The following is a 57,671-nucleotide window of genomic DNA, read 5'->3' as shown; positions in this document are numbered from 1 at the left end:
CCACACCCAACCACTTTTGCTATTTTATGGATTAACCCATTTGCTGAAGGCTATCATTTTACTCTATGATCCGACATATCCTGCTTCGACGAATGTCCTTGCCCATGGGGTCTCAACACGAAAACGAAAGCGAAAAGATTATCGTTTCATCGATGACGAAGTGAAAATCCAAAAACATGGTCTCTTCCCTCACATGCTTCAGGAAATGTTTCACGTGAAATCACTGAACGAAGAGCGATTTCAAATGGGAAGTCTTTTTCTGCAGCTGCCATTCATTGTTAACATGACTAGAGTTGATCCACGTTTCCAATCAAAAAAAACAGGAACAAAAATTCCCCCATTATTAATCCATTATATGTTGTTGTATAACCTTAGCATGATTAATCGCTATGAAACGGAATGGTGGGGAGAGCTGATCGCCCAGAGGACCTCAGCGGATTTGCCCCTTATTGAACATTATATAGAAAAGTTCCCTACCGCCTGCGAAGATCTGACCGTTGGGGAAGTACTTACGTTACTTGAATAATGTGCTTCCCGTCTTTCAAACCTTAGAAATTCGTGTGTATATAGATAAACTAAAAAACGACCTGGCTCTTTCCAGGTCGCTTCTCTTTATTCATCTTCATCTGTTGCATCTGGCTTTTTTTCATCGGCTTCGGCGACGTCTTCTTCAGTCACAGTCTCTTCATCAGAACTTTCCTTTTCACTTTCTTCCATGTCCTCTTCTTCAGTAGATACTGGAGCCACCGTCGATACCTCTTCATCATCATCAACACGAATCAACGTAACACCTTGAGCATACCGGCTTAAAGTAGAAATTTCAGTGACTTGAATGCGAATTAAGATTCCTTTTTCTGTGATAACCATAAGATCATAATCATCTGATATTACCCTCAAGGCAATGAGATGACCTGTTCGATCGGTAAGTGAGCTGGCTTTCAGTCCTTTGCCTCCCCGATTTTGAACCTTGTACTCTTCGACATCCGTTCGTTTGCCAAAACCTTTATTGGTTACCGTTAAGACATCTTGCCCATCTTGCACCATATCCATCCCAATAACTTCATCATCTGTGTCCAAGGAGATTCCTTTTACGCCTGTGGCTGTCCTTCCCATTAGACGTACATCTTGCTCCTTAAAACGAATGGCCATGGCTTTTTTCGTTCCGAGAATCACATCACTTTGACCATCAGTGAGTCGAACGCCGTACAGTTCGTCTCCTTCACGTATATTGATGGCAAAGAGACCGGCCTTACGGATATTCGCATATGCAGATAACGGGGTCCGTTTTGTAATCCCATTCTTCGTTGCAAATAATAGATAGGCGTCATCACTGTATTCATCGATAGGAATCACGGTACTGATTTCTTCGCTCTTCTCAATTTGGAGCAGATTAATAATCGGAATTCCTTTGGCTGTCCGTTTTAATTCTGGTACTTCATAGCCTTTTAAGCGATAAACCTTTCCTTTGTTCGTAAAGAAAAGAATGGTTTGATGAGAGTTCGTTGTGAATAAATGTTCGACAAAATCTCCATCATTTGTTCCCATACCTTGGATGCCGCGACCACCACGACGCTGACTTCGATAGGTAGTGAGAGGCAGCCGTTTAATATATCCTTCATGTGTAATGCTGATGACGACGTTTTCCTGTGGGATTAAGTCTTCATCTTCAATCGTGTTTTCGCTCGCATGAATGGCGGTTTTACGATCATCATTGTAACGATCTTTAATCTCTGTTAATTCCTCACGAATAATTTCAAGCACTTTTTCATCATCAGCCAGTATCGCTTTTAACTCGGCAATGCGCTCAATGAGTTCATTATATTCATTTTCAATCTTATCTCTTTCCAGACCAGTTAAGCGCTGCAAACGCATATCAAGAATCGCTTGCGCCTGTTCGTGGCTAAGACTATAGTTATCCATCAATCCCTGACGTGCGATGTCCGTAGTCTCTGACCCTCGAATCAAAGCAATAATTTCATCGATATAATCAAGAGCGATTCGTAAACCTTCCAAAATATGAGCGCGGGCTTGTGCCTTGTTTAAATCAAATTGGGTACGCCTGCGGATGATTTCGACTTGATGTTGTAAATAATAGCTCAGGCATTGCTTGAGATTAAGAACTTGCGGTTGTCCATTAACGAGCGCAAGTAAATTGAAACCAAACGTCGTTTGCAGGGTAGTCAGTTTATATAAGTTGTTCAAAAGAACATTGGCATTTGCATCTTTACGAACTTCAATGACTACACGCATGCCATCACGATCTGATTCATCACGGAGATCGGTAACCCCATCAATTTTCTTCTCGCGCACAAGTTCAGCGATTTTTTCTACGAGACGAGCCTTGTTGACTTGATAAGGAAGTTCAGAAACAATGATTTCTTCCTTGCCATTTTTTTGTTCAGCAATGTGGACTTTTGCTCGTAAAGTAATCGATCCGCGACCCGTTTGATAGGCTTTTCGGATTCCACTTCGTCCCATAATCAACCCTGCGGTAGGAAAATCAGGCCCTGGGATATAGTGCATCAGTTCTTCAACGTTAAGGTCGGGGTTCTTACTCAGGGCCAACACCGCATCAATCACTTCTCCTAATTGATGCGGTGGAATATTCGTTGCCATCCCTACAGCAATGCCGGACGCCCCGTTCACGAGTAAACTTGGAAAGCGAGCCGGTAAAACAACTGGTTCTTTTTCGGCACCATCGTAGTTGTCTTGATAATCGATCGTATCTTTTTTAATATCACGAACGAGTTCAGTAGATATTTTTGACATACGTGCTTCTGTATACCGCATAGCTGCTGCTGAATCGCCGTCCACTGATCCAAAGTTCCCGTGTCCATCAACTAGCATGTAGCGATAGCTAAAATCCTGAGCCATACGCACCATAGTTTCGTAAACAGCGCTATCACCATGAGGATGATATTTACCAATAACATCGCCGACGATTCTGGCAGATTTTTTATGGGGTTTATCCGGTGTCATTCCTAGCTCACTCATGGCATATAGAATGCGCCGATGTACTGGTTTCATCCCGTCGCGAACATCAGGAAGTGCACGACTTACGATGACGCTCATCGCGTAATCCAAAAACGAGGTCTGCATTTCCTGATTAATATTAACCTCATGGATGTTTGATTCGTAATCTGCCATTCCTTACCCTCCAATTTCTACACACGAGCCCATCCCAATCTTGAAATCGTTACTACACATCGAGATTTTGTACATACTCCGCGTTATCTTCGATAAATTCTCTGCGTGGTTCAACCCTGTCGCCCATTAACGTTTCAAAGACGTTATCGGCTTTCATCGCGTCTTCGAGGGTCACTTGCAGCAAGGTTCGTGCTTCTGGATTCATTGTTGTTTCCCATAACTGATCGGCGTTCATTTCCCCAAGTCCTTTATATCGTTGAATATCTGGTTTCGGGCTCTCCGGCCAATCATCGAGAAGCGGTTGTAAATCTTTTTCCTGTTGAATATAGCGAACCTTTTTATTTTGTTTCACTTGATAGAGTGGTGGCTGAGCAATATAGACATAGCCGTTTTCAATCAATGGTCGCATAAATCGATAGAAAAACGTCAGAATCAGCGTACGGATATGTGCGCCGTCTACGTCTGCGTCGGTCATGATAATGACACGGTGGTACCGAGCCTTAGCAAGGTCAAATTCGTCAGCAATTCCGGTTCCAAGTGCAGTAATAATGGCTCGGATCTCATTATTTGCTAGAATCTTATCAAGCCTTGCTTTTTCCACGTTTAATATTTTTCCCCGTAATGGCAGGATCGCTTGAAAATGGCGATCACGCCCTTGTTTTACGGTGCCGCCGGCAGAGTCACCCTCAACGATATACATCTCGCTCAGCGAGGCGTCCCGTGATGAACAATCCGCTAACTTTCCTGGTAATGAACTGACTTCAAGGGCACTTTTTCTGCGGGTCATTTCGCGGGCTTTCTTCGCTGCATCACGCGCTCTAGAAGCAGTAATCCCTTTTTCAACCACCTTTCTGGCAGTATCAGGGTTTTCAGAAAGAAAACGGGCAAAATGATCACTGAACTGCTGATCTGTGATGGTTCGTGCTTCACTATTGCCCAGCTTTGTCTTCGTCTGACCTTCAAATTGAGGATCGGGAAGCTTGATAGAGATAATGGCGGTCAAACCTTCACGGACGTCTTCACCAATTAAATTGGGATCATTATCCTTGAACAATTGATTTCGACGTGCATAATTATTAATCGCACGAGTCAGTCCTGTTTTAAAACCTGATTCGTGGGTGCCGCCTTCATGGGTGTTGATATTATTGGCAAACGAATAAATATTGCTCGTAAAACTATCGTTATATTGAACCGCAATTTCAACTTCGATGCCTGATTTTTCACTTTCAATATAAATTGGAGGTTCATGAAGGGTGTCTCTCGATTCATTTAGATACTCAACGAAGGACTTAATTCCACCCTCATAATAGTATTCAACCGTATTCACCTCTGCCTTACGCTTGTCTGTAAATAACATCCTAAGTCCTTTATTCAAAAATGCCAATTCACGTATACGTGTCAGCAATACGTCTGCATCATATTCGGTTGTTTCTGTAAAGATGGTTGAATCCGGCTTAAAGTGAACCCGCGTCCCTGTTCGTTCACTTTCTCCTTTAACGACGATATCCTGTTGTGGAAGTCCTTCTCGATAATCTTGGTAGTAAATTTTACCATCACGATGGATTTCAACTTCCAAGTGTTCGGAGAGAGCATTCACAACAGACGCCCCTACACCATGGAGGCCACCGGAGACTTTATAACCTCCGCCTCCGAATTTTCCACCTGCATGCAGAACAGTCATAATAACTTCTACAGCTGGTCTTCCTGCTTTCTCCTGAATGTCAACAGGAATTCCACGACCGTTGTCTGTGACTATTATGCTATTGTCTTCTTCCACTACGATATTGATTTCATCACAATATCCCCCCATCGCTTCATCGATGCTATTATCCACTATTTCCCAAACGAGATGATGGAGACCGCGCTCGTTTGTAGATCCAATATACATGCCCGGGCGTTTACGAACAGCTTCTAGGCCCTCAAGTACTTGAATTTGGCTGGCATCATACGAATGTTGTTCCATAGGCAATCTATTCACCTTCTTCAATTCTATTAAAATCAATCGAGATTAGTTCGATCATAGGATTAGTCTTGAGGGATATTCTCCTTATCTTCATCGTTTAGATTTTCAAGTACTGTTTGCGAGCGTCGTTTTAATGTTGTCGATGAAATTGGTGAATAATATAATTTATCTGTTGTAATGACAAGTGATTTTGTCGAATCATCCGTGATTCTTACAATATCTTCTTCCTGTTGCGCCTCAAGATATTGCTGGTTGATCGATGAACACTCGTGCATATCGTAATTAAGGATTGCAACAATATCTTTAGAGCGAATGACTGTATATCTACCGATATGAACAAACAATAAACACACCTCATTCCGTAAATGCTTGATCTATGATTAAAAGTACGGTTCCAAAGAAGGGCAAAAGAGAGCCGAGTCGTCGAAAAGGCATCGGCTTCGAATACTAGTACGCAAGCGAGTGTGTAGGTAAGCACTCCCTTGAAAAGATACTTTTCCTTTATCAAAGAAGTTTTCCTGGTCTTTTAGAACATATTCTATAACTATGTTAATTCGTAAATATTTCCCCATCGTTCACATGAAATGTTTTGGCATGCTTTAAGGTTTCGTGATCAATTCCGGTCGTATTTGTCGTGGTAACGAACGTTTGTACTTTTCCTTGGATCGTATTTAACAAATGGGATTGCCTAAAATCATCAAGTTCAGAAAGTACATCATCTAATAATAGAATTGGAGGGTCTTCGGTTACATCTGTAATGAGCTCAATCTCTGCCAGTTTTAACGAAAGGGCAGCTGTTCTTTGTTGTCCCTGAGATCCGTAGGTTTGAATGTCACGATCGTTCACGTAGATTGCAAGATCCTCTCGGTGAGGACCGATTAATGTTAATCCTCTCCGGATTTCTTGTTCTTGTTTCTCTTGAAAGGCATTTACATAACTACTTTCCAGTGTCGACAAGTCTGAACCTAATGATACGTGGGCACTCGGCACATATTCGATCCTAAGCTGCTCAAGCTGTCTACTAATATCTTCGTGCAAGGGGGAAGCCCAGTGTTGAAGTTGATCAATGAATGATAACCGCCGTTGAACAACTTCCGCCGCTGCAGCCGCTAGCTGTTCTGTTAGCACGTCATACAAGACAGGTACCTTTTTCTCTTGCTTACGTGCCGTCTCTTTTAACAGTTGATTTCTCTGTTTTAAAATGCGATTGTATTGAGATAATTGATAAAGATATACGTTGCTGATTTGTCCGATTTCCATATCAATAAAGCGCCTCCGTATTTTCGGGCCGCCTTTTACGAGATTCAAATCTTCGGGAGCAAACATGACCACATTCATCGCGCCGATGTATTCACTTAGTCGCGATTGTTCTAAACCATTGAGCTTAGCTTTTTTTCCTCGTGTTGAAAGTTGAATATCAAGGGAAATAGAACTTAGTCTCTTGGTGATATTGCCATGGACACGTGCAAAATTTTCACCCCAGGTGATGAGTTCCCGGTCACGGGTGGTTCGGTGGGACTTTGCAAACGCAAGTAGATAGAGAGCTTCCATTAGGTTCGTTTTCCCTTGTGCATTTTCACCTAGAAAAAGATTTACTTTGTTTTCAAAAGAGAGTGTAGTTGCATTTAAATTTCGATAACCGCTGACTGAAAGCTCACGAATGTACAACCCCATCGCTCCTTTGAAAAAAACTGCTAAACGGTATTTCTGTTCTAATCACTTTTGGCCACGATAAATGCCCCCGCTTCTTCAACGTCTACGCGATCACCCGGGTATAGCTTGCGCCCTCTTCTTTCCTCTCGTTCATCGTTTACGAAGACTGTATATTCAGCAAGGATAATCTTAACCATTCCACCTGTAGGAGCAATTGTTGATTCTTTTAGAAGCTGCCCTAAGGTGATGTAGGGTGTAGTGATCCGAATCTCTTCTCTCATTTCTTTCAACCTTCCCAGATTAACATTTCATAACGTACATTTGGCTCCACTATCTATTTTACTAAAAAATGAGCAACAAAGCCAATAAACTTCACAATACAAATGGAAAAGACCCCAACCAACATATGATCAGAGTCTTTGTAGTGTATTAATACGTACGAACTGGAGAGAATAGATGAATCATTTGTTCATGATCAATCGGACGAACAACAAAAGGACTCATTGCCCCTGTGAATAAAATCGAGATGTTTTCACTATCAATGACCTTAAGAGCGTCTGAAATGTTTTTGCCGTTAAAAGCAATTTGTAATTCTTCCCCGTCAAAATCACTTGTGGATAATGACTCCTTCACTTTTCCTACTTCAGCAGAAACGGAGCTGATTTCAATCTCTTTAGGACCGTTACTTCTTAAGTGAATCACATTATTCTTTGCTTCTCTTGATAAAAGCATTGCCCGTTCTAATGATCGGATGAGTGCTTTTGTAGACACCGTCATTGATGTTTTCCCTTCAGATGGAATCATGTTCGAAGTAAGAGGAAATTTTCCGTCTAACAAACGGGAGAAAAAGAGCAGGTTCTCCATTTTAAAGAGGACTTGTGTGCTTGTTACGACAATGGTAATCATGTTTTCAGCATCATCCAGGATTCGGCTAAGTTCAACAAGGCTTTTTCCTGGAATAATGACGTTATTGATTTCCAATGTTTCTTCGGCCTCAACTCCAATGGTCCTCATTGCAAGACGGTGGCTGTCAGTAGCAGTTGCTGTTAGTTTGCCATCTTTGATCTCGAAATGGACACCTGTTAAGACGGGCCGGGTTTCTTGTGTTGACACTGCGAATACGGTTTGTCGAATAATATCTTTTAATAAATGTTGGGGTAATTGAATGACATGATCTTCTTCTAATTGCGGAAGTCTTGGATAATTTTCAGGATCATATCCATTCAAGTTAAAAATGACACTATCCGATTCAATGGTGGCAGCCATTTGACCATCTTTTTTTAATGTCAGTGTCTCACCTGGCATTTTTCTTACAATTTCCGAGAAATATTTGGCTTGTAGAACCATTTCTCCTTCTTCATGAACAGTCATATATTCTCTTTCTTCATCACTGTATGGAATATACGTTTCAATGGATATATCCGAATCACTGCCGATTAATGTGATTCCCTCTGTTGTCGCTGATATTTTAATACCCGTCAAAATGGGGATGGTCGTTCTCGAAGTTACGGCTCGGTTTGCATGTTGAACAGAAGTAACGAATTTATTGGTATCAATCGTAAAATGCATAGTCCCTCTCCTATCATCAAAACAGAGGTATTAGAGGTATTCAAAAAGTCTGGGGAAATACCTACTTTGACTTTTGAATACAATTTCAAGTTTCAGTGTTTCCTCTCTTAATCGTCAAAATTATAACATCTTGTGGCAATACATGCTTCATTTCTAAATCTATTCCTCATAATGAACACTCTTTTAATTATATATAAAAATTCGTCGTAGTCGTAGTGTGTGTGCATATTGTGGATAAGAGGATAAATCCCGTCTTTACCCACATAGATCTCTTGTTTATAAACATGTGGGTAAGTAAATAAAAAAAAGCAGACTTATCCACGGTTATTGTTTGACTTTATTTGTAATCTCCTCTAATTGCTGTTGAACTTGTTGATCACTTGATATTAATTTAGAGATTTTTTCGTGTGCGTGAATGACCGTTGTGTGATCTCTTCCCCCAAATTTTTCTCCAATCTTCGGTAATGAGGATTCTGTCATTTCACGGGATAAATACATGGCAACTTGTCTGGCAAAGGCTATCGTTTTCGTACGTTTTTTGGCTGTGATCTCTTCTAACTTGATTTGGTAAAAGTTAGCTACCTGAGTCTGAATGTCTTCGATGCTAATCGTCCTTGGTTTTGCACTCGGAATAATATCTTTTAGCGCTTCTGCAGCAAGATCGGCATTCATATCTTCGTTAATGAGAGAAGAATAAGCGACAACACGAATTAATGCCCCTTCTAGTTCGCGGATATTTGTGTCGATTTGATTAGCGATATAGAGCATAACTTCATTTGGAATATCGAGCATTTCTGCTTTCGCTTTCTTACGAAGAATGGCAATCCGCGTTTCCAGGTCAGGAGGCGTAATATCCGTAATTAATCCCCATTCAAAGCGAGAACGTAAGCGATCTTCAAGTGTGGGGATTTCTTTTGGTGGCCGGTCGCTGGAGATGACGATTTGCTTGGCATCTTCATGCAGAGAGTTAAAGGTATGAAAAAACTCTTCCTGGGTTTGTTCTTTTCCGGCTAGAAATTGAATATCATCAATCAAAAGGACATCGACGTTACGGTATTTGTTGCGGAAGTTATCGCCGCGGTTGTCCCGAATTGCATTAATGAATTCGTTCGTAAATTTTTCCGATGATAAATAAACGACCCGTGCGGAAGGATTATGTTCAATCACATAATGGCCGATAGCATGCATTAAATGGGTTTTTCCAAGACCAACCCCCCCGTAAATAAAAAGAGGATTGTACGCTTTGGCAGGTGCCTCAGCAACAGCCAATGAAGCGGCATGAGCGAATCGATTTCCAGAACCGATCACAAATGTGTTAAAGGAATATTTATCATTTAGCATGCTTCGTGGAACATCCTGTCGTTTATTGACTTCAGGAGATGGTTGTTCTTTCTGGGCTGCTTCTTTCGTTTCTTCAGGCAATGATTGCTCAGATTCGTCTTCTAAAGGAAGGACAAATTTAACGGTATAAATATTTCCAGTAATTTCGTGCAGGGTGGTGGAAATGATCTCGGCATAACGATCTTCTAGCCAATCCTTTGCAAATTCATTTGGGGCAGCGACCATAAGGGTTTCATTTTCAAGTTTGAGTGGTTCTGTTGCTTTTAACCATGTTTCAAAACTCGGTTTGCTAACTCTTTCCTTTATGTTATTTAACGTCTGTTCCCAGAGTTCAGCTAATTGCTCCAAGGTAGGCAGATCCCTCCTTTATCAATCTCAAGGCCTGAGAATTCAATGGTTCACCGTATCTAACATACGAAAAACAGAGTAAGAAAGGCTTCCAACCTTTAGATTCAAAAAGAAGGAAGCCACTCATGCTGTCATAAAAAATAAAAACCGTTTGATCATTCATCCACAAGCTTAAAGCAGTTATTATCACGTTTTATGCTAAGTTATACGCATCACTCACAACGATGTGAAGAAACAAGTACAGAGCTTGTGAACATTTATCCACACACTGTGCACATATTGTGGATGAATGAAAATGGAGAGATGCTTATCCAGCAAACATGTTAATCATATCAAAAATAAAGAGGAGCATCAACGGGAAATCTGAGACTTATCCACACCATTCGACGCTATCAACAGCTCACAACATACACATACAAGGATATGTGGAAAACCTGTATATAATTTTGTCGAAAATTCTTCGCGCTTGTCGAAGTTTATCCACAGTATTATCCATATACGTGTTTTGCTGAAAAAACGTTCAACGTTTACCAGCTGATCTTGACAATGTTATAGATCAGTCTGTATACTTCCTTAGAATGCCTGATTACGGTTAAAATAAGGGAGGTGGCTTACGATGGCTAAAATGACATTCCAACCAAATAATCGTAAGCGTAAAAAAGTTCACGGTTTTCGTTCGCGTATGAGTACGAAAAACGGTCGTTTAGTACTGAAACGCAGACGTAGAAAAGGGCGAAAAAAGCTCTCCGCATAAGACCACTGTAACTTCAGTGGTCTTTTTTTCCACTTTAAGCTTTAGAGTAAGTTTTTATATCTATATAAAATGAGTACATAATAGGGCTCTATAGTGAAGACCTCACTCGTTGGTTCGCGAGCGCCGCCTCCTGTAACTACGCCAGCGAAACGATCAAGTGGGGAGAACCAAATTGACATAGAGTATCGGGCACGGATGTTAATCTAGGATGGGGAATAGATGAAGAAATTTTATCGAATCAAAGATAATAAAGAATTTGCTAGTATCATTCAGGAAGGGACAACGACTGCAAACCGACAATTTGTTATCTATGTTGTTGATAAGCCCGGCCAAACTCATTTTAGGTTTGGGGTAACAGTTGGCCGCAAAGTTGGAAACGCGGTGACCCGGAATCGGCTGAAGCGTTGGATCCGGGAAATGATGAAAGAACATAAAGATACTATCCAAACGAGTAAGGATTATATTATTATAGCTAGGAAACCTTTATTAACCATGGACTATCATGCGGCAAGTAAAAGTTTCGCCCATGTATGTAAACGAGCAGGGGTGTGGCAGTCAAGTTAGGAAGGAAAATCATAGAAGCGTTAGATCTTCAAGGAGGATGGAGAAGTTGCGAAAGAAATTAGGACTGGCCTTAATGCTGGTTGCGCTAACAGCCATTATGGCTGGTTGTTTTAACATTAATGAACCAATTACGGAAGAATCCGAGGGTATTTGGGATACGATTTTCGTTTACCCCCTTTCTTGGTTGATTACAACGATCGCTGAAGCCACAGGCGAAAACTACGGATTAGCCATTATTATCGTTACGATCATACTACGGCTATTAATTTTGCCTTTGATGATCAAACAAACAAAAAGTACAAAAGCGATGCAGGAAATGCAGCCTGAATTGTTGAAGTTACGAGAGAAATATAGTGCAAAGGACCAAAAGACCCAACAAAAGCTGCAGGAAGAAACGATGAAGTTATTCAGCGAGAAGAATATTAATCCTCTTGCCGGTTGTCTGCCTTTGTTTATTCAAATGCCGATTTTAATCGCCTTTTATCATGCTATTATGCGGACAGAAGAAATTTTTAACCATGATTTCCTGTGGTTTCAACTTGGGCAGCCCGACTTTATTCTACCGCTGATTGCAGCGTTAACAACCTTCGTTCAACAGAAAATGATGATGGTGAGTGCCAACCCTCAAATGCAGATTCTACTCTATATGATGCCGATCATGATTGGGGTATTTTCTTTCTTTTTCCCATCAGCACTCGCATTATATTGGGTCGTTGGTAACCTCTTTATGATTATACAAACGTATTTTATTACGGGGCCAGGAGCTCAACAACGAAAAGAAAATAAATCAAATCCGGGGGGAGCGAAGTAATCTTGAAAACCATTTCGGTGACCGGAAAAACGGTTGAAGAAGCGTTGGACAATGGGCTTAACGAACTACAAGCAAGTCGTGAGCAAGTTGATTACGTGGAGATCCAAACACCGAAAAAAGGTTTCTTGAACCTTTTCAGTAAGCCGGCGATTCTTGAGATAACATTAAGGCCTAATCCAGTCGGAGAGGCAGAAGATTTTCTGGCAGAAGTACTGCGATGCATAGATGTTGGCCTGGAGATTGAGTCGTCTGATGCAGGAGAACAGAAGGCACGTTTTGATATAAGTGGAGATCAAATTGGTATGGTGATCGGGAAACGCGGGCAAACCCTCGAGGCGCTGCAATACCTTACAAATCTTGTCGCAAATCGTCATTCTGACCAGTATCTGCACATCGAGATTGATGCTGAAAATTACCGTGAACGACGGGAAAAAGCGCTGGAACAACTCGCCAATCGCTTAGCTGAAAAAGCGAAACGTACCAATCGTAAAGTCGCTTTAGAACCGATGCAGGCGAAGGAACGAAAAAAAATTCATCAAACGTTACAAAATCATTCAGCTGTCGACACTTATTCCGACGGAAAAGAGCCACGGCGGCATATTGTGATTACCCCTAAAGGACAGGAAAATCAATAAAAGTGCGTGTTCAAATCGGGGTGTAAGCTAGTCCATTCGTAACCATCCTCGTCATGAAAACGTCATTTTTAAGGAAGTTTACGGCCTTTTTGAACGCCCTCGAAAAGCACTACCTCACTGATCGAAAGTGGGGTAGTGTTTTTTTTTTTAAGAAATGAGTGAATCGGTTTGATATCTAAGGACCGTGACCGCGGATGGATCCTATCCACATGTGGATATCTTTTTCTTGGTGATTATGTCTACGTATGTTATCCTATGGTGATGTGAATAACTGGCGGAAAAGAGGTGAGAAGATGGAGTTGGATACGATAGCAGCGATTTCTACACCCCCAGGTGAAGGAGCAATCGCCATTATTCGGATGAGCGGAGATGAAGCGGTTCAAATTGGGGACCGGATTTACCAGGGGAAGAAGAAACTTCAAGACGTAGACTCACATACCATTCATTACGGTCATTTGGTGCATCCGCGCACAAATGAAACCGTGGAAGAAGTAATGGTAACGGTGTTACGGACACCCAAGACGTTTACGAGGGAAGATATCGTGGAGATTAACGTACATGGCGGTGTTGTTTCAGCCGATCGTGTCTTACAACTTGTCCTTTCTGAAGGGGCGCGGCTTGCAGAACCGGGGGAATTTACGAAACGGGCTTTTCTGAATGGGCGCATTGATTTGTCCCAAGCTGAAGGTGTTATGGATATGATCCGTTCGAAGACGGATCGAGCGATGAACGTTGCCATGCAGCAGGTGGAAGGTCGCTTGGCCAGACAAATTAGAAAGCTCAGGACCCAGTTGTTAGAAGCGATTGCCCACATAGAGGTAAACATTGATTATCCTGAATATGATGCGGAATCGGTCACCTTAGAACGACTGCAAAAGCAAATTACCGCGGTTCAACAAGAAATTGATCAGCTGCTTGCTACCGCCCATCAAGGCAAAATCTTACGTGAAGGGTTAGCTACGGCAATTATTGGACGGCCAAATGTCGGGAAATCTTCGCTCATGAATGCTCTCGTACAGGATAATCGTGCAATCGTCACGGAAGTACCTGGGACAACACGCGACGTTCTCGAGGAGTACGTTAATGTGAAAGGTGTCCCTCTCCGTCTCATCGATACCGCTGGGATTAGAGAAACGGAAGATATCGTAGAAAAGCTGGGCGTTGAACGTTCTCGGCAGGCGCTTACTGATGCGGAACTGATCCTCTTCGTACTGAATGCAAATGAACCGTTGTCCAAAGAGGATGAAGCGCTATTTTCGGCCATTAAAGATTTCAACGCTGTTGTCGTTTTGAATAAAACTGATTTACCAAAAGAAATTGACGAGAACCAAGTGCGGGCGCTCGTCGGCGATCGGCCCCTTGTGACGACGTCGCTGTTATACGATGAAGGTATTGAGGGGCTAGAGAAGGCAATTGCCCACTTGTTCTTCGATCAAGGTGTGGAAGAGGCAGAAATGAGTTATGTCTCCAATACGCGGCACATCGCTCTCCTGAACCAGGCAAAAGAAACGATTAACGAGGCCCAGGAAGCGGCCCAGAATGAAATGCCTGTAGATATGGTGCAAATTGATGTGACGAGGGCCTGGGAACACCTTGGGGAGATCGTCGGAGAGAATGCACCGGATCAGCTTATTGACCAATTGTTCTCTCAGTTCTGTTTAGGAAAATAAACACATGTAACAGGGAGAAAGGCATGACCATCATATGTCTCTCTCTATGCTAAGGAGGTCTACTATGTCTTTCCAAAGTGGAAATTACGATGTCATCGTCATTGGTGCTGGACACTCAGGCGTAGAAGCTGGTTTGGCTTCCGCGCGCATGGGGGCATCCACCTTAATGCTTACGCTCAATCTCGATGCGGTCGCCTTCATGCCATGTAATCCTTCGGTTGGTGGTCCAGCGAAAGGAATTGTCGTACGGGAAATTGATGCACTTGGTGGCGAGATGGCAAAGAATATAGATAAAACCCATATCCAAATGCGGATGTTAAACACGAGAAAAGGTCCTGCTGTACGAGCGTTGCGGGCTCAAGCTGATAAATTCCAATATCAACAGGAAATGAAGAACACCTTGGAAAATGAAGAAAATTTAACGCTTCGTCAAGGGTTAGTTGAGTCGCTCATCGTTGAAGAGGGTGTCTGCAAAGGTGTTGTAACGAATACAGGGGCCCATTACCGGGCACAATCGGTGATTGTTACAACAGGAACGTATTTACGAGGAAAAATTATCCTCGGTGACCTGTCTTATGAAAGCGGCCCGAACAATATGCAGCCATCTGTGCAATTATCTCATCATCTTCGTGAACTAGGGTTTGAAATGGTCCGTTTTAAAACCGGTACACCTCCGCGTGTCAATGGTCAATCCATTGATTACTCGCAAACAGAAATTCAAGAGGGCGATGAAACACCTCGGGCTTTTTCGTATGAAACGATGGAGTATATTACTGATCAATTGCCCTGTTGGCTTACGTATACAAACAATGGCACACATGGGTTAATTAATGGAAACCTGGAGCGTTCACCGATGTATTCGGGCATGATGGAAGGGACAGGGCCACGCTATTGCCCCTCTATTGAGGACAAAGTCGTTCGTTTCCATGATAAATCGCAACATCAGATTTTCCTGGAGCCAGAAGGACGGGATACGAAGGAAGTCTATGTCCAAGGATTGTCGACATCATTACCGGAAGATGTGCAACATGAGATGCTAAAAACCATCAAAGGTTTGGAAAATGCTCGCATGATGCGCCCAGGCTATGCGATTGAATATGATTCAATCGTTCCTAACCAGTTATGGCCAACCCTTGAAACGAAAAAAATCCCTGGTTTATTTACCGCAGGTCAAATCAATGGAACCTCCGGATATGAAGAAGCAGCCGGACAAGGGATTATGGCTGGCATCAACGCTGCAAGGCGAGTCCAGGGTAAAGAAGGCATCATCCTGAATCGTTCGGATGCATATATCGGCGTCTTGATCGATGATCTCGTTACGAAAGGAACGGATGAACCATACCGTTTGCTTACGTCAAGAGCAGAGTATCGTCTGTTGTTACGGAATGATAATGCCGATTTACGTTTAACAAAATTAGGCCATGAGATTGGACTCGTTTCCGATGAACGTTTTCGGGATTTCGAAAACAAAAATGCTGAAATAGAAGCAGAACGTGAGCGTTTGCAGAACGTCATTATTAAACCAGATACAAGCGTACAGACGATGCTTGAAAAGAAAGAGTCAGCTCCTTTAAAAGAAGCGGTTACTGCTGTTCAACTTTTGAAGAGACCGGAGGTACAATATCAAGATATTGAGGCTATTACTCCAGCTGAAGTAGAATTGGCCCCGGACGTAAAAGAACAAGTGGAAATTCAGACGAAATATGAAGGTTATATTACAAAGCAGATGGAACAAGTAGAGAGAATGAAAAAGATGGAAGAAAAATGGATCCCGGAATGGATCGATTACAGCTCGATCACCGGACTTGCTATGGAAGCCCGTCAAAAATTAGAAGAGGTTCGTCCTTTATCGGTTGGGCAAGCATCTCGGGTTTCGGGCGTTAATCCTTCAGACATTTCGATCCTTCTCGTTTATATCGAGCAGGGAAGGCAAATGTCAGAGAAAGAAGCTTCATCTTTGTAACTCGGTAAAAGCAGGCTGACCCTTGTAACGGCCTGCTTTTTTCCCTTCGTGGGGATATTTTTATGACTTCCGGGATTAATTTTCAAAGGAGGTACGGTCGTTGACAGATTGGAAAAGATGGTTAAGGGACATTAATATCACGCTTGATGACACCCAGGAGAGACAGTTTTCAACTTACTATGAAACCCTCGTTGCTTGGAATCAGAAGATGAATTTAACTGGAATCACCGAGGAATATGAAGTGTATGAAAAACATTTTTATGATTCACTGTTGGCATCTTGCTGCTACCCGTTTATGAATGTGTCCACGCTTGCTGATATTGGCGGAGGCGCGGGTTTTCCCGGAATCCCTTTAAAGATATGCTTTCCTCATTTACAACTCACTGTGATTGATGCAACCAAAAAACGTATTCAGTTTCTCCAACATCTCGTGAAGGAATTAGCACTTGAAAACGTGAATGTCATACATATGCGTGCTGAAGATGCGGCAAGAGAAGTCAATCATCGTGACCATTACGATGTAGTCATTGCACGAGCGGTAGCAAAAATGCCAGTATTGGCAGAACTTTGTCTACCTTTTACGCGAACCAATGGCGTTTGGATTGCAATGAAAGGCAAAAGCGGGGAAGAAGAGAAAATAGCGGCTGCTGGAGCCATTCAAACGCTGAATGGCGGGGAAATAGATCAACATTATTTTGAATTGCCGACAGAAGCGAGTGACCGCCGGGTCTATGTGATCGGGAAAACGAAAGGTACCCCGAAAGCTTATCCCAGAAAAGCTGGCACAATTGAAAAAAAGCCATTACAATAAATTCTTTAACAGCTATAAACAAGATTCGTTGAATTTCGAACGTACAGGACAGGGTTTAGGGTCACATCGACGCTTTTTGTCTCCCATTTAGAACATGTCCTCTAAACAATGACGTAGACAAATCTTCTTCACATGATAAAATATATTGTAAGTGTATTGATAGAAAAGGGGGAGAGACGGTGAAAAATTCGATTCAACGCTTGTTCGGTTTAGGTGATGAAGTGAAAAGTGGCGATTCAGCAAAAGGTAAAGAGGATGTGGGCGCTGGTCGTAACGAGGAAGTTCGCTTATTAACCATAACTGATATCGTGCCAAACCCGTTTCAACCCCGTACCATTTTTGCAGAAGAAACCATAGAAGAGCTCGCCCAAACGATTCAAACCCATGGCATGCTTCAGCCTATTGTTGTAAGGCAACGGGAAGAACACTTTGAGCTCATCGCCGGAGAGCGAAGGTGGCGCGCAGCTCAAAAACTGGGCTGGTCCGAGATACCTTCCATTGTCAAAGAGTTTAATGATGCCCAAACAGCATCTCTAGCACTCATTGAAAATTTACAACGAGAAGAATTAACTGTAGTTGAAGAGGCACGTGCTTACGAGCAGCTGATTCACTGGCATGATCTAACGCAAGAAAGCTTAGCACAAAGATTAGGAAAAAGTCAGTCCACGATTGCCAACAAGCTCAGGTTATTAGCCTTGCCTGAAGAAGTACAAAATGCTCTACTTAATCGTGATATTTCTGAACGACATGCACGGGCTCTTATCCGTCTAAAGGATGATGATTTACAATTAAGGTTGCTTTCTGCCATAATCGAGCATTCATTAAGTGTGAAAGAGACGGAAGCCTATGCGAAGAAATGGCTCGAAGGCGTGAACGAAAAACAGGAGAAGAAACGTTCAAAAAAGCAACATTTCCCTAAAGATATGCGCGTTGCCATGAATACGATCCGGCAATCACTCGATATGGTGGAGAAATCGGGAATGAATGTCGATCGTTATGAAGAAGAACATGAGGATTACTACCAATTTACGATTCGTATACCGAAAAATTAATCTATCATGATGGGATGGTAGATTAATTTACATATAGCATGATAAATTCCTGGAAAATCATGTGCCAGAGAACGTCAGCTAAGTCATGTTCTTCTCTAATTGATATCTCTAGCCTCTTATCTTTGAGCGGTATAGCAATATCACGTTCGATGGGGTTCGACACTTTTTATCTCCCTTTTTAACATTTGCTTATAGAGGATGTTCAAAAAGCCTGGGAAAAATGGCCGTCGTATCTCTTTATCGTACTGCTTATAACCTCGAAAAGAACCATTTTTTCTTCGTGCGAGGAATCGTTTGCGAGGATCCCAGCTTATGATCCGTTCCTTGGAAAAGTAACTCGCTTTTTCTTGGTGAGAAGTGAATGTTTTCATGGTGCAAGCAGGATGCCCGAAGTACGTCTTCTCGACCTCATCGGCTTTTTGCTTTTCATCCTCAGTGGGGCCCGCGAAGCGTCAGGTGTTTTAGGCCTCTTTTTTGAATACGCTCTTATACGAAACATGCTAGAATAGAAGTTACATAATGTCATGAATGAGTTCCGCGGAAATGGTACAGGTATATAGCAACCGCGAAGGAAAGGTTGTGGGCATTTTGGCGAAAGTCATGGCCATTGCAAATCAAAAAGGCGGCGTCGGAAAAACAACTAGCGCCGTAAATTTAAGTGCGTGTCTGGCATATATTGGTCACCGGGTATTGCTCGTTGATATTGATCCACAAGGGAATGCCACGAGTGGAACAGGCATTGAGAAAGGGGATGTCGATGCCTGTGTTTATAATTTACTCGTTGAAGACGTGGATACTCCGAATCTTATTTATCCTTCGACCGTTGAAAATCTGTTTGTCCTGCCAGCAACCATACAATTATCTGGTGCTGAAATTGAACTTGTTCCGACAATATCAAGGGAAATACGATTGAAAAAAGGGTTGAGTGAAGTCGAGGATGAGTATGATTACATTATTATTGATTGTCCGCCCTCCCTAGGTCTATTGACGATTAATGCCTTGACTGCAGCACAAGAAGTGCTCATTCCAGTACAATGTGAATATTATGCACTTGAAGGACTTAGCCAGTTATTAAATACGATTCGACTCGTGCAAAAGCATCTAAATACGAATCTAAAAATTGAAGGAGTACTACTAACAATGCTTGATGCACGTACAAATTTGGGTGTACAGGTCATTGATGAAGTGAAGAAATATTTTAGAGATAAAGTGTTTCAAACGGTCGTTCCAAGAAACGTTCGACTTGGGGAAGCACCAAGTCATGGGAAGCCGATCGTTCTATATGACCCAAAATCACGGGGAGCAAATGTATATCTAGAACTTGCAAAGGAAGTGGTTGCAGGTGCCTAAAGGATTAGGAAGAGGATTGAATGCTTTTTTCCCAAGGGAAGGGGAGAAAAACGAAGAAGCCATTCAAAATGTCCCAGTAAAGGATTTGCGTGCCAATCCTTATCAGCCAAGGAAGGTTTTTAATGAGCAGGCAATTGCTGATCTTCGTGAATCGATAGAGCGTAATGGCATTTTGCAGCCTTTAATCGTACGAAAAAGTATTAAAGGCTATGAGATCGTCGCGGGAGAAAGACGCTTTAGAGCAGCTCAGGATTGTGGTCTTGAGGTTGTCCCGGCAATTGTAAAGGAATTGACTGACGAACGTATGATGGAAATTGCGTTAATTGAAAACTTACAACGGGAAGATCTTAATCCTCTTGAGGAGTCACGAGCGTATGCGAAATTGCTGGAGCATTTTGATATTACGCAAGAACAGTTGGCAAAACAACTAGGCAAAAGCCGCCCCCATATTGCCAATCATTTGCGTTTGCTGCATCTGCCGGAGACGATTCAAAAGGAGATCGGTGATCAGGAATTATCAATGGGGCACGGCCGCGCTTTGCTCAGTCTGAAGCATGACGAACAAATGCCCACTGCGGTTACGGCGGTGAAGGAACAACAATTGAATGTTAGGCAAACCGAGGAGCTGGTGCAACGTCTGAATGACCGTGGACTCGTCGAAAAACGGAAAAAGAAAGAGAAACAACCTTCATCAGCGTACATTCGACAGCAAGAACATTCGTTACAGACCTACTTTGGAACATCCGTTAATATTAAAAAGGGGAAAAAGAAAGGTAAAATTGAAATTGAATTTTTATCGGATGAAGATCTGGAAAGAATCATGGAGCTGCTTGATCAGGAGTCAAATTAGGCCATCGCGAACATAGATGGTTCTTTTTTGATTAGAAGGTAAAATTGTCGGGGAAAAGTTGAGCACTATTAGACAGACAGGAGATAGTAAGAATGGTACTAGTGGGTACTTTGGTTAACGGCCTTGCCATTATCCTCGGGGCTTCATTAGGTATGTTTTTGAAAAGAATTCCTCAGCGGATGAAAACAATTGTAATGCAAGCGATCGGCCTTTCGATCATTCTTTTAGGCATTAATATGGGGCTAGAAAGCGATCAATTTTTGATCACCATATCTAGTCTGGTGATCGGTGGTGTTCTTGGGGAATGGTGGCGAATTGAGGATCGTTTGAATGCATTTGGGACATGGCTCGAAAATAGGGTTGGCAAGTCGGAAAGCGAAGGAATGTTTGCAAAGGGCTTCGTCACGTCTTCCCTTGTTTTTGTTGTTGGCGCCATGGCAATTTTAGGAGCCTTGGAGAGTGGACTCAGGCTCGATCACCATTTACTGTACACAAAAGCCATGCTTGATGGTTTTTCAGCGATCTTTTTTACATCAATGCTTGGGATCGGTGTCATGTTTTCAGTGGTACCAGTTGTTCTCTATCAAGGAACCATTGCACTGTTAGCTGGTCAAATAAACCGTGTGGTTCCCGATCCGTTGTTAGAAATGTTCATCACGGAGATGACTGCTGCTGGTGGAATTATGATTGTAGCAATCGGGCTACGCCTTCTGGGAATTGTCGATATTAAAGTTGCAAATTTATTGCCGGCGATACTAGTCGTATTTGTTATTACTGGTGGCATGTATCTATTATGATCCCAACTGAAATGCCCACCCCCTATTCTTTAGATGGAGCGGACATTTCCCGAGCAGCCGGCTGAGTCATGGGGCGTCGGCGCGAGGCCATGGCCTGTGGTGGTTTCCGAAGCCATCGATCTGCCTGTAATAAAGCTTCTGCTGTTCTCTCCGCCATTCTCATGACGAGGTGCAGCCGTGTATTTTGCAGCACGAAAAATTCCATCATTCCGCCTACATTTACGGTTCCTGTTATGTGCATATCACCCGTGTCGGGAAGTGATTTCTTCACCGCGCTTCCAGGGCGAACCGGTCCGGAAGCGAATGTAATCCGCCCTATATTTTGAGGTTTACCCATACTCGCATCCATCGCCACGATGAACGGTTGGTGATGACTTGCGTTAATCTGATGTAGTGTTTCGTTCAAATTTAAGGCATGGACAGGTTTTGAAAGCGTACCATAAACGATGAGTCTATTCGGACTATTTTCATCTACCATCGTACCTGTCAAGGGGCCAAATGAATCCCCGGTGGATCGATCGGTTCCGATACAAATCAAAACAATTTCTTTGTTTGAAGGTAAAAATCTTAGCCTTTGAAAAAATTGCTCGGCAAGGGGTTTGATCATCATTTCATCATCTACATGACATTGGTATTGAAAATTCTGATCCTTAAAAAAAGATTTTGGATTAAACATACCTTTCTCTCCTTTATCATACTAGTCCCAGTATAAGGGAAAGTTTGCTGTTCTATACGTATGGTTCAACAGCTAAAGAATGGTAAACCATTTTTCTTTATTAAATGGACAAGGGAGAGACGTCGATGGTCGGACGTGGTTTAAAATGGATGTTTTTACTTACAGGTACGATGATCGGTGCCGGTTATGCTTCTGGGCGGGAAATATGGCAATTCTTTGGTGCAGACAGTGTTGCCGCTATAATATTATTCAGCATTCTTTTCACGCTCAGTTCAACAATTATCTTGAAGATTAGTATTGATCTAAGAGCAGAAAATTATGTGAGCGTTTTGCAGAGGTTATTAGGGACACGTCTTTCAAAATTTTACGATACGCTCATCATTTTATACCTGCTGACGACAACTGGTATTATGATTTCCGGTGGAGGGGCGACATTAGAGACGTTTGAGCTTCCTTATTGGATGGGTGTATCGATGATGTGTCTTTTACTCATTGTCTTGTTTATATGGGATCTGGATGGACTAACATCCGCAAATAATATTCTTACTCCGACATTGATCATATCCCTCATTGCGATTTTGATTCTTTTTCAAATGTCGAGTGAGGGAGGATTCGTTTTTGAATGGGGAGCACAAACAAACTGGCCTTCAGCCTTAACGTTTACGGCATTAAACTTACTTCCTATTGTTGCTGTGCTTTCGGTCATTGGGAATAAAATTCAACATGAAGCTGAAATTTGGATTGCGACGGTTGGCAGCGGGCTTTTACTTGGGAGTGTTTCTTATTTGTACAATCAGTCCTTGCTCGTCGTTGCGGATGATATTTTACTTTATGAAATTCCTTTGTTTTCTATCCTTAGTTCTTATCCAACGATTCTCATTTTTGCCATGACGATCCTTTTATTTACTGCAATATTTACTACAGCAGCAGCAAATATTCTTGGGTTAATTAGCCGTTTCCGCCGACTGATCAATGGGCCTGGATGGCTCCTTACCATATTAGTTATCCTTCCATTGCTGCCGATGACGATATTCGGCTTTTCAACACTAGTTTCCTTCCTTTACCCGATTTATGGAGTCGTCAACCTTTATTTACTCGGAGCGGTTCTCCTTTATCCGTTTATATCCGACAATTTGCAGCAAAAATAAGAGAAAGAGAGAAGGGCTAAGTTCTCCCTTTTCTTTATTTAATATGATATAATACACCATGCCTTCTGCTATGAAGGCTTCTTCTCATTGATAAAAAGAATTATGTACGTATAGAAAGGAGCGGGAACGTTGTCGGACAAGTCATTCCAACTGAACGATATTGTGGAAATGAAAAAACCCCACCCTTGCGGGAACAACCGATGGAAGATTATTCGGATGGGGATGGATATTCGCATTAAATGTCAAGGTTGTGGGCATAGTGTCTTGATTCCGCGCAGGACGTTTACCCGTAAATTGAAAAAAGTGCTGGAAACTGATTCAGAGTAAGGAAGTGAATACGATGGCTTTAACGACAGGCATCGTGGGGTTGCCCAATGTTGGCAAGTCCACGTTATTTAATGCTATTACACAAGCAGGCGCTGAAGCTGCCAATTATCCCTTTGCTACGATTGACCCGAATGTAGGGATCGTTGAAGTGCCTGATGAACGTTTACAAGTCTTAACAGAACTTGTCAATCCCAAAAAAACAACCCCAACCGCTTTTGAATTCACTGATATCGCGGGGATTGTTGAAGGAGCCAGTCATGGCGAAGGGCTAGGGAATAAATTTCTTTCCCATATACGTGAAGTGGATGCGATTTCCCATGTCGTCCGCTGTTTTGAAGGAGGAGACATTACTCACGTGTCCGGAAGCGTTGATCCAGTTCGAGATATTGAAGTGATTAATCTGGAGCTCATTCTGGCTGATCTTGAAACGGTCACGAAACGGATGGAAAAGGTGGAAAAACAGGCGAAATCAAAGGATAAAGATGCGCTTGCCGAACATGCTGTTTTGGAAAAATTAGTGAAGGCATTGGAAGCTGAGAAGCCCGCGCGTAGCGTTACACTTGATGAAGATGAGCACAAAATCGCGAAAGGCTTCCAACTGTTAACTATGAAGCCTATTTTATACGTGGCTAACGTAAGCGAAGAAGATCTTCTCCATGAGGAAGACAATGAGTATGTGCAACGTGTACGAGAAGTAGCTGCTTCTGAAGGAGCAGAAGTGATTACGATCTGTGCTAATATCGAGTCAGAAATCGCTGAACTTGATGGAGAGGATCGTGAGTCTTTTCTGGAGGATCTAGGCTTAGCTGAGGCTGGGCTTGATCGTTTAATTCGAGCAGCATATGAGCTGCTAGGGCTAAACACGTATTTTACTGCCGGTGAGCAGGAGGTACGTGCTTGGACGATTCGCAAGGGTACAAAAGCTCCGCAAGCGGCTGGTGTGATTCACACTGATTTTGAACGTGGTTTTATCCGTGCCGAAGTTGTTGCTTATGATGACTTAGCGTCTTACGGTTCAATGCCAAAAGCTAAAGAAGCAGGTAAGGTTCGCCTGGAGGGCAAAGAATACGTCGTTCAGGATGGAGATGTTATCTATTTTAGATTTAATGTGTAAGAGCGGAGGATACCGCTCTTTTTTTAGGATATAGGGCTTCCATATCTAACTAGGATTTACAGATTTCTATCAATCTTTGACAAAGTTTTGCTTCAATCCTTTTTCCATAGTATAATTAATGATAAAGATAGTTTGTAAGGATGTCTAAAAGATTCATAAAGCAGGTATTAAGATTCCACTTAGAATTCTTGTTGCGTTAATGTGTGAGATTTCCCGGGAAATGAATGCTCGGCATGGCTCATTGGATCTTTGGATGATGTAATAAGAATTCTTAAAGAATCTTAAAGAGTGCAAAAAACAATATGAGATGGGAGAGATTTTGGCATGCTAATGGCAGCAGATATTGGAAATTCTGAAACGAAAATGTACATAGGGGATCGTTTCTTAAAGCAACCATCCCTTGTTAAAAGGGTGAATCGAATTCCTGAAACAGCGGAAACCGATCTTTTGGAAAGCATTGCCCGCATAGAAGATGAGCTATTGATTCATGTGACAAGTGATGCAATTAAAAGAAACGGTGCATATTTTGTTGGAAATCGTGCAAGTAAAATTAACGACATGGTAGAAAATATCAATATTAAACTTGGAAATAAGTACAAGCATGATATCCCAATTATCGTTTGTCTTGGTATGATCGCCGGGGATGAAGTAAAAACCTATTATGAGCAGCATGAGGAATTACCTCAGGTTTTGGAGGTAGAGGGCAACCTCTCAACGGCTATTCCTGCCTCTGAACATACGAATGAAAAAGCAGAACATTTGCAACGAAGGTTGGAAGGGCGTACCCATACCGTCATTATTTATGTAGGAGATCAACTCGTTACCGTTATGATTCGATTCCAGGAAGTCAATGTAACTACTGAAGGTGTTCCAGCTCTTTATTCGTTACTAACCGCTAAGGATGACATTTTAAAACATTACTACGAACAATACGAACCCAATACAAAGCCAAAGGATATGGCGAATCAAAATATCCTGCATGCGGACATCGGGGATGGAACGACGGAATACATCTACACTGAAGAAAAAAATGCCGTGATTGATCTTTGTGATGGAACCAGGCATGGCGTTGGACATGCTACACAAGAAGCAATCAAACTTCTAAAAGAAGCTGCAGGGGGACACCTCTCCTTGAACCGGCAGCAATTTATGACCATCTATAATGATGAGACAAATAATTTACATGAGACAGCGGTAGAGTGCATGGATGAAGCAAGGTACCTACAGGCTCAGCTCATCCTTGAAGACATACAGGAAAGGGCGATGAATACAGCCGGTAGAGTTGATAAAATCATGGTATATGGAGGAGGAAGCATACAATTTTATGGTGATTTGTATGAAGAGCTTCTAGACTATGCCAATGAAGCTAAGATTGAAGTGATTTGGATCCCGAGCGAATATGCGGTAAACATGAATGTGAAAGGTTTAAAAGTTTTAAATGAGAGACTTCTCTATAATAAATAGGTGGTATTATGAGTAAACAGCGAGTAACGTATACTTGGAAAATTGGCACCGAAAGGCATCCAGAAGCTATCAACGATTGGCTAGATGCACAATCCAACATTAGAGATTCTCTATCCTTTTTAGTGCAGATTATGCAGGAGAGATTTGGTAACGTCGATGTTCGTGATATTGAAGTCTCAAAGGAATTGATTCAATTCATGAACGCTATGGAGACAAGTGGCAAAGTTGAGCGACCACCTAGCCATGGAAAGCCATCGACCTCTTCAAATCAAGCATCTGACCAAGAGAAAGAAGTAGATGATGACCTTTTCTCTGGGATTGATGATAAAGCTATTTTTAACAGAAGATAAGGGAATCGCAAAAGGCATGAGCAGGTGTGAACACCAAGCTTATGCCTTTATTTTTTGGATTCGGGGATAAAATTGCAGGAGTTCTGCTCAAAATACACCGTATATCTTTGTCATTAGCATTTATAGAATAATGTTTATGTTCGATAGAGTTTAGAGAAGAGGTTTTATTTGCTTTTTGTTTTATTCATGCTATAATATAGGAACATTTGATCGTATTAAGATGAAATTTGTCCAAGCTATTGTGTATGAGTAACGTTCCTGTTACAATACTATATTGCGAGTAAATAGAGGGCGCTGCCCAGTTTTGCTCCTTGCTCCTGTTGTGACAGGGGCCGTTAAGACCAAAAGGAGGTGACCACGTGCGTAAATACGAGATTCTTTACATTTTGAATCCTACATTGGAAGAGGATGCCATCAAAGCAACGATCGAGCGCTTTAATAAAGTCCTCACTGATAACGGGGCAGAAGTTACGGATGTTGATGAGAAAGGGAGACGTCGTCTCGCTTATGAAATCAATGATTACCGTGAAGGATATTATGTCGTATTAACTGTTCAAGGAACAGCCGCAGCTGTGAATGAATTCGACCGTCGTGTTAAACTATCGGACGAAGTTATTCGCACACTCGTTGTTCGTGATGATGACTAATCGATTTTCAAATAAGGGGAGGGTTTGGAATGATTAATCGCGTCGTACTCGTTGGACGTCTCACTCGTGATCCTGAATTGCGGTATACGCCAAACGGTGTTGCGGTAGCAAACTTCGGCATTGCTGTTAATCGTCCGTTTACCAATCAGCACGGGGAGCGGGAAGCCGATTTCTTAAACTGTGTTGTTTGGAGAAAGCAAGCGGAAAACGTAGCTAACTATTTGAAAAAAGGGAGTTTGGCTGGCATAGATGGCCGGATGCAAAGTCGCAGCTTTGAGAATCAGGAAGGGCGGCGTGTGAACGTCGTTGAAGTCCAAGCTGAAAGCGTGCAATTTTTAGAACCTCGCAATGTTACCGCAAATCGGGGAGATTCTGATCAGAGCATGGGTGGCTCAGGGAACTATGGTTTTAGTCAAGAACCGCAAAGAAACACGTCCAACTTAAATGAAGATCCGATTTCCAATGATGGAAAGCCGGTCGATATATCCGACGACGATTTACCATTCTAAACACCTCTAATTAATTTATCAGTGGAAGGAGGGAGACCTCATGGCACGTCGTAGGGGCAAACGCAGAAAAGTATGTTACTTTACTGTGAACAAGATCCAAAAAATTGATTATAAAGATGTTGATCTTCTTCGTAAGTTCATCTCTGAACGTGGAAAGATTTTGCCAAGACGGGTAACAGGAACTTCTGCGAAATATCAACGTAAATTGACAATCGCAATTAAACGTTCTCGTCAAGCAGCACTTCTCCCGTATGCTAAAGAGGTATAAGCAACAAGATGCTAAGGCTTTCACCTAAATGGTGAATTCCCTGCATTTTCTTGTTTTGTTGCACTGCCAGCTAATTATTGCTGGCAGTGTTTTTCGTGTTTATTGTATAAGAGAAGGCGCAATCAAAGCTTTCTGTCCCTTCATTGTACTTTCGGAGTAATGCTCAATCTTTCATTTTATTGGCGTATGGGCTACAATGGACGAGTGAACCATAAAGAATAAATTATAGTGCGTGTTCAAAAAGAAGGACAAAAAGAGCCGAGAAGTGCAAGGAAGCCTGTCTCGAGCATCGAAGCGTACGATTCTGGTACGTGCTGACGCAGAAATTTGGCGGCTCTCGAATCCTCCTCGCACGATGAAGAAGTGATTTTCTTTTTCGAGGAAGTTTAACCGGACTTTTTGAACATCCTCTTATAGAAAAGTACGTGAGTTCCAAGGGGTGGCTAAATGAATCAATCAAGAAAGGTAACCGAAGGAGCGGTCATGATTGCACTTTTTGCAATTTTAATGGCAGCAACTATTTATATACCTGCTTTGTGGGTTATATCCGTCTGGCTTCTTCCGATGCCCCTCCTCATTTATACACTGCGTTTTGGGCCCAAACCTGGAGCGTTAGTACTTGCTGTTAGTATATTTGTTAGTTTATTAATCGGATTTCCATTTTCGATACCGCTTGTGCTCCTCTTTGCCGTAGGGGGTTATGTGGTAGGCTTTAGTTACTACCAGAAACGCTCGGCCTTTCAGACACTTTTTGCGGGAAGCTTGAGTTATATTTTTACTCTTTGGCTTCTGTTCGTGGGTTCGATTTTGATCCTGGATGTACATCCATTTGAAGTACTGGCATCAGGGATGGAAGAGTCTGTTGCCTCGGCTGAACAGATCCTAACCTCACTCGGCCAAGAAACCAATGAAGAACAACTGAACATGTATCGTGAGTTGATCGATTTCATACCGCAAATTGCTCCTTTGATCATGATCGTAACAGGGGCTGGCTATGCGTTTCTGACACAAGCGTTTGCTCATCCTATTTTGCGAAGGCTTGTTGATGGACAATATCGATTTCCTCCGATCAGATTATGGTCACTACCGAGAGTTTTTCTTTGGTATTATCTAATTGGAATTATACTGCGACTGGCTGTTTTGGATGATCAAGGCACAACCATGCATATGATCGTGTCTAATATTGTTCCTTTACTCGAAATCGCCATGATCATTCAAGGTGCATCAGTGATGTTCCAATTTGTTCATGTAAGGAAAATGACAAAGGCACTTCCGATCTTGATCCTCTTTCCAGGGATGATGCTTCCACTTGTCTCAACGTTTGTACGGATTCTCGGTATTTTGGATATCGGTTTTAATTTAAAAGATCGAATCAAGTCTGATAAGAATTAGGGGTTGAGTAAATGCCCATTTTTTTAAAAGAGCGTAGATATAACTATCCGATTATTGTCGTCTTTGCCTTTGCTATGCTTATCACGACTGCACTTGCGTTTTACCAATGGCAACTGGCAGTGATTGGCTTTGTTTTGCTCTTAGGACTGGGTTGGCTTACTTATTCTGTTCATGTCCGATTTCAGGAGGATTTAAAAAAATACATTTCAACCCTTAGTCATCGGGTGAATCGTGCTGGGGAAGATGCAGTCACGAAGCTACCTGTAGGGATTTTACTCTATGATCAAAACGAACAGATTCAATGGGCTAACCCGTATCTTCATGCTTTTTTGCCAGAGGAATATTTAGGGAAATCCGTAGGTGTACTTTCTAATGATATTCCTGAATTGTTACGGGACAAAAAATCTGAACATCGATTACGACTTTATGATCGGGAGTATTATATTTACGGACAAAAGGAAGAGCGACTTCTATACTTTTTCGATATGACTGAAACCGTTGAAACGCGCAATCTTTATAATGAAGAGCAGACGGTTGTCGCGCATATATTGCTGGATAATTACGACGATGTAATGCAAGGGTTAGACGAACAGGTTTCAAGTCGTCTAAGAGGTAAGCTTATGTCTCAATTGAATCAGTGGGCTCAGGAGTATGATATTTTGCTCCGGAGTGTAGCCGATGATCGTTTTATTGCGATTTTAAATTACCGTGCGCTTGAGGACATTGAGAATAACCGATTCCAGATTATCGATGATATTCGTGACATGACTTCAAAAGAAAAGGTTGCCCTTACCCTAAGTATCGGGCTAGGGATCGGGGAGAAAACATTGCGGGAGTTAGCAGCCCTAGCCCAATCTAGTCTCGATCTCGCACTCGGGCGTGGCGGTGACCAGGTTGTGATTAAAGAAAGGAACGGTCAAGTCCGGTTTTACGGTGGAAAAACGAATGCCGTTGAAAAACGTACCCGGGTTCGGGCACGGGTGATTTCCCATGCACTTCGCGATTTTGTCCTTGAGAGTGATCAAGTGATTGTTATGGGGCATAAGACCCCGGATATGGATGCGATTGGGGCAAGCATTGGTGTACTTAAAGTGGCTGAAGTAAACGACAAGGATGCCCATATCGTTGTAGATAACGCTGATGTAAGCCCGGATGTACAAAAACTGATGGATGAAGTAGAACAACATGAGTATCTCTGGTCCCATTTCCTAACACCTAGCCAAGCATTAGAACATTTAACCAGGCAGACGCTGCTTGTTGTTGTTGATACCCATAAACCTTCACTCGTGATTGAACCTAAACTACTTGAACGAGTACATCGCGTCGTTGTTCTTGATCACCACCGTCGCGGAGAGGAATTCATTGCTGATCCTGCCCTTGTCTATATGGAGCCATATGCTTCATCAGCATCTGAACTCGTGACGGAATTGCTGGAATATCAGCCTACTCGTGTCTCTATGGATACATTAGAGGCTACAGCTATGCTAGCGGGTATGATGGTGGATACGAAAAACTTTAGTATTCGAACGGGGGCGCGTACATTTGATGCAGCTTCCTTCTTAAAGTCGAATGGAGCTGATACAACAGCTGTACAGCTTTTACTAAAAGAAGATCTCGATCAATATGTTCAACGTTCTAAGCTGATTGAGAAGGCAAGTATTTATCGGGAGGGCATGGCCATTGCGCGCAGTAATGATGATGAGGCCTATCATCAAGTTCTCATCGCCCAAGCTGCGGACACATTGCTTACAATGAATGATGTAAAAGGTTCATTCGTGATCTCAAAACGGCAAGATCAACGCATTAGTATTAGCGCTCGCTCGCTAGGTGAGGTAAACGTTCAAGTCATTATGGAAAAGCTCGGTGGCGGCGGTCATTTAACCAATGCAGCTACGCAAATGCAAGATATTGCCTTGCCTGAAGCTGAAGACCGCTTGAAAACAGCCATTGATGAGTACATGGAAGAAGGAGGAGAAACACAATGAAAGTGATCTTTACAAAAGATATAAAGGGAAAGGGAAAACGAGGCGAAGTAAAAAATGTATCCGAAGGGTACGCCCGTAATTACTTATTCCCGAACAATCTTGCTCAGGAAGCTTCAAATTCTAACTTGAAAGAGTTGGAAAAGAAAAAGGCTAGTGACGAAAAGAAGGCTCAGCAAGAGCTAGAAGAAGCCCAAAAGCAAAAACAACAACTCGAAGAAACAACCGTTGAGATTGGAGCAAAAGCAGGAAAAGCAGGACGACTTTTTGGAGCTGTTTCTACCAAACAAATTACAGAAGCCTTAAAACAAAAAGGATTTACGGTTGATAAACGTAAAATCGATTTGAAAGACCCTATTCGTACACTCGGTGTTACAAAAGTAGGAATCAAAATTCATCCGCAAGTCGTAGCAACGGTTGATATTCATGTAAAGGCTCAGGATTAGGCAGAAAGGGAGGCCATGACGTTGAGCGATGTTTTAACCGGTGATCGTACACCGCCACAAAATATAGAAGCTGAGCAAGCGGTATTGGGAGCGATTTTTCTTGAAGAAGGATCGCTCGTTACCGCTATGGAACGTCTGCGACCAGAGGATTTCTATCGAGCGTCTCATCAGCGTATTTTTCGCGTAATGGCCCATCTTTCAGAACAGGCGGAGCCGGTCGATCTCGTGACCGTAACTTCCCAGCTTCAGGATCATGAATGGTTGGAGGAAGCGGGTGGAATCTCATATCTTACCGATCTTGCTAACGCTGTTCCTACCGCGGCAAATGTCGGCTATTACGCACGGATCATTGAGGAAAAGTCCTTATTACGTCGTCTGATTCGTACAGCAACCTCCATTGTATCGGAAGGGTATACTGAGGATCAGGAAGTTGATGACGTTCTCGGTGATGCAGAACGGGCAATCCTTGAAGTTTCGAACCGGCGGAACTCGGGAGCGTTTGTATCGATCAAGGAAGTCCTTATGGAAACCTATGACAATATTGAAATGTTGCAAGGACGTGGCGATGCCCTCACGGGTATTGCTAGCGGCTTTCAGGATCTGGATCGGATGACCGCCGGTTTTCAATCTAGTGATTTGATCATTGTCGCTGCCCGGCCTTCCATGGGAAAAACAGCTTTTGCTTTAAACATCGCCCAAAATATTGCGACGAAAACCGATGAAAACGTAGCGATTTTCAGCTTAGAGATGGGCGCTTCCCAACTCGTGCAAAGAATGCTTTGCGCTGAAGGTAACATTGATGGATCACGCCTTCGGACAGGCCAACTGCTCGAAGAAGACTGGGAAAAGCTGACGATGGCCATGGGGACCCTTTCACGTGCCGGCATATATATTGATGATTCACCTGGAATTAAGGTGAGCGATATTCGCGCTAAATGCAGGCGTCTGCAAAATGAAAAAGGGCTAGGCATGATTTTGATTGATTATTTACAGCTTATTCAGGGTCAGGGGTCCGAAAGCCGTCAACAGGAAGTCTCGGAAATCTCTCGAAATCTCAAAGCTATCGCACGTGAATTAAATGTCCCAGTTATTGCACTATCTCAGCTTTCCCGCGGGGTTGAGTCCCGCCAAGACAAACGCCCGATGATGTCCGATTTACGGGAGTCCGGCAGTATCGAGCAGGACGCAGATATCGTATCTTTTCTCTATCGTGAGGATTATTACGATCAGGAAACAGAAAATCAGAACATGATTGAAATTATTCTTGCCAAGCAACGGAATGGTCCCGTTGGCAGTGTCGAGCTCGCTTTTATTAAGGAATACAACAAATTTGTTAATCTTGACCGTCAACATGATGAAAGTATGGCGCCATAAGAGGGCGCCTTGCACCATATTTGAATTTGTCAAAATGCTCCTAAAATGAACGAAATGGCAACTTGAGTTGATTTCGTTCGTTATTTTTGACGTTTTACACGCTTTTTGGTAAAATTAATTTCGATGATTGATATAAAAAGTGAACATTATTTATACAGAAGAGGTGAGTCATTTGTCATCTATCGTTATCGTAGGAACACAGTGGGGGGACGAAGGTAAAGGAAAGATTACAGACTATCTATCTGAGAATGCGGAAGTGATTGCACGATATCAAGGCGGGAACAACGCAGGTCACACGATTAAGTTTGGCGGTGAGACGTATAAGCTGCATCTCGTGCCCTCTGGTATCTTTTCCGATGATAAAACCTGTGTGATCGGTAACGGGATGGTCATTGACCCAAAAGCCTTAGTAGAGGAATTAGAAGGTCTTCAGGCAAGAGGGATTGATACGTCCAATCTGCGAATTAGTAATCGTGCGCATGTTATTCTTCCATATCACATTAAACAGGATATTGTGGAGGAGGAAAGTAAAGGTGAAAGTAAGATCGGCACTACCAAGAAAGGCATTGGCCCTGCTTATATGGATAAGGCGGCCCGAGTTGGTATCCGCATCGCTGACCTTCTTGAAAAGGATGAGTTTGAGAATAAATTAGCCCGTAACCTCAAGGAAAAAAATCGCCTTTTGGAAAAAATTTATGAAACCGAAGGCTTTGAAGTGGAAGATATTCTTGAAGAATATTACGACTACGGACAGTGGCTTGCGCGCTATGTTTGTGACACTTCGGTCGTCTTAAATAATGCCATTGACCAGGGAAGGCGCGTGCTTTTTGAAGGTGCTCAGGGAGTCATGCTTGATATCGACCAAGGAACGTATCCATTCGTTACATCCTCTAACCCAATTGCCGGCGGGGTGACGATTGGTTCTGGTGTCGGTCCTTCTAAGATTCATCACGTCGTTGGCGTATCGAAAGCTTATACGACAAGAGTCGGAGACGGACCGTTCCCAAGCGAATTAAACGATGAAACGGGAGATCGGATTCGGGATATCGGCAAGGAATACGGGACGACCACAGGACGACCTCGCCGGGTCGGCTGGTTTGATTCCGTTGTTGTCCGTCACGCGCGCAGGGTGAGCGGCATTACTGACCTATCATTAAACTGCCTGGATGTGCTCTCCGGCCTGGATACGGTGAAAATTTGTACAGCATATGAGTACAGAGGAGAAAGAATTGAAGAATTTCCGGCAAGCTTGAACGTGCTTTCTGAATGTAAGCCGATTTATGAAGAAATGCCGGGATGGAAAGAAGACATTACCGGTGCCCGCCATCTTGGTGACTTACCACCGAACGCTCGCCACTATGCAGAGCGAATTGCACAACTTACCAATATCCCATTGTCGGTTTTCTCTGTGGGGCCTGATCGCACACAAACCAATGAAGTGCGTGGTGTATGGGGGCTATAAAAATACAAAACAAAGAGCTTCAATGGCAACGGGCCCATGAAGCTCTTTTTTGGGTTCAAATCTCAGGGGAATATTTTCGAAAAATTGATCTTTCTTCGTGCTGACTATAATATTAAGGTTTTATTTTATTCAGATACGGGGATAGATAAAAAACCCCTCAAATAAGGAGTCGTGCTATAATGAATTTTTTTATTAATGGAAAGTGGTCAGGCAGCGGCCTTGAAACCATCGATGTTACTAATCCTGCGACAGGGGATGTTATTGATACGGTTCCAAGAGGAAGTACAAATGAGGCAAATGAGGCTGCTACAGCCGCACATAAAGCACTTCAATCATGGTCAGGGTTGGCCGCTGCTGAAAGAAGCAATAAGCTTGAGAAGTGGTTCAACCTTATTAATGAAAATCATGAAGAGCTTGCACAAACAATGACAAAAGAGCAGGGCAAATCCATTCATGAGGCACGCGGAGAAATTACTTACGCAAATTCATTTATAAAATGGTATGCAGAAGAAGGTAAACGTGTATATGGAGAAACCATTCCGGCCTCAACACCGGACAAGCGTTTGTTTGTTACAAAACAACCGGTAGGAGTTGTCGCTGCGATTACTCCGTGGAACTTCCCGGCAGCTATGATTACACGTAAAGTGGCACCGGCTCTAGCAGTTGGGTGTACAACGATTATTAAGCCTGCCACACAGACCCCATTAACGGCACTGAAGTTAGCGGAGCTTTCCGTCAAGGCAGGAATTCCAGAAGGAGTTATTAATGTCGTAACTGGTGCTTCAAGTGAAATTTCTCAAGCTTGGCAAGAAGATACGCGCGTCCGCAAGCTTACCTTTACTGGATCAACAGAAGTTGGAAAGACGCTAATGAGTGGCGCTTCAGAGACAGTGAAGAAAATTTCCTTGGAACTTGGCGGGCATGCTCCGGTCGTTGTACTTGAAGATGCAGACATTGATAATGCAGTGCAGCAAGCAGTTGGTTCCAAGTTTAGGAACGGAGGACAGACATGCGTTTGTGCCAATCGTATTTATGTAGCTGAATCCATTGAGGAAGAATTTACGAATAAACTTAAGAAAGCCGTAGAAGAACTTAAGGTCGGCAACGGGTTGGATGAAGATACGGATATTGGTCCAATGATCGATGAGGACGCTGTTGATAAAGTGATTTCTCATATCGAAGATGCGAAAAGCCAAGGTGCCAAGGTTGTAACGGGTGGCGCGAAGAAAGACGGGTTATTCCTTACCCCTACGGTTGTGAGTGGTGTAACCGAAGATATGGCCTGCATGAATGAAGAAACCTTTGGTCCACTTGCGCCCATCTCAACGTTCAAAACAGAAGAAGAAGCGATCCATCGTGCCAATAACACGATTTATGGACTGGCTTCCTACTTGTTCACGCGTGATGTCTCCAAAGCCATTCGTCTTGCTGAGAAGCTTGAATATGGAATCGTTGGATTGAATGATGGGGGGCCGTCAACTGCACAAGCCCCCTTTGGAGGCTGGAAACAAAGCGGGATCGGCAGAGAGGGCGGCCATCACGGCATAGACGAGTTCTTGGAAACAAAATATATTTCGCTTAAAATCTAACATTTACTTCCCCATAGTTTTAAAAGAGCTATGGGGGTTTTCGTCCGTTTTCCAATAAGGGAGAGCCCCGTGGATGAAACGATTCATTCCACATTTAAAAGCTTTTCATAAAAATAAAAAGGGTACGGTTTCCCACTTCCTTCTTTTGATTTGCCGACATAATTGTAACCAAGACGTTCAAATAAGCGCTGAGTTTTCGTATTAAGCTCATATGTATCCACTTTCATCGCTTTCAATCCCTCTTCTTTGCATTTGGTTTCTGCAAACTGAATGAGCTCCTTTGCAACCCCTTTGTTTCGAATATAGGGATCTACTGCCAAACGGTGAAAGGTTCCTGCTTCTTCGTCTGGAAAAGACCACGTAACATATTGATAGGTATTTGCAATATCCTGATCAACCACAATAAAACCCATGAGCTGGCCGCTCTCCTCTTTTACGTAAAGGGATTGGTGATCGATGTCATTTGAAAAATGTACTCTTGTTGGGTAATCCGTGTTCCACTGATCGCTCCCTTCTGCGTTCATGACATGAATAGCCTTCTTCGCTATTTTCACTATTTGTTCTACATCTTCATGTTTAGCTTGTCGAATCATGCGGAATGCTCCTATCCATCAATCTATGTGTGCCAGTATATCGTGTTTAAGCTTACAATTCTAGCTTGCACCGACGAAGCGGCCAAAAGAAAACCTTTTGTTTTTTAGCATAATGAAGCAAGGGGGTTGTAGAAGGCAAGGATATTTGGTGAGAAGCGGCTAATGAATTTTTTGTGAAAACGGCATCTGCTGTCTGAAGCTGCCAGGGACGATGATGAATATCGAGTGAGTATAACTGCTTTTTATGACTTGTATACAATCGATAGCGTTCCGAAAGCCAGTATTCTAATGAATGTTTAGCGGCTGTAAAAACGGGGGATGTCGGTTGATAACTTGCTTCAAAACGGTTGTTCTCTCTCTGGCTATAATAGTAAATGTATCCTTTCTTTTTCTTTATCTTTATATGGGCATAATGGTAGGGGAGGTGAAAAAAGGAACGGGCCCCAAAGACGGTGAGCCAGTGGGAAGCATCCAGACTGAAAAAATATATTCCTGGTTGTCCTCTATATGTGACGTACGTTCTTACATTGATTTCAGGAAACGTTTGAACAAAAGGGATCGGTGGTAAAAGGCGGGCGCGTAAGTGAGTCAAATGAAAAGGGAGAATACCGATCCAAGCATTACCGTTATACGTATCCATTTCCAATGGCTCTGGAATTTTGCTTTGGAGAGAATCCGGAGAGAGAGGCCAATGGGCAAATAAAACCTCTTGCCATGTCTGTGTCATGAACCAGGGTCCTTTAGGGAGAGGGAAAGGCCGGTGTGAGGTATTCGTAAACATTTCCATTCCTCCTGTCTTTACTTGAGAAATTTCGCATTTCAGCATAGTTTTATGATTTACAAATCATAAAACTTCAATTCCCCCATTGCATTTCACTTCGGAACATGCTAAGATAAATTTTGTCTTTGGACATTCATGAGCCATTAGCTCAGATGGTAGAGCATCTGACTTTTAATCAGAGGGTCGGAGGTTCGAATCCTCCATGGCTCACCATTGCTTAAAGAAGAAGCAAGAAGGTCGAGGAAGCAAATGAGTAAGAGAGTGAGCGTACACCCGTACGCGATTCGAATGAGCGAATGTAGCTGACGAAGAGATTCGCCGCCATTACATCGATTTTCTAAAAGAAGCAAGAAGGTCGAGGAAGCAAATGAGTGAGAGAGTGAGCGTACACCCGTACGCGATTCGAATGAGCGAATGTAGCTGACGAAGAGATTCGCCGCTTATTTTAGAAAATAGGGGCCTGTGGTGTAGCGGTTAACATGCCTGCCTGTCACGCAGGAGATCGCGGGTTCGATTCCCGTCAGGCCCGCCATTTTATTTGGCTCGATAGCTCAGTCGGTAGAGCAGTAGACTGAAAATCTACGTGTCGGCGGTTCGATTCCGTCTCGAGCCACCACTCCTTATGATGGAGATATGGCTCGAACTTTCACATGATTAATTATCCACATATGCCTCGGAGTTTTTCCGAGGTTTTTTGCTATGTCAAAAAATATCGTAAATGATACTTTGCCGCTGAGCCTGTGTTACAATAAATATAACTATCTTGTGTGTTCAACGTTCGGTCATTTCGTCTATTTAGTCTGGGCGTTTTAACAACAGTATTGAGAAGTGATGAAACGGGGAGAGAAGACATGAACGAAAAAATTCTGGTTGTCGACGATGAGCAGCCAATTGCTGATATTCTCGAGTTTTCACTAAAAAAAGAAGGATTCCAAGTAGAGGTTGCGTATGATGGGAATGAAGCATTGGAGAAGACGAATGCCTTTGTTCCAGATGTGGTATTATTAGATATTATGCTGCCTTATAAAGATGGTATGGAAGTATGTCGGGAAATCCGTAAAAATTATGATATGCCCATTATTATGCTTACAGCCAAGGATTCAGAAATCGATAAGGTCTTGGGACTTGAACTTGGGGCGGATGATTATGTCACCAAACCGTTTAGCACTCGTGAATTACTCGCACGTGTCAAAGCAAATATCCGGAGATTGCAAGCCGTTCCGGACAATGATGGTCAAAACAGCGGTGTTTTGGAAATTGGGGGATTGACGATTGACCCAGATGCTTACCTTGTTCGTAAGCGCGGGGATCCCATTGAACTTACGCATCGGGAGTTTGAATTAATTCATTACTTGGGACGCCACATGGGACAAGTCATATCCAGAGAACACCTTTTACAATCGGTATGGGGATATGATTACTTTGGGGATGTACGCACTGTTGATGTAACCGTGCGGAGATTACGGGAAAAAGTAGAGGATAATCCGAGCTATCCTACCTGGATTGTCACAAGGAGAGGGGTCGGTTATTATTTGCGGCATCCCGAACATGATAAGTAATGATGAGAAAAGTTCTTGGTTTCTTCAGGTCCTTTCAGTTTAAATTAATTTTTATCTATGTGATGCTTTTGCTGATTGCACTGCAAATCATCGGTGTGATTTTTATGGATCAATTGGAAGACCAGTTTGTTAACAATCATCAAGAGGCACTTGCTGATCAGATGAACTTGCTTGAGTACAATGTGGGTCAAGTGCTCATGGAGGACCGGGATGATGAAGACAGCAATGAGATCAGTGAGGACCTGAATGATCTATTTCTAAGGTATGAAGTAAACTCGAATATAAATATTCAAGTTGTAGATACCCAACAAAATATACTTGCAAATAACCAATCGAGTTCTCAAGGCGTTGGCCAAGTTAATACAGAAATCATTGTGTCACAAGCATTGCTTGATAATGAAAACGATGAAATTATGCTCGATCAAGAGACGGGCGAGCGTATGCGTGTAATGGCGCAACCGGTAAGAGATGAGGAGGCAGATGAGGTGATCGGGGCGGTTTATATGGAAGCCTCGATGGAAGAGATCTATGATGAAATCGGTGAGATCAATAACATTCTTATGACTAGTGCAGCTGCTGCATTAATCATTACGGCGTTTATCGGTATCCTTTTATCGAGGACGATTACCCGCCCTGTCATGGATATGCAGAAGCAAGCAGCGGTTATGGGTAAAGGAGATTTCAGCCGTCGTGTTCGTGTCTACGGAAATGATGAAATCGGGGAACTTGCTTCCGCTTTTAATACGTTATCTATGAATTTAAAAGAAGCGAATGCTAGAACCGAAGGTGAGAGGAGAAAGTTAAGTTCTGTACTTTCACACATGACAGATGGGGTTATCGCGACCAATGAACTCGGACAAGTCATTCTTCTTAACCGGCAAGCAGAGCTATTGTTGTCGATGAGCAGTGAGGAAGCAATGGGGCAATCTCTCCCGGCTATACTTCAGCTGTCTGATCATTTGGCTCCAAGTGACTTATACGATTTATCAGAGTCAATGATTTTGGATTTTAGTGATGAACAAGGGGATTACTTACTAGAGGCTAGCTTTTCTGTTATTCGCAACGATGATGGTCCCGTTACCGGTTTGATTACGGTTCTTCATGATGTTACAGAACAGGAAAAGATGGACAGGGAAAGAAGAGAATTTGTATCGAACGTTTCTCATGAGCTACGTACGCCATTAACGACGTTGAAAAGCTACATGGAGGCTTTGGAAGATGGAGCCATCGTAGATCAAGATCTAGCCCCGCGTTTTCTAAAAGTGACACAAAACGAAACCGATAGAATGATCCGCCTAGTGAATGACTTACTCCAGCTTTCAAAAATGGATCGACAGGACCTTTATATTCAAACAAAGGATACTGATGTAACTCAATGGATGAATGAAGTCGTTGATCGATTTGATATGGTGGTTAAAGATAAAAATATCACGTTCACTCGTGACTTTTCAGAAATTCCGATACATGCGGTAATGGATCGTGACAAAATGACTCAGGTCGTGGACAATATCATTTCTAATGCCATTAAATACTCTCCTGAAGGCGGAACGGTAACTGTAGGATCACATATTGAAAATGGGGGAGCCCAAATCTATATTCAGGATGAAGGGATGGGGATCCCATTAAAAAATCAACATAAAATATTTGAACGTTTTTATCGTGTAGATAAGGCTCGGGCTCGTAATTTAGGCGGTACAGGATTAGGACTGGCGATTGCTAAGGAAATTGTTGTTGCTCATGGCGGTACGATCAACGTGTCTAGTGAATATCATCAAGGCACGCGGATAACTATTTTCCTGCCTTCCCATTTCAATCCTGAAGCAGGTGATCAGAGTGGTTGAACAAATTAAAACAGCTATTTTATCGCTTCTCATTATCGTCAGCTTGATCCTCACCTGGCAAGTATGGACGTACCAACCAGAGTTGGATCTGTTGGAAGGGGAGGGGTATGAAGAAAGTGAACCTCTCTCAGAGCCTGTTTCCATGGATGAGGTTATAGGCCCTGCAAATGTCACATTCCACAGAAATTATGAATATTGGATGACTCATGGATATGATCGCTTTATTATTGATGAGATGATGGATGAGCTCCTCTCTTCAGAATGGAGCGACTTTCAATTGCTAGAAGATGCCAGGCAACATCAGATTTATAATGGAAATGATGACATGATTGAATTCATATTTCCCACAGATATTCCTTTACAAGTTTTAGAACCCTCATTTGTAGAAGATGATGAGGAACTTATGGAGGAACTTTCGGGCACTTTCACATTTGAACGGGTGCTGATTTCTGACGAAGGGGGTAATCGTTTACGAATCCAACTTGTTTCTTTTAAGGATCAGCTCGTACTTGATGGGTACACTGACATGGATATCGAGCAATTCCAAGAAGAATTTATGATGCGGATGGAAGGTAGTCATGTTTACCAAGTATTTCAACAATATGTAGGGTCTACAAATGGGGGTCTATCTAAACCCGTGTATTTACCGATAGAATCTGTCACCCACCCTCGCTATCAATATTATTCTCAAGATATTGAAGGAGAGCAATTGATCAATTATTTATTTGCTTCTAGAGAATCGGTCATTGGCCCAGAGGAAGATGATGGTGGAGAGCTCTATAGAGCTAGCGATCGCCAGATGAGAATTAGTCGATATCAAAATCACCTTGAATTTATTCAACCTCAAACCCAGGGTTCGTCTACAAATAACGATTACCAGATTGTTTCTAATGCTTATAATTTCGTTAACGGACATGGGGGATTTACGGAGCAATTTCAACTTTATGATTGGGACCTTTCTCTTCAAGATGGAAATACGTTATTTCGAATGATGATGGACGGCCTGCCAGTACTTGAAACCAATGTAGGGCGTGATTATTCAGCTATCCAAGTAGAGCAAAAAAATGGAGAAATCTCCCATTATGAACGACCGGCCTTTTCACTCCATGAGGATCCAATTGCAACAGAAGACGTAGAATTACCCGATGGTGAGACGGTGTTGGCTGAGATTGAAGAACAAAATAATTTTGATTTAAGCGATATTCAGGATATTCGCGTCGGATATCAACTTCAAAGAGGAACATTTGCGATCTTTTCGCCTCATTGGTATGTAAAAAGGGATAACAATTGGTATTTACTAGAGAACGGTGACCAAGACCAGGAGGTTGACGCGAATGGATTGGAGTAAAACAAAAACCATCTTCATTTTTACATTTTTGTTATTAAATGTCTTCTTGAGTTATCAATTATTTGAGAAGGTGGAAAATGAACCGAGGAGTATGGAAGGAGAAGCTTCTTTAGAAGAAGGGATTGAACGAAGCAACATTGAAATCGAAGCTGAACTCCCGGACGATGATATTCCTCTTTTCGTTGTTTCGAGTACCATTTTAGAAAGTATCCCTGAAGAAATGGAAGACATGTATGATGATGAAATGTATAGTTCAATTGATGTAGAAGATGGTGAGGTTACGGTCTGGCTGGATGAACCTTTTGAAATTAGTGAAGATGAGCGCTGGCAGGACATACGGAATTTTATTGATAATAATGTTTATGAAGGAGAAGATTATCGCTACGCTTATACCGATGAGCTACAAATTGAGTATTATTGGCATCATCAAGGAAGAACGTTAATCGCTCCTGAATATACGCATCTATCCCTTTATGAAAATGAAGATGGAGATATTCAGTCTTTTTCACAGAGATTGGTTCATACTGAAAATAAGGAAGAACAATCTACCAATTCTGCTATGGAAGCGATTGAGCACTTAATTAGTGAAATTGACATTACTCCCAACTCCGCCGTTACCCATGTCGATCATGTTTATTATAGCGCATTGTTAGAGGAGGAATATGAAGGGCAGCAGGTGTTGTATGCTCCTTATTATCGGATTTGGGTAGAGGATCCAATGGATGATGAAGAAGATAGGTATGCAGATGTATATATGGTTGATGCGGTTGATGGGACGATCGTACAGATTCGCAGTTAAGGAAAAGTAGCAGGAGGAATGGTTCATGGGGATTGCTTTTAGTGTTTTAGCAAGCGGCAGTACGGGGAATGCCATGTATATTGAGACAAATCAAACCCGGCTATTAATCGATGCAGGGTTAAGTGGAAAGAAAATTGAAAAGATGTTTCAGCATATTGATCGGTCCCTGCATGATATTGACGGTTTACTTGTTAGCCATGAACATAGTGACCATGTAAAAGGTGTCGGTGTCCTAGCACGTAAGTATCAGTTGCCCATCTATGCCAATGAACGGACCTGGGACCGAATGTCAGGGGACATTGGACCCGTTGATTCCGGGCAGCGTTTTCATTTGGAAACTGGAACGGTTCAGACATTTTCTGATCTGGATGTAGAAACCTTTGGTGTTTCCCATGATGCTGCTGATCCAATGTTTTTTGTCTTTCATCATGAGAAAAGAAAGGTAGCACTAGCCACGGATATGGGCTATGTGAGTGAACGGATCAAAGGAACGATCGCCGGTGCGGATGCCCTAGTATTTGAATCGAATCATGATATGAATATGCTAAGGATGGGGCGTTATCCGTGGAATGTGAAACGAAGAATTCTTGGCGATACTGGCCATGTATCTAATGATGATGCTGCTAAAGCACTTCTATCGATTATTGGTGAACAGACCAAATTTGTCTATTTGGCCCATTTAAGCCAAGATAATAATTTGAAGGAACTGGCTAGGATGACCATAGAGCAAACCATGGAAGAGAATGATGTTGACAGTACTCACAACGGAATACAAATCCGTGATACAGACCCTTATTTACCTACTCCCATTCAAAAAGTATTATAGAAGGTGTTTAATAAGCGCAAAGAAAACTTCTTAAAAAAAGAAGGATATGATGTATGAAGTGACAAGCATATCTTGTGGTTTCTGCTAGAACAGTTACACTTATTATCCATATTGGACGTAATGAGTGAAAATGACAATAATAGGGTAGATTAAAATCTGAAGGTATGTACCGTCGGCTTACATAGCTAGACGATTTCTACATTTTTTGATTTAATTAAATTACTCGTCACGTTTTTTAAAGAAGTAAATTTATCAAAAGACGAGAAAGGTGGATGGAGAGTATGGGCTACTATGATGACCACTCAGGCAGTTCTAGGAAAGGAAATCAAGGGAACAGGCGCGGCCTGGGGTTCGCAGGCTTGATCGGTGGCATTATTGGAGCAGTGGTTGTACTTGTTGGCGTTAGTCTTTTTCCAATGGGTGACTTAACTGGTTCGGATGCACAAGAAACGGGCCAGGAAGGATCGACGGAAGATGATTTCTTTACTGCTGACCCAGAGCAGGTCGAGTTAGATATTAATACGGATGTAACTGAGGCAGTTGAAGGTGTTACAGATGCAGTAGTTGGGGTTTTTAACATACAGGAAGCAGGTTTTTGGGGTGGATCCCCTGAACCTGAGGTTGAAGATGAAGGGATAGAGGCTGGCACTGGATCCGGGGTGGTTTATAAGGTGGAAGATAATCGTGCTTATATTGTCACAAATGAGCATGTTGTTCAAGGTTCTGATCAATTGGAAGTCAGCCTAAGTGAAGGTGAGCGAGTGGATGCGGAACTCGTTGGCTCTGATTTATGGACAGATCTGGCCGTATTAACCATTTCTGCTGAACATGTTGATACCGTTGCAGACTTTGGGAATTCAGAGAATTTAAGTCCTGGAGAACCGGCAATCGCAATTGGAAACCCTCTAGGGCCTAGATTTGCCCGTACAGTGACACAAGGCATCATTAGTGCTACTGACCGCTCGATTCCTGTTGACCTAACCGGGGATGGAAACATTGATTGGAACGCAGAAGTTATCCAAACGGATGCCGCGATTAACCAGGGAAATAGCGGGGGGCCACTATTAAATAGTCAAGGCGATGTTATCGGAATCAATTCCATGGAAATCGCTCAAGGTGAAGGAATGGGATTTGCCATTCCAACTTCAGTTGTTTTACCTGTCATTGAAGATATTGAGAACTATGGAGAAGTGGAGAGACCAGAATTAGGTGTTCAAATTGGCTCATTAAGTGATATCCCAAGTTATCACTGGCAAGAAACGCTTAACTTACCATCGGATGTTACCGCTGGTGTATTTGTAACGAATGTGCTCACCGGTTCTGCAGCTGATGCAGGCGGTCTTCAAGAATATGATGTAATTGTAGGACTAGATGATGAGGAAATTGAATTTGGTCATGATCTACGTATGTACCTCTACACTGAAACCGGAGTTGGGGAGAATGTTGAGGTTTCCTTCTATCGTGACGGTGAATTGATGGAAACAACGATTGAGCTGGAGGAACAGGAAGATAGTATGTAGAGTCATACAAAAGGAATCCTCACTAAATAAGAGGATTCCTTTTTACGTCAGTTATCCACAATGACCAATGGCTTGAAATAAGCATATGGAAAAGAACTAACGAAAAAACTGTGAATATGTGGATAACTTCTGTGGATAAGGTGGTGGACAGTTGAATATTCAAATACTTGCTGTTGGAAAATGTAAGGAAAAATATTTGTTGAGAGGTATTGAAGAGTATGAAAAACGACTAAAAAATGATGTCAAATTTTCGATTAAAGAGGTAGCAGATGAACGCGCTCCCGAAGGTCGTAGTGACAAGGAAGCTATTCAGGTGATGCAGAAAGAGGGAAAACGATTGTTACAGCAAATGAATCCCCAAACTTATCTGATTGCATTGGATCGAAAAGGAAAAATGTTTAGTTCAGAAGAGATGGCCTCTCATATTGACAATCTGGCCGTACATGGTCGCAGCCATCTCACATTTATGATAGGCGGTTCCCTCGGCCTCAGTGATGAAATCTTACAGAGAGCGGATGTACGCTGGTCATTTTCTGCATTGACGTTCCCCCATCAGTTGATACGATTAATGGTAACGGAGCAAATTTATCGGTTTATACAAATTCAAAAAGGAACGCCTTACCATAAATAAACGAGTCAAGAGAGCTGGCATTTGGAGTTTACTTTTATGTATGGGAGATGTAGAAATTCCATTAGTGTCCCTTGACAGTTACATTGATGAATGTTGATTACTATAATATGAGAAAAGTAAGTCTGATCAACTGTTATTTTTTGGAAGATAGTTAAAAATTGCATTGTATGTTTTAACAGCAATGACAAGAATAGAAGAGTAATGTTTCACGTGGAACATGGGAGGGGAAAATATGAAAATGCCTCTACATAATGATTGGGCGAATCATTTGGGAGCAGAGTTTGATAAAGATTATTACAAGGAACTGCGGGCGTTTTTGAAGAAGGAATATACGGAAAGGCCTATTTACCCGAGTATGTATGATATTTTTAATGCCCTTCATTTGACTTCATATGAAAATACGAAAGTAATTATTTTAGGTCAAGATCCTTATCACGGACCCAACCAAGCCCATGGGCTCAGTTTTTCAGTGCAGCCAGGGGTGAAAACGCCCCCTTCTCTACAGAATATCTTTAAGGAGTTAGAGAGTGATATAGGTTGTGCCATACCAAAAAATGGAGATTTGCGGGGCTGGGCCCATCAGGGGGTTCTGCTGTTAAATACCGTATTGACCGTTCGTGCTCATGAAGCAGCCTCTCACAAGGGAAAAGGATGGGAAATCTTTACGGATCAAATCATAAAAACCATCAGTGCGAAAAAAGATCCTGTTGTTTTTATGTTATGGGGACGGCATGCGCAGGCAAAAGCGGCTATGATCGAAGATCATCATTGCTTAATCCGTTCCCCTCATCCAAGTCCATTTGCGGCACATAAAGGCTTTTTTGGGAGTCGCCCATTTACACGAGCAAACGACTTTTTACATATGAAAGGCTTGCAAACGATTGATTGGTGTAAAACAAGTATGAATTCCCAGCAGGACCATTAACTGCTGGGAACAATATTACTCCTGTTCAAGACCTCGTTCAATCATTTGGGTGATCTGGGGATCATCTGGCTTTGTTGAACTTTTAAAGCTTCCTAGAATTTCACCACTTCTGGAAATGATGAATTTTTCAAAGTTCCAATCAATTTGCCCGCCTGGATTGGTTTTGTCAATCAACCATTGGTAAAGGGGATGCTGAGCCTGGCCGCGTGCATGTACTTTATCGAACACTTCAAATTCTACACCATATTCTCCTTCGCAAAACGAGGCAATTTCTTCATTGCTGCCAGGTTCTTGGCCGCCGAAATCGTTGGATGGGAACGCTAATATCTCAAAACCGCGGTCGCGATATTCTTCATAAATGTCCTGCAATTGTTCATATTGCGGGGTGAATCCACATTCAGAAGCTACATTGACGATAAGCAGTACGTTACCGCGGTACTCCCCAAGACTGATTTCTTCTCCATTTGCTTTTGTTACATTCATTCTATATAAACCTGAATTTGTACTCATAATACAGATAACCTCCTTCTTTATATTAATAGAATACCCCGAACTGTGGATAAGCAAACATTGATTCATCATGTTTAACCATTGATAAGATAAAGGAAGATATAGAGTTGTATAACTATAGGAAACAACACTGAGGGTTGTGGATAAGATGTGGATACATAAGTTGTTATTTTTGACAGTCGGACTTTTCGTTGGTGGAATCTTTTCACTCCTAGGAGTACCCGCTGGTTGGCTGCTCGGAGCCTTATTGACAGGAATTTTTTTTGGGATATTTATTAGAGATTACGATTTTACAGGTTGGCCTTTCCAAATGGTACTCGCGCTCGTCGGTGCTAATATTGGAATTTTGATGGAAAGGGGTTTATTCCAGCAACTTGTACAATATCTTCTGCCATTATTAATTACGTTGCTGTTTACTTTGCTAGCTGGGTTATCGTTTGGGATTCTCCTTTCCCGTTGGACAGACTTAGATCAACGCACCGCTTTTTTTTGTACGATTCCTGGAGGTGCTTCAGAAGTGATCGCGTTATCCCGTGAATATGGAGCTGACCAGCGTATTGTCGCTGCTTTTCACACAGCCCGTATCACGATGTTTGTCCTCATGATTCCGTTTGGCATAGGAATGATTTATGGGCAGGGGAGTACTGATCCCAGTGCAATTCCACAGCTTCTGCCCACAGGGGTACAGGTTTCATTTTTTGTGATCGTGATTTTAGGTGCTTATCTGTTAAATCGCTTCATTAATTTTCCTGGCGGGATTTTGATTTATTCTATCGCCTTGGGGTTTATACTTAGCGAATTCATCATTCATATTGGTGAGGTACCAGGATATATTTCGGGAATAGGACAAGGACTTATAGGCGCAATGGTTGGAATTCGGTTTGAGCGCAGCACTCTTGTACGATTAAAATCCATAGGGACTGCGAGTGTAAAGATTCTCGGGTTGTATCTTCTTGGAAGCCTTGTTATTGCTGGGATATTTTTCTTGTTAACCCCCCTGTCTTATTTTACGAGTCTGTTAAGCACCGTCCCGGCTGGAGCAGCAGAAATGGCTTCAACCGCTTTTGCTCTGCAAATGGAACCGACCTTAGTTGCTAGTTTGCATATTATCCGTGTGGTTTCTATTTTTCTTGTTTTGCCTTTTTTATTGAAATGGTGGATAAATCGAACCGAATAAAACTTGTTTATGATATCCAAGCTACGGGAATGATGTTTACACAAATCATTGGGGGTGAAAGCATGATTAAAATTGATGATATGCAAATACCGGCTGAACGTTATGATAATGTGGAAAATGCACGTGAAGCTTTAAAAAAAGATGAAGTGATTGTCAAAGATAATGAAGGGATCTTTTGGATCGTAGATAATGAAAATTTTCCTAAAATCGAAGCCTATGGGTATGAACGTGTAGAACCGTCAGAATAAGTGAGGGAGGGCCTGTTAAGAGGCCCTTTATTTCTTGATAATTTACAAAAAAATATGATATTTTAAACAAAGGAGGTATCCATAATGTCAAAATTACAGTGGAACTTAGGTACGGTTTTTGCTGGCGGTCATGTGAATGATTCATCGTTCCAGTCATTTGTTAGTGAATTAAAAATTGATCTTAAAAAATTAAGGGAAAAAGTGGAAACATTATCAGAGGGCGATATCGATAACTTTACGTTTTCCTTTATCCAGCTTGAAGATCTTACAGCGCGTTTCCAGGAAGCGTCCGCTTTTACTACCTGCCTTGTAAGTGCCAATATCAAAGATCAAGAAGCCAAGCAATGGAGAGCCAATCTGAAACCAATACTTGGCCAACTGCAATCGATTGATACGGAACTTGAGGATCATCTTTTACATATGAAAGAAGAAGAATGGCAAAACCTCATGTCTCATCCTGATATGAAAGCACGATCCTTTCCTCTACATGAACGTAGACAAAAAGGTCGGGAAAAAATGGAGAAGACTTATGAACAGCTTGCAGAGGCATTAAGTCAAGATGGGTATCATGGTTGGAGTGATATGTACGATACATTGATCGCGCAAATGCGTATTACTAAAGATGACGAGACACTTTCTGTTGGGCAAGCCAATAACAAGAAAGGGAGCAGTGACCGTGCTGTGCGGAAAAAATGGGCAGCTGCTCTTGAAGAGAAGTGGGAAGATCATGAAGACTTGTTCGCGGAGGCCATCAATCATTTATCCGGGTTTCGGCTTGCCCTGTATGAAAAAAGAGGCTGGAGTGATCCATTAAAAGAACCGTTAATGATCAATCGCATGCAATCGGAAACGTTAGACGCGATGTGGGCAGCCATTGAAGAAGTTAAACCAATGCTTGTGATGTATTTACGTCGAAAAAAGGCGCTTCTTGGTATCGATAAACTACACATGCATGATATTTCAGCACCGATTGGGGATAACACGAAAGAAATCCCGTACGAAGAGGCAGCTCAGGATATTGAGGCTCATTTTCGTTCGTTTAGTCCGATCATGGCCGATTTTGCTCGAGAAGCCTTTGATAAAAACTGGATTGAAGCCGAGGATCGGGACCATAAACGTCCGGGAGGCTTTTGCACAACATTCCCGGTATCGGGTCAGAGCCGTATTTTTATGACGTATGATGGAACATCTGGGAATGTGCAGACGTTGGCTCATGAGCTGGGACATGCTTTTCATCAAAGGACAATGGAGGGCCTTCCATATTTTACAACCAGATACGCAATGAATGTTGCCGAAACGGCTTCCACATTCGCTGAGCAAATTATGGCTGATGCAGCTGTGAAAGAAGCTTCTTCCCGCGATGAAAAGATTAAGTTACTCGATACGAAAATTAACCGCAGTTGTGCCTTTTTCATGAATATTCATGCGCGTTTTTTATTTGAAAAACGTTTTTATGAAAGGCGGAAACAAGGATGGGTGAATCCAGATGAGTTGAAACATTTAATGGTCGAGAGTCAAAAAGAAGCTTATTGTGGAGAATTGGATGTGCATGATCCATACTTTTGGTCATCGAAGCTCCATTTTTTCATTACGCGAACCCCTTTTTACAATTTTCCTTATACATTTGGGTATTTGTTCAGCCTAGGGATTTACCAACGCTCCAAACAAAATCAAGAGGATTTCGAAACGGCCTATATTTCACTGCTCAAAGATTCGGCGGCAATGACCGTTGAAGAATTGGCCGAGCATCATTTAGGTGTGGATCTGACGAGAAAGGATTTTTGGCGTCAAGCTGCACAGCCGATTATTGAAGACATTGAGACATTCCTTGAACTAACAGAATAACGAATGAACAGGGCTGGTTAATAAAAACTGGCCTCGTTTTTTGGGAATTTATTGCAAAGATGCTAAAATAAAAGGGGATTGGAGATTAAGTGAGGAGGCTCTTCGATGCAAATATCAGGAGAGATGATTGTTGCAAAAATAAAACAGGAAACATTGAAACTCGAGAAGGCGGTTTCAAATCAGGAAAAAACTGAGACGATTCGGGAACATACACGCTTGGTACGTGCCTATAGCGAATTATTAGAAGAAGGAACCTCTTCTGTTAAGCCTACGGAAAATCCGAAAACTTTCACGCCCTCTCTCCAAGAGGAAAGTTCATTGGATCGCTCTGCATCGATTCATCAACCTCATGGTGAGCGGACAGCTTCCACTCACGGTAATTTGCTTGAATTTTAGGTTGAAGCATCCTTCAGTTATGATTCTCTATAGTAAGGAGTGACAGCAAATGGCAAAAACGATTCTCGTAATTGGTGCCGTTATGTCAGCACTTGCAGTTGCGATTGGCGCTTTTGGTGCCCATGGTCTAGAAGGTAGAGTAAGTGAACGAATGTTAGATAATTACCAAACGGGTGTGCAGTATCATATGTTTCATGCCCTCGGCATGATCGCAGTTGGGATTGTTGGAACGATAAGCGGTGGAAGTTCAATGGTAAGCTGGTCTGGATGGCTAATGCTGTTTGGGATCATTGTTTTCTCCGGAAGCCTTTATATAATGGCTTTAACAGGAATGACTTGGCTAGGAGCGATAACTCCTATTGGGGGTGTCTCTTTCATTGTTGGATGGATTTTATTAACGCTTGCAGTGATGAAAATGTAAAAAAATCCGGGGAAGTTCCCGGTGCTTTGTGATGTGATTCTCGTATGTAATAACTAAACCCTATTAGCATTCTTTTTATATTTTTAAGGGACCCTATCGGAATCCAATAAAAATTCTCCCGGACGCTCAGTCAGAGGTGCTTATCAGAAACGATTAAAAGAGTGCGTCCATACCAAAGTGAACAGCGATGCCAAGAGCCACGGACCAAATAGCAAGACTAATGGTCATCCATATCGATACATAGGCGCGGTTCCCCCCAAATGTGCAAGCCATCAAAGCTGTGATATGACTGCTGAGAATACCTGTGCCAATTATGGTGAGGCCGGGGAGTCCGTATTTATCCCAAATTTTCCGTGCTTTTTGCCTGCGTTTGCTTATAAACGTATCATCCTCATCGGAATCAGCAGCAGAAGCGGGGGCCTCTGTTGTTTTGTCATGGCTTTCCGCTTGTTCTGTTTCCATCATTTCATCTTCAACCGCATTTGGCACTAATTCTTTTTGTTTTTGCCGGTTGTAATTTATGTTTCGTATTTTATCTACGAGGAGAATAAGCAAGAGTACAGTGGTCAGATTGCCCAGAAAGCCTACAATAATAATAGGAATCGTAGGTAAGCCCACAACAATCCCCAATGGAATAGCTGTCATATACTCGAGTAATGGGATGGCTGCTACCAGGAATGCAATAATAAGATAAAGGATGTAGTCGATGCTTCTCACCTGCTTCTATCATTATGGATTTTCATTGTACTCTACTTCCCCGAGCAGATAAGCAATTATAAGCCCGGCAAAAGCAGCTAATAGGGAGGCAATAAGCCCGCCGGCACCGGGTGGAATGCCTGGAAAAACAACAAACACTGATCCAATCACCATTCCAATGACGGCTGCATACGTTCCTACTGGAAATTTTTCCAGAAAGAAATGAACAATTTTGCTCGTGATGAGTACTCCAACTCCGATTCCTGCAATTAACGTGAGTAAAATCGGAAGATGAACACTTTTTAATGCATTAATGATGGTTTCATAATAACCGAACACTAATAATATAAAAGAACCGCTTAAACCTGGAAGGATCATCGCTGAACTTGCAACCCAGCCAAGGAAAAATATGGCGATATAATCACTGCTGTCCATGGACCCAATAATACTAGCATTTTCCGGTTCCTGCATCCACCCTACCCATACAATAAAGACTAAGAATATAAATAACACTAAATAATGATTACCTGTAAATGAACGCCTATAGTTGATTTTTTTAAGTAGGAAAGGAACGATACCTATGATTAAACCAAGAAAAAAGAAAAATAGTTGGTTTGGGTAAGTGTCAAGCAGCCAATCCAGCACCCGAGCGATTGAAAATACCGCTACAAATATGCCACTTACCAGTGGGATAAGGAAAGCCAAGCTTTTTTTCCATTCTCTTGTTGATAATCCATTAATAGACGCGATCAAACGCTCATATATCCCTAAAACAATGGCGATCGTACCGCTGCTCACCCCGGGAACTGTTTCAACGCCTCCCATAATTAGGCCGCGCCAAAGGTTATTCAAATCCATCCATTTCCCCATATGTATAAATCCTCCTAGTATTCACGCAGCTTCCACCGTTATACCACGAGGACGCCAAAAAATCTATAGAAGAATGACGAAGACAAGATAGAAAAGTGCAGATGTTAACGGTTTTTGATGAACTCGTCCATCTACACTTTTGTGAATGGTTCATTATTCTTGATAAAAGGCCCGGTTTAATTCGATGTATTGTGCTTCTTCTTCAGGCACTTCATCGTCTGGATAAATGGCCTCTACTGGACACACAGGTTCGCATGCACCGCAATCTATACAGATATCCGGGTCAATGTAGAACATGTCCTTTCCTTCTTCGATACAATCGACTGGACAAACTTCTACACAAGAACCGTTTTTTTCATCTTTACAGGGTGACGTAATGACGAATGGCATCTTGATCTCACCTCCCTATATTGATTATAACGGAAGATGGAATGCAGTTAAAACACTTCATCCCCATTATTCGAATAGAAATCTTGAATTATTTTGGCAACTCAAGTAAGAATATTTTATATTGTAACATATGTGGGGCGTGAAAAGTAAAAACGACAATGAAGCAGGGCTTGCTTTTAGAGCCAATCAAATATAGAAAATCGCTATATCCTATCGGTATTGACGGTCTTCTTAGCTGAACACTCCCTGCTTTGAATACTGCATACGATGCAAGTGCTGATATCGGCCATTGAATCTCAGTAATTCTTCATGAGTTCCTTGTTCAACGACGCGTCCTTCATCAAGGACGATGATATGATCGGCATTTTGAATCGTTGATAGACGGTGGGCGATCACAAGTGCCGTACGGTCTTGTAACAATTGTGCCAATCCGGCTTGAATTGCTTTTTCAGCCTCGGTGTCAAGGGCGGAAGTTGCTTCATCGAGCAAGATGATCTTCGGATCTTTTAACAAGGCCCGGGCGATAGAAATTCTTTGTTTTTGCCCCCCGGAAAGTTTCACGCCTCGTTCACCGACCATGGAATCGTATCCGTCTGGAAGTTCCTTGATAAAGCCTTCCGCATGTGCGATTTGCGCGGCTGTTTTGATTTCATTCATACATGCATTTGCTTGGCCGTAGGCGATATTGTCACGAATGGTGCCATTAACCAGTACGACGTCTTGGCTGACGACCCCGATTTGTGAGCGGAGCGAAGAGAGGGTAACCTCATCAATCGGTGTACCATCGATCGTAATCGAGCCTTCTCCAGGGTCATAAAAGCGAGTAAGCAACTGTGTAATCGTTGTTTTTCCTGAACCGGAGGGGCCGACGAGAGCGGTTGTTTTTCCGCCTTGAAAACGAACATCAATATGCTTCAGTACATTTGTCTCCTCGTAAGCGAAAGTTACGTCATGAAATGTGATTTCTCCGTGCTTAATGGACAAAGTCTTCGCGCTTGGCGGATCTTGAATTGCTGGCCTCGTTTCTAAAATCGCCATAATTCGATCATAGGCAGCGGCCGCTTGCTGGATGGTGTTCATCAATCGGCTCACCCGCCTAATCGGGTTTTGCAAAAGGCGTAAATAAACCAGAAATGTAGCGATCATCCCGACTGTCATGTTTCCTTCCATCGTTTGCAGGGCCCCGAAGACAACCACTGCCCCCATGCCGATATAATTCACAAAGTTTACCATTGGGCCAAACAGGGAGAAGTTTTTCGCAGCATCGATATTTGCATGTCGGTTCGTTTCATTGCGCTCGGAAAATCGCTCTGCTTCATAATCTTCCATCGCAAATGACTTTACAAGTCGAACACCAGAAAACGTATCTTGCAAGTGATTATTCATGTCAGCTAGACTCCCCTGAACTTTTAAATAAGCCTTGCGGATACGCTTGCCAAAATAACGAGTAAGGTAAAAAAGAAGCGGAAACGTCACTAAGATAAGCGTAGCTAGCTGCCAATTGACGTAAAACATATACGTCGATATGGCAATGAAGATGAAGATATCTGTAAGTAAATTTAAAAGTCCGGAAGAAAGCAATTGCTGTAACATATTGACATCATTCGTCATTCTGGACATCAAATCTCCGGTACGATTACGATCAAAAAAAGAAACATCTGCATGTTGCATATGCTTGTACAGGTCATTTCGCAGCTCATAAAGGGCGCGTTGACCAACGATGGCCATGAGGTAGCTTCCTGTAAATTGAAAACCCACGAGTAAAATCGCCCCACCAATAACACCTGCGAAAATCCAACCGAGCATGTCCAGCTGTTGCTCAGGAATGACTATGTCAATCGTGAATTGAATGAATTGGGGGATCGCGAACTCAATGAGAGCGACGAACAATACAGCGATCATCGCTATAATGATTAAGCGCCACTGCGGGCGCACTCGAGAAAATAAGTCAGCAAACATCTGACGTACGCTCTGTTTTCGTGGTTTCTCTTCTAAAGAAGGATTCCCTCGCATTTGGCACCTCCTCAAAACGTAGGATGTGCATTTTCATATCGTTTTAAAGGGTATCGAAAAAGAAGTTGATTTGTAAAGCAAAAAAAAAGAGCAGGGTCTTTGCTATGGACCGCAAAGATTGCTCCTTAAGCATTGATTAACGAGGTGAATATTGTGCCAGCTGCTGTTCGCCTCCTTCGTTAGCGAACGGATATTCATAATCAAGGGGTTCGTCAAAGGTTACATAATTAAGATACACCATAAGCAACAGGTAACGCCTGCCGGTATCATCATCTACAATGATGATATGATCACGCCCGGCTGCTTCCAATCTGCCTTCGAATACTTGTGATTGCTGGTTTCCACCGTTTTCAAATGTCATATATACCCTTGCTGTCTTACCTAAATTCAAGCGCAAAATATTTTCAATGTACGATTGTTCAACTGGTAGTTCTCCATTATCAGGCCAAGGGAACTGCTGTTGTTGTTGCTGCTGTTGCTGCTGATTATTAGGCTCCTGTCTCATTAGATGCTCCTGTTCTTGGGGAGTGAACGTTGGTGCATACTGTTGGGGGTAGTAGGGATAGTACCCATACCATGGATTTCCGTACACGTAATTTCCTCCTCTTTTTTATACTTAATTTTCATTGCATTTCAGGGCATTCTTCCGGTAATGGCTCATAGAAACAATGCGCTTTATAGCGACCAATCAGAGGTTGACCGAACCAGTCAGGCTCGCATGCCCCAGGCGGTCTAAAAAACCAAAGGGATCGTTGCGCCGGATGAAAACGTTCTCCCTGTATCAGTCTGCGAGCGAGTTGGATTTCATTATCTCGTGCTCGTTGGTAAAAGTAGCCTTTCTGGACAGCTTCAAATCCTCCGGGTGATTGAAATGTCATCTGTTCAACGGTACGAATATCTTCGAAATCCGAACAGTTAAAACGAACACGATTGACCGCCGTAGTGCCGGCATTGAGCATTCCCAACTTGCCATCACCTTCCGCTTCTGCCCGAATTAAACGGGCAAGCATTCGCACATCCTGCTCTGTAGCTTGTATGACAGCCATGGATGGCCACCTCCAAATCGTCGTCTTTATCATGTCCTCTCTTCACGCATTACTACATGGTATGAGTCTCGAAATGAGATATGTATTATTTTTTCTTCACAGGAATGCGTGCTTGTTTAAACCGTACTCCATACGGATATAGTAAACTAAATCGATGGAAAGGCGGGTTCACATGCCGTGGAATATGAACGACTACCCATCTTCATTAAAAAATCTTGATCAAGCTGTTCGAAAAAAAGCCATCGAAGTTGGCAATGCCATGCTTGCCGATGGCCATGACGAAGGAAGAGCGATCCCGATTGCTACGCAGCAAGCGAAGGAATGGTATGAGAACGCAAGCGAAAAAGAGATTCAGGAATTTTTGAGAGAAGGAGACACAGAGGGGGAAGGAGACGAGAGCAGCCGGCCGGAACTGCTTGATCGTCCACAGTTCGTAACACCTCATCAAGACGGTGGTTGGGCGGTACAAGCCGAGGGAGCCTTTCAGGCTTCCGATGTTTTTGACAATAAAAAAGAAGCGGTCAAGCGGGGGCGTGAAATTGCTCGCAATAAAGGTACACAACTCATTATTCACCGTCAGGATCACAGTGTAGAAGAAACGCAGAATTATGAACGGTAGGGAGAGCGCTTTTGATCAGATGTTTAAACCGTCGAGGAAGTATCGATGGTTCCACTGGGCTACAACGATGTCTCGTGTCGGCTAAGCAACTGAACATTAGCCGGCCACGGGACATGGACGGTTTATGGTTTTTATAATCAATGAAGAAAACTACAGATTTGACACTCCCACGATTGCATCCGTGGGTTATTCGCCTAACTACTGAACATCCAACGGAGAATAGCTGGAATGCAATGAGAAAGCGATTACATATAGTGAATATTTTTATTTATTGCATTTATTCATGGACACTTGTTCACGGAGAAACTTTGCCGTGTAGTCTACAAGGTCTGGTTGAAACAACAATGTAGTCTTAGAAGTTCCTATCTTACGTACACTGATAGTATGTTTCGATTCAAAGCCTTCGCCTATGTTGGGAAATGCCTCTTCATCATAATCAATTTCGCTATATGTTCTCCACACCTTTTTCCCATTTTCAAATATCGGACTTGCTCTTGTAAAGGTGTCAATGACACCCGATCGATGTTCTCCAAGGTGCATTGATGTATTCGTATCGTATTCGGTTCCTAACATTAAAACATGCCCACCGAG

At 42.4% G+C, this 57,671-nt stretch carries 59 protein-coding genes and 3 tRNA genes (2 of these 62 only partly in view); 43 read left to right on the top strand and 19 right to left on the bottom strand.

All coding sequences use genetic code 11. The annotated features are described in order from the left end of the window. Positions 1–526: the 3' portion of a YaaC family protein gene (locus HNR44_RS12670; protein WP_184404658.1), read on the top strand. Its footprint begins 191 nt before the window's first position; only the last 526 of its 717 coding nucleotides appear in the window; the start codon falls outside the window, past its left edge; its stop codon occupies positions 524–526. 86 nt (positions 527–612) lie between these two features. Here HNR44_RS12670 and gyrA read toward each other — a convergent pair whose 3' ends face one another. The 7 genes from gyrA to dnaA form a co-directional block, all read right to left on the bottom strand. Beyond that, complete coding sequence (gene gyrA, locus HNR44_RS12665) at positions 613–3,147, bottom strand: DNA gyrase subunit A (RefSeq protein ID WP_184404657.1); 2,535 nt, start codon at positions 3,145–3,147, stop codon at positions 613–615. 52 nt (positions 3,148–3,199) lie between these two features. Then, a complete protein-coding gene (gyrB, locus tag HNR44_RS12660) occupies positions 3,200–5,116 on the bottom strand; it encodes a DNA topoisomerase (ATP-hydrolyzing) subunit B (RefSeq protein ID WP_184404656.1) in 1,917 nt (638 codons plus the stop codon). 56 nt (positions 5,117–5,172) lie between these two features. After that, positions 5,173–5,454, bottom strand: a complete 282-nt coding sequence (gene remB / locus HNR44_RS12655) for an extracellular matrix regulator RemB (RefSeq protein WP_184404655.1) — start codon at positions 5,452–5,454, stop codon at positions 5,173–5,175. A gap of 205 nt (positions 5,455–5,659) precedes the next feature. Next, entirely contained in the window at positions 5,660–6,778 is a 1,119-nt protein-coding gene (gene recF, locus HNR44_RS12650) for a DNA replication/repair protein RecF (protein WP_184404654.1), read from the bottom strand. Between the two features lie 44 nt (positions 6,779–6,822). Further along, positions 6,823–7,044, bottom strand: a complete 222-nt coding sequence (gene yaaA / locus HNR44_RS12645; protein WP_184404653.1) for a S4 domain-containing protein YaaA — start codon at positions 7,042–7,044, stop codon at positions 6,823–6,825. 148 nt (positions 7,045–7,192) lie between these two features. Continuing rightward, on the bottom strand, positions 7,193–8,332 hold the full coding sequence (dnaN, locus tag HNR44_RS12640; protein ID WP_184404652.1) for a DNA polymerase III subunit beta: 1,140 nt from the start codon (positions 8,330–8,332) through the stop codon (positions 7,193–7,195). A 324-nt stretch (positions 8,333–8,656) separates the two neighbouring features. After that, positions 8,657–10,021, bottom strand: a complete 1,365-nt coding sequence (gene dnaA, locus HNR44_RS12635) for a chromosomal replication initiator protein DnaA (protein ID WP_184404651.1) — start codon at positions 10,019–10,021, stop codon at positions 8,657–8,659. A 616-nt stretch (positions 10,022–10,637) separates the two neighbouring features. On the opposite strand from dnaA, the gene rpmH reads away from it, so the two are divergent. The 8 genes from rpmH to noc all read left to right on the top strand — a co-directional run bounded on the left by rpmH (position 10,638) and on the right by noc (position 18,281). Beyond that, positions 10,638–10,775, top strand: a complete 138-nt coding sequence (gene rpmH / locus HNR44_RS12630; RefSeq protein ID WP_184404650.1) for a 50S ribosomal protein L34 — start codon at positions 10,638–10,640, stop codon at positions 10,773–10,775. Positions 10,776–10,994: 219 nt separating this feature from the next. Continuing rightward, entirely contained in the window at positions 10,995–11,339 is a 345-nt protein-coding gene (rnpA, locus tag HNR44_RS12625) for a ribonuclease P protein component (protein WP_184404649.1), read from the top strand. A 46-nt stretch (positions 11,340–11,385) separates the two neighbouring features. After that, positions 11,386–12,150, top strand: a complete 765-nt coding sequence (gene spoIIIJ, locus HNR44_RS12620) for a YidC family membrane integrase SpoIIIJ (RefSeq protein WP_184404648.1) — start codon at positions 11,386–11,388, stop codon at positions 12,148–12,150. Positions 12,151–12,152: 2 nt separating this feature from the next. Further along, positions 12,153–12,785, top strand: coding sequence for an RNA-binding cell elongation regulator Jag/EloR (gene jag / locus HNR44_RS12615; protein ID WP_184404647.1), 633 nt, complete (start codon positions 12,153–12,155; stop codon positions 12,783–12,785). 293 nt (positions 12,786–13,078) lie between these two features. Beyond that, positions 13,079–14,455, top strand: a complete 1,377-nt coding sequence (mnmE, locus tag HNR44_RS12610) for a tRNA uridine-5-carboxymethylaminomethyl(34) synthesis GTPase MnmE (protein WP_184404646.1) — start codon at positions 13,079–13,081, stop codon at positions 14,453–14,455. Positions 14,456–14,519: 64 nt separating this feature from the next. Then, entirely contained in the window at positions 14,520–16,418 is a 1,899-nt protein-coding gene (mnmG, locus tag HNR44_RS12605) for a tRNA uridine-5-carboxymethylaminomethyl(34) synthesis enzyme MnmG (protein WP_184404645.1), read from the top strand. A 100-nt stretch (positions 16,419–16,518) separates the two neighbouring features. Next, entirely contained in the window at positions 16,519–17,229 is a 711-nt protein-coding gene (rsmG, locus tag HNR44_RS12600; protein ID WP_184404644.1) for a 16S rRNA (guanine(527)-N(7))-methyltransferase RsmG, read from the top strand. Positions 17,230–17,408: 179 nt separating this feature from the next. Beyond that, entirely contained in the window at positions 17,409–18,281 is an 873-nt protein-coding gene (gene noc, locus HNR44_RS12595; protein WP_184404643.1) for a nucleoid occlusion protein, read from the top strand. A 22-nt stretch (positions 18,282–18,303) separates the two neighbouring features. On the opposite strand, the gene HNR44_RS12590 is transcribed toward noc, so the two are convergent. Next, positions 18,304–18,444, bottom strand: coding sequence for a hypothetical protein (locus HNR44_RS12590; protein WP_184404642.1), 141 nt, complete (start codon positions 18,442–18,444; stop codon positions 18,304–18,306). Positions 18,445–18,869: 425 nt separating this feature from the next. On the opposite strand from HNR44_RS12590, the gene HNR44_RS12585 reads away from it, so the two are divergent. The 3 genes from HNR44_RS12585 (at position 18,870) to HNR44_RS12575 (ending at position 21,278) form a co-directional block, all read left to right on the top strand. Next, on the top strand, positions 18,870–19,631 hold the full coding sequence (locus HNR44_RS12585) for a ParA family protein (protein WP_184404704.1): 762 nt from the start codon (positions 18,870–18,872) through the stop codon (positions 19,629–19,631). Then, positions 19,624–20,481, top strand: a complete 858-nt coding sequence (locus HNR44_RS12580; protein ID WP_184404641.1) for a ParB/RepB/Spo0J family partition protein — start codon at positions 19,624–19,626, stop codon at positions 20,479–20,481. The genes HNR44_RS12585 and HNR44_RS12580 overlap by 8 nt, the downstream gene beginning before the upstream one ends. A gap of 92 nt (positions 20,482–20,573) precedes the next feature. Next, positions 20,574–21,278, top strand: a complete 705-nt coding sequence (locus tag HNR44_RS12575) for a DUF554 domain-containing protein (protein ID WP_184404640.1) — start codon at positions 20,574–20,576, stop codon at positions 21,276–21,278. Positions 21,279–21,300: 22 nt separating this feature from the next. Here the strand turns inward: HNR44_RS12575 and yyaC are convergent, their stop codons facing one another. Then, positions 21,301–21,954: a spore protease YyaC gene (gene yyaC / locus HNR44_RS12570; protein ID WP_246407370.1), complete on the bottom strand. Its 654-nt coding sequence runs from the start codon at positions 21,952–21,954 to the stop codon at positions 21,301–21,303. Positions 21,955–22,079: 125 nt separating this feature from the next. Between yyaC and HNR44_RS12565 the strand changes: the two genes are divergently transcribed. From HNR44_RS12565 to HNR44_RS12500, 14 genes are all read left to right on the top strand, one after another. Then, entirely contained in the window at positions 22,080–23,102 is a 1,023-nt protein-coding gene (locus HNR44_RS12565; protein WP_184404639.1) for a YkvI family membrane protein, read from the top strand. Positions 23,103–23,231: 129 nt separating this feature from the next. Then, positions 23,232–23,429 (top strand): DUF951 domain-containing protein, encoded by a 198-nt coding sequence (locus HNR44_RS12560; RefSeq protein WP_184404638.1) that lies wholly within the window; start codon positions 23,232–23,234, stop codon positions 23,427–23,429. Between the two features lie 13 nt (positions 23,430–23,442). Further along, a complete protein-coding gene (gene ychF / locus HNR44_RS12555) occupies positions 23,443–24,543 on the top strand; it encodes a redox-regulated ATPase YchF (protein WP_184404637.1) in 1,101 nt (366 codons plus the stop codon). Positions 24,544–24,867: 324 nt separating this feature from the next. Continuing rightward, positions 24,868–26,007 (top strand): ParM/StbA family protein, encoded by a 1,140-nt coding sequence (locus tag HNR44_RS12550; RefSeq protein ID WP_184404636.1) that lies wholly within the window; start codon positions 24,868–24,870, stop codon positions 26,005–26,007. 8 nt (positions 26,008–26,015) lie between these two features. Continuing rightward, entirely contained in the window at positions 26,016–26,357 is a 342-nt protein-coding gene (locus tag HNR44_RS12545) for a hypothetical protein (RefSeq protein ID WP_184404635.1), read from the top strand. A 359-nt stretch (positions 26,358–26,716) separates the two neighbouring features. Next, complete coding sequence (gene rpsF, locus HNR44_RS12540; protein WP_184404634.1) at positions 26,717–27,004, top strand: 30S ribosomal protein S6; 288 nt, start codon at positions 26,717–26,719, stop codon at positions 27,002–27,004. A gap of 29 nt (positions 27,005–27,033) precedes the next feature. Next, a complete protein-coding gene (gene ssb, locus HNR44_RS12535) occupies positions 27,034–27,513 on the top strand; it encodes a single-stranded DNA-binding protein (RefSeq protein ID WP_184404633.1) in 480 nt (159 codons plus the stop codon). A gap of 40 nt (positions 27,514–27,553) precedes the next feature. After that, positions 27,554–27,781 (top strand): 30S ribosomal protein S18, encoded by a 228-nt coding sequence (gene rpsR / locus HNR44_RS12530; protein WP_184404632.1) that lies wholly within the window; start codon positions 27,554–27,556, stop codon positions 27,779–27,781. A 447-nt stretch (positions 27,782–28,228) separates the two neighbouring features. Then, complete coding sequence (locus HNR44_RS12525) at positions 28,229–29,173, top strand: YybS family protein (protein WP_184404631.1); 945 nt, start codon at positions 28,229–28,231, stop codon at positions 29,171–29,173. An 11-nt stretch (positions 29,174–29,184) separates the two neighbouring features. Next, complete coding sequence (locus HNR44_RS12520; RefSeq protein ID WP_184404630.1) at positions 29,185–31,158, top strand: DHH family phosphoesterase; 1,974 nt, start codon at positions 29,185–29,187, stop codon at positions 31,156–31,158. After that, positions 31,155–31,601 carry a 50S ribosomal protein L9 gene (gene rplI / locus HNR44_RS12515; RefSeq protein ID WP_184404629.1) on the top strand — a complete coding sequence of 149 codons (447 nt, stop codon included), beginning with the start codon at positions 31,155–31,157 and terminating at the stop codon, positions 31,599–31,601. Before HNR44_RS12520 ends, rplI begins: the two co-directional genes overlap by 4 nt. Before the next feature lie 21 nt (positions 31,602–31,622). Then, on the top strand, positions 31,623–32,975 hold the full coding sequence (gene dnaB, locus HNR44_RS12510) for a replicative DNA helicase (protein ID WP_184404628.1): 1,353 nt from the start codon (positions 31,623–31,625) through the stop codon (positions 32,973–32,975). 172 nt (positions 32,976–33,147) lie between these two features. Beyond that, positions 33,148–34,437, top strand: coding sequence for an adenylosuccinate synthase (locus HNR44_RS12505; protein ID WP_184404627.1), 1,290 nt, complete (start codon positions 33,148–33,150; stop codon positions 34,435–34,437). A 179-nt stretch (positions 34,438–34,616) separates the two neighbouring features. Continuing rightward, positions 34,617–36,026 carry an NAD-dependent succinate-semialdehyde dehydrogenase gene (locus HNR44_RS12500; protein ID WP_184404626.1) on the top strand — a complete coding sequence of 470 codons (1,410 nt, stop codon included), beginning with the start codon at positions 34,617–34,619 and terminating at the stop codon, positions 36,024–36,026. A gap of 83 nt (positions 36,027–36,109) precedes the next feature. Here the strand turns inward: HNR44_RS12500 and HNR44_RS12495 are convergent, their stop codons facing one another. Next, on the bottom strand, positions 36,110–36,619 hold the full coding sequence (locus tag HNR44_RS12495; protein WP_184404625.1) for a GNAT family N-acetyltransferase: 510 nt from the start codon (positions 36,617–36,619) through the stop codon (positions 36,110–36,112). Positions 36,620–36,671: 52 nt separating this feature from the next. Further along, positions 36,672–37,400, bottom strand: coding sequence for a YqjF family protein (locus HNR44_RS12490; protein WP_184404624.1), 729 nt, complete (start codon positions 37,398–37,400; stop codon positions 36,672–36,674). 137 nt (positions 37,401–37,537) lie between these two features. Between HNR44_RS12490 and HNR44_RS12485 the strand changes: the two genes are divergently transcribed. The 11 genes from HNR44_RS12485 to HNR44_RS12435 all read left to right on the top strand — a co-directional run bounded on the left by HNR44_RS12485 (position 37,538) and on the right by HNR44_RS12435 (position 46,849). Then, a tRNA-Lys gene (locus HNR44_RS12485) sits at positions 37,538–37,613 on the top strand. A gap of 243 nt (positions 37,614–37,856) precedes the next feature. Then, positions 37,857–37,932 (top strand) — tRNA-Asp (locus HNR44_RS12480). 8 nt (positions 37,933–37,940) lie between these two features. After that, positions 37,941–38,016 (top strand) — tRNA-Phe (locus HNR44_RS12475). A gap of 235 nt (positions 38,017–38,251) precedes the next feature. Then, on the top strand, positions 38,252–38,959 hold the full coding sequence (gene yycF / locus HNR44_RS12470; protein ID WP_184404623.1) for a response regulator YycF: 708 nt from the start codon (positions 38,252–38,254) through the stop codon (positions 38,957–38,959). Further along, positions 38,959–40,800 (top strand): cell wall metabolism sensor histidine kinase WalK, encoded by a 1,842-nt coding sequence (gene walK, locus HNR44_RS12465; protein WP_343069492.1) that lies wholly within the window; start codon positions 38,959–38,961, stop codon positions 40,798–40,800. The genes yycF and walK overlap by 1 nt, the downstream gene beginning before the upstream one ends. After that, on the top strand, positions 40,793–42,148 hold the full coding sequence (locus HNR44_RS12460; protein WP_184404622.1) for a two-component system activity regulator YycH: 1,356 nt from the start codon (positions 40,793–40,795) through the stop codon (positions 42,146–42,148). The genes walK and HNR44_RS12460 overlap by 8 nt, the downstream gene beginning before the upstream one ends. Then, complete coding sequence (gene yycI / locus HNR44_RS12455; RefSeq protein WP_184404621.1) at positions 42,135–42,947, top strand: two-component system regulatory protein YycI; 813 nt, start codon at positions 42,135–42,137, stop codon at positions 42,945–42,947. The genes HNR44_RS12460 and yycI overlap by 14 nt, the downstream gene beginning before the upstream one ends. A 25-nt stretch (positions 42,948–42,972) precedes the next feature. Next, positions 42,973–43,773 carry an MBL fold metallo-hydrolase gene (locus HNR44_RS12450; RefSeq protein ID WP_184404620.1) on the top strand — a complete coding sequence of 267 codons (801 nt, stop codon included), beginning with the start codon at positions 42,973–42,975 and terminating at the stop codon, positions 43,771–43,773. 281 nt (positions 43,774–44,054) lie between these two features. Continuing rightward, positions 44,055–45,293: a S1C family serine protease gene (locus HNR44_RS12445; RefSeq protein ID WP_184404619.1), complete on the top strand. Its 1,239-nt coding sequence runs from the start codon at positions 44,055–44,057 to the stop codon at positions 45,291–45,293. 151 nt (positions 45,294–45,444) lie between these two features. Beyond that, the gene (gene rlmH / locus HNR44_RS12440) at positions 45,445–45,924 is read left to right on the top strand and encodes a 23S rRNA (pseudouridine(1915)-N(3))-methyltransferase RlmH (protein ID WP_184404618.1); all 480 of its coding nucleotides are present in this window, start codon (positions 45,445–45,447) and stop codon (positions 45,922–45,924) included. Between the two features lie 232 nt (positions 45,925–46,156). Next, positions 46,157–46,849 (top strand): uracil-DNA glycosylase, encoded by a 693-nt coding sequence (locus tag HNR44_RS12435; protein WP_184404617.1) that lies wholly within the window; start codon positions 46,157–46,159, stop codon positions 46,847–46,849. A 15-nt stretch (positions 46,850–46,864) separates the two neighbouring features. On the opposite strand, the gene HNR44_RS12430 is transcribed toward HNR44_RS12435, so the two are convergent. Then, positions 46,865–47,359 (bottom strand): glutathione peroxidase, encoded by a 495-nt coding sequence (locus tag HNR44_RS12430; RefSeq protein ID WP_184404616.1) that lies wholly within the window; start codon positions 47,357–47,359, stop codon positions 46,865–46,867. Positions 47,360–47,507: 148 nt separating this feature from the next. Here HNR44_RS12430 and HNR44_RS12425 point away from each other — a divergent pair, with 148 nt between their 5' ends. The 5 genes from HNR44_RS12425 to HNR44_RS12405 all read left to right on the top strand — a co-directional run bounded on the left by HNR44_RS12425 (position 47,508) and on the right by HNR44_RS12405 (position 51,446). Continuing rightward, the gene (locus HNR44_RS12425; RefSeq protein WP_184404615.1) at positions 47,508–48,536 is read left to right on the top strand and encodes an AbrB family transcriptional regulator; all 1,029 of its coding nucleotides are present in this window, start codon (positions 47,508–47,510) and stop codon (positions 48,534–48,536) included. Between the two features lie 62 nt (positions 48,537–48,598). Next, entirely contained in the window at positions 48,599–48,784 is a 186-nt protein-coding gene (locus HNR44_RS12420; RefSeq protein ID WP_184404614.1) for a hypothetical protein, read from the top strand. Between the two features lie 84 nt (positions 48,785–48,868). Beyond that, positions 48,869–50,629 (top strand): M3 family oligoendopeptidase, encoded by a 1,761-nt coding sequence (locus HNR44_RS12415; protein ID WP_184404613.1) that lies wholly within the window; start codon positions 48,869–48,871, stop codon positions 50,627–50,629. 105 nt (positions 50,630–50,734) lie between these two features. Further along, the gene (locus HNR44_RS12410) at positions 50,735–51,025 is read left to right on the top strand and encodes a DUF5327 family protein (RefSeq protein WP_184404612.1); all 291 of its coding nucleotides are present in this window, start codon (positions 50,735–50,737) and stop codon (positions 51,023–51,025) included. Positions 51,026–51,074: 49 nt separating this feature from the next. Further along, positions 51,075–51,446: a DUF423 domain-containing protein gene (locus HNR44_RS12405; protein WP_184404611.1), complete on the top strand. Its 372-nt coding sequence runs from the start codon at positions 51,075–51,077 to the stop codon at positions 51,444–51,446. A 153-nt stretch (positions 51,447–51,599) separates the two neighbouring features. Here HNR44_RS12405 and HNR44_RS12400 read toward each other — a convergent pair whose 3' ends face one another. The 6 genes from HNR44_RS12400 to HNR44_RS12375 all read right to left on the bottom strand — a co-directional run bounded on the left by HNR44_RS12400 (position 51,600) and on the right by HNR44_RS12375 (position 56,461). Then, entirely contained in the window at positions 51,600–52,163 is a 564-nt protein-coding gene (locus HNR44_RS12400) for a DNA-binding protein (protein ID WP_184404610.1), read from the bottom strand. A gap of 12 nt (positions 52,164–52,175) precedes the next feature. Further along, positions 52,176–53,012, bottom strand: coding sequence for a DUF368 domain-containing protein (locus HNR44_RS12395; RefSeq protein ID WP_184404609.1), 837 nt, complete (start codon positions 53,010–53,012; stop codon positions 52,176–52,178). Between the two features lie 153 nt (positions 53,013–53,165). Further along, positions 53,166–53,402 carry a ferredoxin family protein gene (locus tag HNR44_RS12390; protein WP_184404608.1) on the bottom strand — a complete coding sequence of 79 codons (237 nt, stop codon included), beginning with the start codon at positions 53,400–53,402 and terminating at the stop codon, positions 53,166–53,168. A gap of 231 nt (positions 53,403–53,633) precedes the next feature. Continuing rightward, entirely contained in the window at positions 53,634–55,415 is a 1,782-nt protein-coding gene (locus HNR44_RS12385) for an ABC transporter ATP-binding protein (protein ID WP_184404607.1), read from the bottom strand. A gap of 136 nt (positions 55,416–55,551) precedes the next feature. Then, positions 55,552–56,007, bottom strand: coding sequence for a spore coat protein GerQ (gerQ, locus tag HNR44_RS12380; RefSeq protein WP_343069490.1), 456 nt, complete (start codon positions 56,005–56,007; stop codon positions 55,552–55,554). Between the two features lie 31 nt (positions 56,008–56,038). Beyond that, on the bottom strand, positions 56,039–56,461 hold the full coding sequence (locus tag HNR44_RS12375; RefSeq protein WP_184404606.1) for a cell wall hydrolase: 423 nt from the start codon (positions 56,459–56,461) through the stop codon (positions 56,039–56,041). 172 nt (positions 56,462–56,633) lie between these two features. Between HNR44_RS12375 and HNR44_RS12370 the strand changes: the two genes are divergently transcribed. Then, positions 56,634–57,080, top strand: a complete 447-nt coding sequence (locus tag HNR44_RS12370) for a DUF2188 domain-containing protein (RefSeq protein WP_184404605.1) — start codon at positions 56,634–56,636, stop codon at positions 57,078–57,080. A gap of 264 nt (positions 57,081–57,344) precedes the next feature. Here the strand turns inward: HNR44_RS12370 and HNR44_RS12365 are convergent, their stop codons facing one another. Beyond that, a protein-coding gene (locus HNR44_RS12365) for an AAC(3) family N-acetyltransferase (RefSeq protein ID WP_184404604.1) crosses the window boundary here: on the bottom strand, positions 57,345–57,671 show its final stretch. Its footprint extends 498 nt past the window's final position; 327 of the gene's 825 nt are visible here — the last part of the coding sequence; its start codon lies beyond the right edge, outside the window; its stop codon occupies positions 57,345–57,347.

Source organism: Geomicrobium halophilum, from assembly GCF_014207655.1.
In the GTDB taxonomy this organism is placed as follows: Bacteria; Bacillota; Bacilli; order Bacillales; family Marinococcaceae; genus Geomicrobium; species Geomicrobium halophilum.
The sequence above is the reverse complement of the archived record's forward strand: the minus strand, read 5'-3'. Positions and strand labels throughout refer to the sequence as shown.

Excerpts from the sequence above, each read along its gene's own strand:
- gyrA (WP_184404657.1), bottom strand. The coding sequence starts at position 3,147 with ATGGCAGATTACGAATCAAACATCCATGAGGTTAATATTAATCAGGAA.
- yaaA (WP_184404653.1), bottom strand. The coding sequence starts at position 7,044 with ATGAGAGAAGAGATTCGGATCACTACACCCTACATCACCTTAGGGCAG.
- dnaN (WP_184404652.1), bottom strand. The coding sequence starts at position 8,332 with ATGCATTTTACGATTGATACCAATAAATTCGTTACTTCTGTTCAACAT.
- rpmH (WP_184404650.1), top strand. The coding sequence starts at position 10,638 with ATGGCTAAAATGACATTCCAACCAAATAATCGTAAGCGTAAAAAAGTT.
- rnpA (WP_184404649.1), top strand. The coding sequence starts at position 10,995 with ATGAAGAAATTTTATCGAATCAAAGATAATAAAGAATTTGCTAGTATC.
- mnmE (WP_184404646.1), top strand. The coding sequence starts at position 13,079 with ATGGAGTTGGATACGATAGCAGCGATTTCTACACCCCCAGGTGAAGGA.
- mnmG (WP_184404645.1), top strand. The coding sequence starts at position 14,520 with ATGTCTTTCCAAAGTGGAAATTACGATGTCATCGTCATTGGTGCTGGA.
- HNR44_RS12575 (WP_184404640.1), top strand. The coding sequence starts at position 20,574 with ATGGTACTAGTGGGTACTTTGGTTAACGGCCTTGCCATTATCCTCGGG.
- yyaC (WP_246407370.1), bottom strand. The coding sequence starts at position 21,954 with ATGTTTAATCCAAAATCTTTTTTTAAGGATCAGAATTTTCAATACCAA.
- HNR44_RS12565 (WP_184404639.1), top strand. The coding sequence starts at position 22,080 with ATGGTCGGACGTGGTTTAAAATGGATGTTTTTACTTACAGGTACGATG.
- ychF (WP_184404637.1), top strand. The coding sequence starts at position 23,443 with ATGGCTTTAACGACAGGCATCGTGGGGTTGCCCAATGTTGGCAAGTCC.
- HNR44_RS12550 (WP_184404636.1), top strand. The coding sequence starts at position 24,868 with ATGCTAATGGCAGCAGATATTGGAAATTCTGAAACGAAAATGTACATA.
- HNR44_RS12545 (WP_184404635.1), top strand. The coding sequence starts at position 26,016 with ATGAGTAAACAGCGAGTAACGTATACTTGGAAAATTGGCACCGAAAGG.
- ssb (WP_184404633.1), top strand. The coding sequence starts at position 27,034 with ATGATTAATCGCGTCGTACTCGTTGGACGTCTCACTCGTGATCCTGAA.
- rpsR (WP_184404632.1), top strand. The coding sequence starts at position 27,554 with ATGGCACGTCGTAGGGGCAAACGCAGAAAAGTATGTTACTTTACTGTG.
- HNR44_RS12525 (WP_184404631.1), top strand. The coding sequence starts at position 28,229 with ATGAATCAATCAAGAAAGGTAACCGAAGGAGCGGTCATGATTGCACTT.
- HNR44_RS12520 (WP_184404630.1), top strand. The coding sequence starts at position 29,185 with ATGCCCATTTTTTTAAAAGAGCGTAGATATAACTATCCGATTATTGTC.
- rplI (WP_184404629.1), top strand. The coding sequence starts at position 31,155 with ATGAAAGTGATCTTTACAAAAGATATAAAGGGAAAGGGAAAACGAGGC.
- HNR44_RS12500 (WP_184404626.1), top strand. The coding sequence starts at position 34,617 with ATGAATTTTTTTATTAATGGAAAGTGGTCAGGCAGCGGCCTTGAAACC.
- HNR44_RS12495 (WP_184404625.1), bottom strand. The coding sequence starts at position 36,619 with ATGATTCGACAAGCTAAACATGAAGATGTAGAACAAATAGTGAAAATA.
- HNR44_RS12490 (WP_184404624.1), bottom strand. The coding sequence starts at position 37,400 with ATGTTTACGAATACCTCACACCGGCCTTTCCCTCTCCCTAAAGGACCC.
- yycF (WP_184404623.1), top strand. The coding sequence starts at position 38,252 with ATGAACGAAAAAATTCTGGTTGTCGACGATGAGCAGCCAATTGCTGAT.
- walK (WP_343069492.1), top strand. The coding sequence starts at position 38,959 with ATGATGAGAAAAGTTCTTGGTTTCTTCAGGTCCTTTCAGTTTAAATTA.
- yycI (WP_184404621.1), top strand. The coding sequence starts at position 42,135 with ATGGATTGGAGTAAAACAAAAACCATCTTCATTTTTACATTTTTGTTA.
- HNR44_RS12450 (WP_184404620.1), top strand. The coding sequence starts at position 42,973 with ATGGGGATTGCTTTTAGTGTTTTAGCAAGCGGCAGTACGGGGAATGCC.
- HNR44_RS12445 (WP_184404619.1), top strand. The coding sequence starts at position 44,055 with ATGGGCTACTATGATGACCACTCAGGCAGTTCTAGGAAAGGAAATCAA.
- HNR44_RS12435 (WP_184404617.1), top strand. The coding sequence starts at position 46,157 with ATGAAAATGCCTCTACATAATGATTGGGCGAATCATTTGGGAGCAGAG.
- HNR44_RS12430 (WP_184404616.1), bottom strand. The coding sequence starts at position 47,359 with ATGAGTACAAATTCAGGTTTATATAGAATGAATGTAACAAAAGCAAAT.
- HNR44_RS12425 (WP_184404615.1), top strand. The coding sequence starts at position 47,508 with ATGTGGATACATAAGTTGTTATTTTTGACAGTCGGACTTTTCGTTGGT.
- HNR44_RS12420 (WP_184404614.1), top strand. The coding sequence starts at position 48,599 with ATGATTAAAATTGATGATATGCAAATACCGGCTGAACGTTATGATAAT.
- HNR44_RS12415 (WP_184404613.1), top strand. The coding sequence starts at position 48,869 with ATGTCAAAATTACAGTGGAACTTAGGTACGGTTTTTGCTGGCGGTCAT.
- HNR44_RS12410 (WP_184404612.1), top strand. The coding sequence starts at position 50,735 with ATGCAAATATCAGGAGAGATGATTGTTGCAAAAATAAAACAGGAAACA.
- HNR44_RS12405 (WP_184404611.1), top strand. The coding sequence starts at position 51,075 with ATGGCAAAAACGATTCTCGTAATTGGTGCCGTTATGTCAGCACTTGCA.
- HNR44_RS12395 (WP_184404609.1), bottom strand. The coding sequence starts at position 53,012 with ATGGGGAAATGGATGGATTTGAATAACCTTTGGCGCGGCCTAATTATG.
- HNR44_RS12390 (WP_184404608.1), bottom strand. The coding sequence starts at position 53,402 with ATGCCATTCGTCATTACGTCACCCTGTAAAGATGAAAAAAACGGTTCT.
- HNR44_RS12385 (WP_184404607.1), bottom strand. The coding sequence starts at position 55,415 with ATGCGAGGGAATCCTTCTTTAGAAGAGAAACCACGAAAACAGAGCGTA.
- HNR44_RS12375 (WP_184404606.1), bottom strand. The coding sequence starts at position 56,461 with ATGGCTGTCATACAAGCTACAGAGCAGGATGTGCGAATGCTTGCCCGT.
- HNR44_RS12370 (WP_184404605.1), top strand. The coding sequence starts at position 56,634 with ATGCCGTGGAATATGAACGACTACCCATCTTCATTAAAAAATCTTGAT.